The 52398-nt window shown below is 68.5% G+C and carries 52 protein-coding genes (1 of these 52 running past the window's edge); 29 read left to right on the forward strand and 23 right to left on the reverse strand.

Annotated elements, in window-relative coordinates; translation table 11 throughout:
- The 3 genes in view from AC3A6Y_RS14845 to AC3A6Y_RS14855 are tightly spaced (each overlapping or abutting the next) and all read left to right on the forward strand, a layout consistent with a single transcriptional unit that may run on beyond the window.
- Window positions 1-674 carry the 3' end of a galactose oxidase early set domain-containing protein gene (locus AC3A6Y_RS14845; RefSeq protein ID WP_487868979.1) on the forward strand. 1237 nt of this gene lie to the left of the window's left edge, so only the last 674 of its 1911 coding nucleotides appear in the window; the start codon falls outside the window, past its left edge; it ends in the stop codon at window positions 672-674.
- Window positions 674-1141 carry a c-type cytochrome gene (locus tag AC3A6Y_RS14850; RefSeq protein WP_487868980.1) on the forward strand — a complete coding sequence of 156 codons (468 nt, stop codon included), beginning with the start codon at window positions 674-676 and terminating at the stop codon, window positions 1139-1141. Before AC3A6Y_RS14845 ends, AC3A6Y_RS14850 begins: the two co-directional genes overlap by 1 nt.
- A complete protein-coding gene (locus AC3A6Y_RS14855) occupies window positions 1138-1740 on the forward strand; it encodes an SCO family protein (RefSeq protein WP_487868981.1) in 603 nt (200 codons plus the stop codon). Before AC3A6Y_RS14850 ends, AC3A6Y_RS14855 begins: the two co-directional genes overlap by 4 nt.
- Window positions 1741-1776: 36 nt before the next feature.
- Here the strand turns inward: AC3A6Y_RS14855 and AC3A6Y_RS14860 are convergent, their stop codons facing one another.
- Both AC3A6Y_RS14860 and AC3A6Y_RS14865 read right to left on the reverse strand, forming a co-directional pair.
- Window positions 1777-2196 (reverse strand): surface-adhesin E family protein, encoded by a 420-nt coding sequence (locus tag AC3A6Y_RS14860; RefSeq protein ID WP_487868982.1) that lies wholly within the window; start codon window positions 2194-2196, stop codon window positions 1777-1779.
- 72 nt (window positions 2197-2268) lie between these two features.
- Window positions 2269-2760: a PTS sugar transporter subunit IIA gene (locus AC3A6Y_RS14865; RefSeq protein ID WP_487868983.1), complete on the reverse strand. Its 492-nt coding sequence runs from the start codon at window positions 2758-2760 to the stop codon at window positions 2269-2271.
- A gap of 195 nt (window positions 2761-2955) precedes the next feature.
- Between AC3A6Y_RS14865 and AC3A6Y_RS14870 the strand changes: the two genes are divergently transcribed.
- Together AC3A6Y_RS14870 and AC3A6Y_RS14875 are read left to right on the forward strand one after the other, a co-directional pair.
- Entirely contained in the window at window positions 2956-4797 is a 1842-nt protein-coding gene (locus AC3A6Y_RS14870; RefSeq protein ID WP_487868984.1) for a tannase/feruloyl esterase family alpha/beta hydrolase, read from the forward strand.
- Window positions 4798-4966: 169 nt separating this feature from the next.
- Entirely contained in the window at window positions 4967-5287 is a 321-nt protein-coding gene (locus tag AC3A6Y_RS14875) for a hypothetical protein (protein WP_487868985.1), read from the forward strand.
- 29 nt (window positions 5288-5316) lie between these two features.
- On the opposite strand, the gene AC3A6Y_RS14880 is transcribed toward AC3A6Y_RS14875, so the two are convergent.
- From AC3A6Y_RS14880 to AC3A6Y_RS14895, 4 genes are read right to left on the reverse strand one after another with little or no spacing between them, the layout of a single operon-like run.
- On the reverse strand, window positions 5317-6285 hold the full coding sequence (locus AC3A6Y_RS14880) for a Bug family tripartite tricarboxylate transporter substrate binding protein (RefSeq protein ID WP_487868986.1): 969 nt from the start codon (window positions 6283-6285) through the stop codon (window positions 5317-5319).
- Window positions 6286-6318: 33 nt separating this feature from the next.
- Complete coding sequence (locus AC3A6Y_RS14885; RefSeq protein WP_487868987.1) at window positions 6319-6699, reverse strand: VOC family protein; 381 nt, start codon at window positions 6697-6699, stop codon at window positions 6319-6321.
- A complete protein-coding gene (locus AC3A6Y_RS14890) occupies window positions 6696-7685 on the reverse strand; it encodes a hydroxymethylglutaryl-CoA lyase (RefSeq protein WP_487868988.1) in 990 nt (329 codons plus the stop codon). The genes AC3A6Y_RS14885 and AC3A6Y_RS14890 overlap by 4 nt, the downstream gene beginning before the upstream one ends.
- Window positions 7686-7696: 11 nt before the next feature.
- Window positions 7697-8857: a CaiB/BaiF CoA transferase family protein gene (locus AC3A6Y_RS14895; protein WP_487868989.1), complete on the reverse strand. Its 1161-nt coding sequence runs from the start codon at window positions 8855-8857 to the stop codon at window positions 7697-7699.
- Between the two features lie 122 nt (window positions 8858-8979).
- Here AC3A6Y_RS14895 and AC3A6Y_RS14900 point away from each other — a divergent pair, with 122 nt between their 5' ends.
- Window positions 8980-9909: a LysR family transcriptional regulator gene (locus AC3A6Y_RS14900; RefSeq protein ID WP_487868990.1), complete on the forward strand. Its 930-nt coding sequence runs from the start codon at window positions 8980-8982 to the stop codon at window positions 9907-9909.
- Window positions 9910-10017: 108 nt separating this feature from the next.
- Window positions 10018-11778, forward strand: coding sequence for an adenylate/guanylate cyclase domain-containing protein (locus AC3A6Y_RS14905; RefSeq protein ID WP_487868991.1), 1761 nt, complete (start codon window positions 10018-10020; stop codon window positions 11776-11778).
- Window positions 11779-11800: 22 nt separating this feature from the next.
- Here the strand turns inward: AC3A6Y_RS14905 and AC3A6Y_RS14910 are convergent, their stop codons facing one another.
- Window positions 11801-12676, reverse strand: a complete 876-nt coding sequence (locus AC3A6Y_RS14910) for a class I SAM-dependent methyltransferase (protein ID WP_487868992.1) — start codon at window positions 12674-12676, stop codon at window positions 11801-11803.
- 110 nt (window positions 12677-12786) lie between these two features.
- On the opposite strand from AC3A6Y_RS14910, the gene AC3A6Y_RS14915 reads away from it, so the two are divergent.
- From AC3A6Y_RS14915 to AC3A6Y_RS14935, 5 genes are all read left to right on the forward strand, one after another.
- Window positions 12787-13476, forward strand: coding sequence for a winged helix-turn-helix transcriptional regulator (locus tag AC3A6Y_RS14915; RefSeq protein WP_487868993.1), 690 nt, complete (start codon window positions 12787-12789; stop codon window positions 13474-13476).
- 144 nt (window positions 13477-13620) lie between these two features.
- Window positions 13621-15522 (forward strand): FAD-dependent oxidoreductase, encoded by a 1902-nt coding sequence (locus AC3A6Y_RS14920; protein ID WP_487868994.1) that lies wholly within the window; start codon window positions 13621-13623, stop codon window positions 15520-15522.
- Window positions 15519-17444 carry a 2-oxoacid:acceptor oxidoreductase subunit alpha gene (locus tag AC3A6Y_RS14925; protein ID WP_487868995.1) on the forward strand — a complete coding sequence of 642 codons (1926 nt, stop codon included), beginning with the start codon at window positions 15519-15521 and terminating at the stop codon, window positions 17442-17444. Before AC3A6Y_RS14920 ends, AC3A6Y_RS14925 begins: the two co-directional genes overlap by 4 nt.
- On the forward strand, window positions 17441-18496 hold the full coding sequence (locus tag AC3A6Y_RS14930; RefSeq protein ID WP_487868996.1) for a 2-oxoacid:ferredoxin oxidoreductase subunit beta: 1056 nt from the start codon (window positions 17441-17443) through the stop codon (window positions 18494-18496). The genes AC3A6Y_RS14925 and AC3A6Y_RS14930 overlap by 4 nt, the downstream gene beginning before the upstream one ends.
- Before the next feature lie 44 nt (window positions 18497-18540).
- Entirely contained in the window at window positions 18541-18981 is a 441-nt protein-coding gene (locus AC3A6Y_RS14935) for a CBS domain-containing protein (protein ID WP_487868997.1), read from the forward strand.
- Window positions 18982-19020: 39 nt separating this feature from the next.
- Here AC3A6Y_RS14935 and AC3A6Y_RS14940 read toward each other — a convergent pair whose 3' ends face one another.
- From AC3A6Y_RS14940 to AC3A6Y_RS14970, 7 genes are all read right to left on the reverse strand, one after another.
- Entirely contained in the window at window positions 19021-19740 is a 720-nt protein-coding gene (locus AC3A6Y_RS14940) for an aspartyl/asparaginyl beta-hydroxylase domain-containing protein (RefSeq protein ID WP_487868998.1), read from the reverse strand.
- Window positions 19734-20489, reverse strand: a complete 756-nt coding sequence (locus tag AC3A6Y_RS14945; protein WP_487868999.1) for a hypothetical protein — start codon at window positions 20487-20489, stop codon at window positions 19734-19736. The genes AC3A6Y_RS14940 and AC3A6Y_RS14945 overlap by 7 nt, the downstream gene beginning before the upstream one ends.
- Before the next feature lie 6 nt (window positions 20490-20495).
- Window positions 20496-20942 carry an SRPBCC family protein gene (locus tag AC3A6Y_RS14950; protein WP_487869000.1) on the reverse strand — a complete coding sequence of 149 codons (447 nt, stop codon included), beginning with the start codon at window positions 20940-20942 and terminating at the stop codon, window positions 20496-20498.
- Between the two features lie 96 nt (window positions 20943-21038).
- Window positions 21039-21422 (reverse strand): hypothetical protein, encoded by a 384-nt coding sequence (locus tag AC3A6Y_RS14955; RefSeq protein WP_487869001.1) that lies wholly within the window; start codon window positions 21420-21422, stop codon window positions 21039-21041.
- A gap of 150 nt (window positions 21423-21572) precedes the next feature.
- A complete protein-coding gene (locus tag AC3A6Y_RS14960) occupies window positions 21573-22784 on the reverse strand; it encodes a CaiB/BaiF CoA transferase family protein (RefSeq protein WP_487869002.1) in 1212 nt (403 codons plus the stop codon).
- Window positions 22785-22792: 8 nt separating this feature from the next.
- Window positions 22793-23812 (reverse strand): tripartite tricarboxylate transporter substrate binding protein, encoded by a 1020-nt coding sequence (locus tag AC3A6Y_RS14965; RefSeq protein ID WP_487869003.1) that lies wholly within the window; start codon window positions 23810-23812, stop codon window positions 22793-22795.
- Window positions 23809-24735: an HpcH/HpaI aldolase/citrate lyase family protein gene (locus AC3A6Y_RS14970; protein ID WP_487869004.1), complete on the reverse strand. Its 927-nt coding sequence runs from the start codon at window positions 24733-24735 to the stop codon at window positions 23809-23811. Before AC3A6Y_RS14970 ends, AC3A6Y_RS14965 begins: the two co-directional genes overlap by 4 nt.
- Window positions 24736-24846: 111 nt before the next feature.
- On the opposite strand from AC3A6Y_RS14970, the gene AC3A6Y_RS14975 reads away from it, so the two are divergent.
- Entirely contained in the window at window positions 24847-25749 is a 903-nt protein-coding gene (locus AC3A6Y_RS14975) for a LysR family transcriptional regulator (RefSeq protein ID WP_487869005.1), read from the forward strand.
- A 54-nt stretch (window positions 25750-25803) separates the two neighbouring features.
- Here the strand turns inward: AC3A6Y_RS14975 and AC3A6Y_RS14980 are convergent, their stop codons facing one another.
- The 3 genes from AC3A6Y_RS14980 to xdhC form a co-directional block, all read right to left on the reverse strand.
- The gene (locus AC3A6Y_RS14980; protein ID WP_487869006.1) at window positions 25804-27132 is read right to left on the reverse strand and encodes a glycerate kinase type-2 family protein; all 1329 of its coding nucleotides are present in this window, start codon (window positions 27130-27132) and stop codon (window positions 25804-25806) included.
- A 55-nt stretch (window positions 27133-27187) separates the two neighbouring features.
- The gene (locus tag AC3A6Y_RS14985) at window positions 27188-28396 is read right to left on the reverse strand and encodes a urate hydroxylase PuuD (RefSeq protein ID WP_487869007.1); all 1209 of its coding nucleotides are present in this window, start codon (window positions 28394-28396) and stop codon (window positions 27188-27190) included.
- Between the two features lie 182 nt (window positions 28397-28578).
- On the reverse strand, window positions 28579-29394 hold the full coding sequence (gene xdhC / locus AC3A6Y_RS14990) for a xanthine dehydrogenase accessory protein XdhC (protein WP_487869060.1): 816 nt from the start codon (window positions 29392-29394) through the stop codon (window positions 28579-28581).
- A gap of 53 nt (window positions 29395-29447) precedes the next feature.
- Here xdhC and AC3A6Y_RS14995 point away from each other — a divergent pair, with 53 nt between their 5' ends.
- The gene (locus AC3A6Y_RS14995) at window positions 29448-29981 is read left to right on the forward strand and encodes a hypothetical protein (protein ID WP_487869008.1); all 534 of its coding nucleotides are present in this window, start codon (window positions 29448-29450) and stop codon (window positions 29979-29981) included.
- On the opposite strand, the gene uraH is transcribed toward AC3A6Y_RS14995, so the two are convergent.
- The gene (gene uraH, locus AC3A6Y_RS15000; protein WP_487869009.1) at window positions 29966-30328 is read right to left on the reverse strand and encodes a hydroxyisourate hydrolase; all 363 of its coding nucleotides are present in this window, start codon (window positions 30326-30328) and stop codon (window positions 29966-29968) included. The two genes, AC3A6Y_RS14995 and uraH, sit on opposite strands and share 16 nt — an antisense overlap.
- A gap of 74 nt (window positions 30329-30402) precedes the next feature.
- Between uraH and AC3A6Y_RS15005 the strand changes: the two genes are divergently transcribed.
- The 4 genes from AC3A6Y_RS15005 to AC3A6Y_RS15020 are packed head-to-tail and all read left to right on the forward strand — an operon-like array spanning window position 30403 to window position 35082.
- Window positions 30403-31080: a GntR family transcriptional regulator gene (locus AC3A6Y_RS15005; RefSeq protein WP_487869010.1), complete on the forward strand. Its 678-nt coding sequence runs from the start codon at window positions 30403-30405 to the stop codon at window positions 31078-31080.
- Window positions 31081-31090: 10 nt separating this feature from the next.
- Window positions 31091-32041, forward strand: coding sequence for an allantoinase PuuE (puuE, locus tag AC3A6Y_RS15010; RefSeq protein ID WP_487869011.1), 951 nt, complete (start codon window positions 31091-31093; stop codon window positions 32039-32041).
- A gap of 1 nt (window position 32042) precedes the next feature.
- Window positions 32043-33845, forward strand: a complete 1803-nt coding sequence (gene uraD / locus AC3A6Y_RS15015; RefSeq protein WP_487869012.1) for a 2-oxo-4-hydroxy-4-carboxy-5-ureidoimidazoline decarboxylase — start codon at window positions 32043-32045, stop codon at window positions 33843-33845.
- Between the two features lies 1 nt (window position 33846).
- On the forward strand, window positions 33847-35082 hold the full coding sequence (locus AC3A6Y_RS15020; protein ID WP_487869013.1) for a M20 family metallopeptidase: 1236 nt from the start codon (window positions 33847-33849) through the stop codon (window positions 35080-35082).
- Window positions 35083-35126: 44 nt separating this feature from the next.
- Here AC3A6Y_RS15020 and AC3A6Y_RS15025 read toward each other — a convergent pair whose 3' ends face one another.
- Complete coding sequence (locus AC3A6Y_RS15025) at window positions 35127-35861, reverse strand: Crp/Fnr family transcriptional regulator (RefSeq protein WP_487869014.1); 735 nt, start codon at window positions 35859-35861, stop codon at window positions 35127-35129.
- Between the two features lie 140 nt (window positions 35862-36001).
- Between AC3A6Y_RS15025 and AC3A6Y_RS15030 the strand changes: the two genes are divergently transcribed.
- The 9 genes from AC3A6Y_RS15030 to AC3A6Y_RS15070 all read left to right on the forward strand — a co-directional run bounded on the left by AC3A6Y_RS15030 (window position 36002) and on the right by AC3A6Y_RS15070 (window position 45635).
- Window positions 36002-36820 (forward strand): Rossmann-fold NAD(P)-binding domain-containing protein, encoded by an 819-nt coding sequence (locus AC3A6Y_RS15030; RefSeq protein WP_487869015.1) that lies wholly within the window; start codon window positions 36002-36004, stop codon window positions 36818-36820.
- Window positions 36817-39516 (forward strand): bifunctional acetate--CoA ligase family protein/GNAT family N-acetyltransferase, encoded by a 2700-nt coding sequence (locus AC3A6Y_RS15035; protein ID WP_487869016.1) that lies wholly within the window; start codon window positions 36817-36819, stop codon window positions 39514-39516. Before AC3A6Y_RS15030 ends, AC3A6Y_RS15035 begins: the two co-directional genes overlap by 4 nt.
- Before the next feature lie 12 nt (window positions 39517-39528).
- Window positions 39529-40782, forward strand: a complete 1254-nt coding sequence (locus AC3A6Y_RS15040; protein WP_487869017.1) for an MgtC/SapB family protein — start codon at window positions 39529-39531, stop codon at window positions 40780-40782.
- A gap of 56 nt (window positions 40783-40838) precedes the next feature.
- Window positions 40839-41207: a hypothetical protein gene (locus tag AC3A6Y_RS15045; RefSeq protein ID WP_487869018.1), complete on the forward strand. Its 369-nt coding sequence runs from the start codon at window positions 40839-40841 to the stop codon at window positions 41205-41207.
- A gap of 100 nt (window positions 41208-41307) precedes the next feature.
- A complete protein-coding gene (locus tag AC3A6Y_RS15050; protein ID WP_487869019.1) occupies window positions 41308-41943 on the forward strand; it encodes a thermostable hemolysin in 636 nt (211 codons plus the stop codon).
- Window positions 41940-43361 carry an AMP-binding protein gene (locus tag AC3A6Y_RS15055; RefSeq protein WP_487869020.1) on the forward strand — a complete coding sequence of 474 codons (1422 nt, stop codon included), beginning with the start codon at window positions 41940-41942 and terminating at the stop codon, window positions 43359-43361. The genes AC3A6Y_RS15050 and AC3A6Y_RS15055 overlap by 4 nt, the downstream gene beginning before the upstream one ends.
- Before the next feature lie 21 nt (window positions 43362-43382).
- Window positions 43383-44081, forward strand: coding sequence for an iron-containing redox enzyme family protein (locus AC3A6Y_RS15060; protein ID WP_487869021.1), 699 nt, complete (start codon window positions 43383-43385; stop codon window positions 44079-44081).
- Window positions 44078-44938, forward strand: a complete 861-nt coding sequence (locus AC3A6Y_RS15065; protein ID WP_487869022.1) for an SDR family oxidoreductase — start codon at window positions 44078-44080, stop codon at window positions 44936-44938. The genes AC3A6Y_RS15060 and AC3A6Y_RS15065 overlap by 4 nt, the downstream gene beginning before the upstream one ends.
- A gap of 10 nt (window positions 44939-44948) precedes the next feature.
- Window positions 44949-45635 carry a tetratricopeptide repeat protein gene (locus tag AC3A6Y_RS15070; RefSeq protein ID WP_487869023.1) on the forward strand — a complete coding sequence of 229 codons (687 nt, stop codon included), beginning with the start codon at window positions 44949-44951 and terminating at the stop codon, window positions 45633-45635.
- Window positions 45636-45638: 3 nt separating this feature from the next.
- On the opposite strand, the gene AC3A6Y_RS15075 is transcribed toward AC3A6Y_RS15070, so the two are convergent.
- The 3 genes from AC3A6Y_RS15075 to AC3A6Y_RS15085 all read right to left on the reverse strand — a co-directional run bounded on the left by AC3A6Y_RS15075 (window position 45639) and on the right by AC3A6Y_RS15085 (window position 48646).
- Window positions 45639-47021, reverse strand: coding sequence for an ATP-binding protein (locus tag AC3A6Y_RS15075; protein ID WP_487869024.1), 1383 nt, complete (start codon window positions 47019-47021; stop codon window positions 45639-45641).
- On the reverse strand, window positions 47018-47692 hold the full coding sequence (locus tag AC3A6Y_RS15080) for a response regulator (RefSeq protein WP_487869025.1): 675 nt from the start codon (window positions 47690-47692) through the stop codon (window positions 47018-47020). The genes AC3A6Y_RS15075 and AC3A6Y_RS15080 overlap by 4 nt, the downstream gene beginning before the upstream one ends.
- 123 nt (window positions 47693-47815) lie before the next feature.
- Window positions 47816-48646: a universal stress protein gene (locus AC3A6Y_RS15085; protein ID WP_487869026.1), complete on the reverse strand. Its 831-nt coding sequence runs from the start codon at window positions 48644-48646 to the stop codon at window positions 47816-47818.
- Between the two features lie 138 nt (window positions 48647-48784).
- Between AC3A6Y_RS15085 and AC3A6Y_RS15090 the strand changes: the two genes are divergently transcribed.
- Both AC3A6Y_RS15090 and AC3A6Y_RS15095 read left to right on the forward strand, forming a co-directional pair.
- Entirely contained in the window at window positions 48785-49570 is a 786-nt protein-coding gene (locus tag AC3A6Y_RS15090; protein WP_487869027.1) for a YoaK family protein, read from the forward strand.
- A 181-nt stretch (window positions 49571-49751) separates the two neighbouring features.
- A complete protein-coding gene (locus tag AC3A6Y_RS15095) occupies window positions 49752-50405 on the forward strand; it encodes a BON domain-containing protein (RefSeq protein WP_487869028.1) in 654 nt (217 codons plus the stop codon).
- Between the two features lie 25 nt (window positions 50406-50430).
- Here the strand turns inward: AC3A6Y_RS15095 and glgP are convergent, their stop codons facing one another.
- Window positions 50431-52131, reverse strand: a complete 1701-nt coding sequence (gene glgP / locus AC3A6Y_RS15100; RefSeq protein ID WP_487869029.1) for an alpha-glucan family phosphorylase — start codon at window positions 52129-52131, stop codon at window positions 50431-50433.
- Between the last annotated feature and the right edge of the window lie 267 nt (window positions 52132-52398).

A 52398-nucleotide genomic window follows, 5' to 3' on the forward strand; every position in this document is an offset into this window, starting at 1 on the left:
ACACCGCCTACGTCATCGACATCGGTGCGGGCCCGCCGAACCCGCCCACGGTGCGCAAGGTCTCGCCCATGGCCTATGGCCGCACCTTCGTCAACAGCGTGGTGCTGCCCAACGGCGAGGTGTTCGTGATGGGCGGCCAGACGCAGCCGGTGACCTTCTCCGACTCCTACAGCGTGCTGGCCGCCGAGCTGTGGAGCCCGGCGTTGGAAAGCTTCATCACCCTGCCGCCGATGCAGCGGCCGCGCAACTACCACAGCGTCGCGCTGCTGCTGCTGGACGGACGCGTGCTGGCCGGCGGCGGTGGCCTGTGCGGCTGTCCTGCCGACCACGCGGACGCGGAGATCTACACGCCGCCCTATCTGCTCTCGCCCGATGGTTCGCCCGCGCCTCGCCCGGCCATCACCGGCGCGCCGGCCACCGCCACATGGGGCAGCCAGATCGCCGTGACGACCGACCGCGCGGCGGCCGCTTTCGCGCTGGTGCGCATGGCTTCGGTCACGCATTCGGTCAACACCGACCAGCGCCGCATCCCGCTGTCCTTCACCGGCACGACAGGCAACTACCAGCTGGGCATTCCGGCCGATCGCGGCGTGGTGCTGCCGGGCAACTACATGCTGTTCGCGCTCGACGCCGGCGGCGTGCCCAGCGTGGCGCGCACGATCAACATCCGGTAGTGGCGCACCGGTTCGGCAAGCTGGGGCTCCCGATGGCGCTGGCATTCGCAATCGCATGGCCTGCGTGCCGCGCCAACGATGGGGCGCGCGAAGCCCCGCAGGCCTCGGTGGCGCGCGGTGCGCGCCTGTTCGACGGCACCGAGGCGCTCGCCGGCACGCTGTCCGGCCACAGCACGCCGCTGCCGGTCGAGGCAACGCGCTGCATCCAGTGCCACAGCGGGCCCGGCAAGTCCACCGCCGTGACCTCCGACTTCGCGCCGCCGCTGGGCAGGCGCCAGTTGCGCGAAGCGCGCGCGCGCCGGGGCGGCCCGCCCATCGCGTACGAGCAGGCCTCCTTCTGCCGCACGCTGCGCACCGGCGTCGATCCGGGGCACATCGTGTTGCCGCGCGCCATGCCGCGCTTCGATGCCGACGATGCCCAGTGCGCGGCCTTGTGGGACTACCTGACGCAAGGGCCGGACGAATGAACGCGCATCGCCATCTCGCCGCGCACCGGCCGGAATCCGACGGGCGCCGGCGCCTGCTGGCAGCCGGCGCGCTGGCATGGCTGTCGGGGCTGCCGGCCGCACGCGCCGACGCTGCGGTGGGCCCGGTGCTGCCGGCCGTGCCGGCCCCGGCCTTGCCGCTGCGGCGCCATGACGGCGCCGCGCCCACACTCGCTGCACAACTGCGCGGCACCCCCACCGCCGTGCAATTGATGTTCACCGGCTGCAGCACGGTCTGCCCGATCCAGGGTGCGCTGTTCGCGGCCCTGCAGGCTGGCATGCGGGCGGAGCGCGATCCGGCGGCACGCCTGCTGTCGCTGAGCATCGATCCGCTGGCCGACGACCCCGCCGCACTCGGCGCCTGGCTGCGGCGGTTCGGCGCCGGGCCCGCCTGGAGCGCGGCGGCGCCTGCGCCGGCTGCGCTCGAGCCGCTGCTCTCGCTCTTCAGGGGCGGCGTGGCCGCAGGCGACCGCCACACCGGCCAGGTCTATGTGTTCGATCGCCAGGCCCGGCTGGTCTGGCGCACCAGCGAGCTGCCGCCCGCAGCCGAGGTCCTGGCCGCGCTCGGGCGCGTGGCCTGAGCACTCACCCTGTCACCCGTCGAGGCCGGCTGCCGGCTATTGCCCGCTGGCGTGGCAGGCTGCGCGGACGATGCGATCGGCGGGATTGGGTTCGATGCTGAGAAATCGCATCGGCCGCGGCTTCTCCGAATAGTCGGTGGCCTTGTGCACCTCGCCCTGCCACAGGGCCGCCATGTAGAAGCGCGCGAACAGGTACTCGCCCTTCCTGGCCCGGCAATCGAAGGCGACGCGGGCGTCGTACGAACGGTAGGGCACGCCCTCCCAGTTGACGCGGTCCTGCGAGCGGCTCACGCGCACGTTCATGACCCTGCGCTCGCCCGTGATCTTGATCGCCACCGGATCGACCTGCACCGTGTTCACCGACGGATCTTCGGGATTGCCGGTGACGGTGAACCACGCGGCCTCGGCCGCGACGCTGGCGCCCACCAGACCGAAGCACGCGAACCACCATCTCACGCCGGACATCCTTTGCAGTCGAAGACGAGCGAATTCTAGTGGGCCACCTGGCGAGGCTGGGCGCCGATCGCGCTAGGACGAAGCGGCCGCCACACGCGCGATCCCGGCCCGGAACACTTCCGAAGCAGCCGCCGCATCGGACGCGCCGTCGAGCTGCGCCCGGAAACCGCGGTCGGAGAAGAGCCGGGCGACCAGCGCGAGCAACTGCAGATGATCGTCCCTGGCGCCCTCCTCCGGGACCATGATGGCCAGCAGCTGCGAGACCGGCTTGCCGTCCGGCGCATGGAAGGCGATGGCACGGCGGGTGCGCATGAACAAGGTGGTCGGCTGCGCGATGCCGCCGATGCAGGCGTGCGGAATCGCGAATCCGTCGCCGAGTGCGGTGGTGCCGGCCTGCTCGCGCCGCCACAGCGCGCGAACGACCGGCGCCGGATCGAGCCCCCGGGCCCGGCAGATCGCCGCCGCCGCGACCTCGAGCGCATGATTCCGGTCGCGCACGTCGACGTCGAACAGGATCTCCTGCGGTTGCAACCAGGCAGCGATCTGCGCGATGTCCTTGCTCATCCGGTCGTCCTCTCGTTGTGCCGGCCTCATTGTCGCTCCGACCGGATGGGCAGCCTACCCGGCGTTGCAGTCTGTAGGCCGTCGACGTTCGTAGCCGGCGGCGCCGTCCTACGCATCGCACGCCGCTCGCGGCGCATGACCCTTTGGCGCTCAGACCGCCGGCTCCGGCGGGCAGCCGACGAAAAGGGGGACGCCATGCGTGGAGAGAGCCGCTTCGAAGTTTGGGTGAAGGCATGGGCCCGCGTGGCCTGCATCGCGGCGGCCGGCGGGCTCGCTGCCTGCGGCGGCGGTGGCGGCGGCGGGCACGGGGGCGGCGTGGTCCTGCCTCCGCCCGGCCAATCCCGGCTCTCCTGCGACGATTCGATCAAGTCCGGCTTCAAGCCCGACGCCAATACCAGCGTGCTGCTGGTCAAATCCTTCAAGACCGGCGATCCGCTGCTGCTGACGGGCACCCCCACGCCGACCACACCCACCGCCACCACCGACCTCTGCGTGGTGAAGCTGCTGGTGGGGCCGGGCAACCCGGGCCCGGCGGACGCGCCCTCGACCTCGCCGGGCATCGGCATCGAGGTCTGGCTGCCCGGCGAGGCGAAGTGGAACGGCCGCGTGCATGTGAAGGGCGGCGGCGGCTGGGCCGGCGGCGTGCACACCTCGCTGACGGCGCTGGCCGGCGTCACCGGCGGCAGCGCCGGCACCCCGGCAAACACGGCCATGGTGGAAGGGGCGGTCTCCGCGAGCACCGACACCGGCCACGCCAACACCGCCAACGGCGGCTCCTTCGCGATGAAGCCCGACGGCACCGTCAACACGGCGCTGTGGAACGACTTCGCGCAGCGCGGCATCCATGAAATGGCCGTGAAGACCAAGGCGCTGGCGACCGCCTTCTACGGCAGCGCGCCGCGGTTCTCCTATTGGAACGGCTTCTCCACCGGCGGCCGCCAGGGGCACATGGAGGCGCAGGCCCATCCGGGCGACTTCGACGGCATCCTGGCAGGCGCTCCGGCCATCAACTGGACGAAATTCATCACCGCCGAGCTGTACCCGCAGATCGTCTACCAGCGCGACCTCGGCGGCGTGCCGCTGACCGCGGCCCAGCTGACGCTGATGGGCAATGCCGCCATCAACGCCTGCGACGTGGTGAACAGCCAGCATCTGGGCTACATCCCCGATCCCTCCCAATGCCGCTACGACCCGCAGCTGGACGCCGCCGTGCTGTGCCCCAGCAGCGGCGGCACCGGGCCTGCCGGCAGCTGCGTCACGGCCGCCCAGGCCCTGGCGATGAACAAGATCTGGTACGGGCAGACCAGCAACGGCTCCGTGCCCGCCCCCTCGGCGGACAACGGCTTCGCCACCTCGCCGGCCACCTCGGCCAACCAGCGCTGGTACGGGCTGACGCGCGGCACCAGCCTGGCGGGGCTGGGCGGCGCGACGCCTTTCACCATCGCGACCGACATGGTGGCGCTGGAACTGCAGGACCCGACCTGGGCCACGCCTTCCTTCATCAACGCGACGGGCAACGGGATCAACCGGTGGACGAGCCTGTCGTACGCGGACCTCTCCAACGCCTTCGACCAGGGCGTGGCCCTGCAGGCCGCCTTCGCCAACATCAACACCGACGATCCGGACCTCGATCGATTCGCCGCACGCGGCGGCAAGATGCTGGTCTATCACGGCCTCGCCGACACGCTGATCCCGCCGCAGGGCACCGTGAACTACTACACACGCCTGGCCTCGCGGGTGGGCGGCGATTCGGTAGCGCGCAACTTCTACCGGCTGTTCCTGGTGCCCGGCATGGGCCACACCTTCGGCAACGGCACGACCAACCCGGCGGCGAATCCGCCGCTGCCGACCAACGCCCAGCTTTACCTGGCGCTGACGCTGTGGGTGGAAAGCGGCAACTCGCCCGAGCGCATCGACATCTCGGCACCGGCCACCGGCACATCGCCCGCCAGTTCGCGCCCGATCTGCATGTATCCGACCAAGGCCACGTTGACCGGCGGCGATCCGCGGCAGGCGGCTTCCTACGTCTGCTCCTGACTGAGAACTTTCGATTGAGCCTTCAGCCTATGGCGGATGGTTTGTTGCGCCTGCGGGCGACTAATGCCACAGTTTGTTGAACTTCCCTTTTACGGGAATCTCCTCTCGCATCCATTTTTACGCGACCATTGGCGCCATCACAGCACTGCTTCGTTCCACGAGCACTTTCATGGCCAAGATCACCTTCGCACCATCGCCCGCCACCGCACCGCGCCGCGCGCCCCGTCTGGTTTTTCGGCCGGCCGATGCACGCCGCCTGTTCCGGCGTGGCGACCTGGCGATGTGCGCGGGCGCCATCGTGGTGGTGTGCGAGTCCGAGCGTGACGAGGGCAACGCCGATCCCGAACTGAGCGTGCGCTCCAGCCGCGGCATCGACGGCACTGCGCGGGCCAAGAGCCTGCAACTGCTGGCCGGCGTGGACACGCAGGAGTTCGGCCCCGGCTACCACGACCTGCTGAAGTTCATCGCCGAGGCCGGCGCCGCCCACTGATTCCCGCGGCCGCAGCGCCGTCCGCGTTCCTAGTCGGCCTTGATCTCGGCTGCCTTGATCACCTTCGACCACTTCGCCAGTTCCTGGTCCACGAACTTGCCCAGCGCGGGCGAGTCCATGTAGACCGCGAAGGCGCCCTGGTCATCCACCTTCTTGCGAAAGCTTTCGCTCTCGACGATCTTGCGGATTTCGCTGCTCAGCTTGGCGACGACTTCCGGCGGTGTCTTCGCCGGCGCAAAAACCGCGAACCACGAATCCACCTCGTAGCCCGGCAGCCCGGCCTCGGCAGAGGTCGGCACGTTGGGCATCGAGGGATGCCGCTGGGTGCCCGTATAAGCCAGCGCCTTGAGCTTGCCGCTGCCGATGTGGCCGATCACCGAAGGCGGCGTGGTGATGAACATGTCGACGTTGCCCGAGATCAGGTCGTTGATCGCCGGGCCCGAGCCCTTGTAGGGCACATGGGTCATCGGCTGCTTCGCCTGGCGCGACAGCAGCTCGCCTGCGATGTGCTGGATGGAGCCGTTGCCGGAGGAGGCGTAGTTGAGGCCGCCGTCGCCCTTCTTCTTGCCGTACTCGATCAGCTCCTTCATCGAATTGACCGGCAGCTTGCCGCTCACCGCCACCACGTGCGGCGCGCGCATCACGAGCGCGACGGGGACGAAGTCCTTCGTCGGGTTCCACTTGATCTGCTGGAACAGCGCGGGATTGCCCACGTGGTAGCCGGAGTACTGCATGAGCAGCGTGTAGCCATCGGGCGCGGCGCGGGCCACGGCCTCGGTGCCGATGTTGCCGCTGGCACCCGGCTTGTTGTCGACCACGACGGGCTGGCCGAGCGCACGCGACAGCGGATCGCCGACCATGCGCGCCATGATGTCGGTGGAGCCGGCCGGCGCCGTGGGGACGATGAAGGTGATGGGCTTCGAAGGAAAGGTGTCGGCGTGCGAGGCCATCACGGCGGATGCGGCGCAGGCCGCGAGCAGACGGGGGGCGAGTTTCATGTCTTGTCTCCTTTTCAAAAAATGCGGGTGGGCTCAGGCCTTCAACTCCGAGATCTCGATGAGGTTGAGATCCGGGTCGCGCACATAGACCGAGCGGATGCGCGACGTCGCGCCGGTGCGCAGCACGGGGCCTTCGACGATGGGCACCTGCTTCTCGGCGAGGCGCGCGATCACGTCGTCCAGCGGCACGGCGGCAATGAAGCAGAGGTCCAGCGCGCCGGGCGTCGGCGCCTGCGCCTTGGGCTCGAACTCATGCCCCTTCAGGTGCAGGTTGATCTTCTGGTTGCCGAAGCGGAAAGCCTTGCGGCCTTCCCCGAAAGTCTCGAGCGTCATGCCCAGCACCTCGATGTAGAAGCGCACGCAGGCGGTCTCGTCGGCGGTGGTCAGCACCAGGTGGTCCAGATGGTCGATCATGCCCGCAGCTCCTTTCTGCCTTCGCCACGCGCCTTGGCGCGATCGACGATCTCGCTGAAATCCGCCGGCGGCGCATGCCGCGTGAGGCGATGGCCGGCGCGCGACACCTGGGCCGGCAGGTCGTGCTGCACCAGCGCTTCGAGCTGGGCCGCGGCGCCGATCAGGCCGTCGAGGTCCATGCCCGTGTCGTAGCCCATGCACTGCAGCATGTGGACCACGTCCTCGGTCGCGACGTTGCCCGTCGCGCCGGGCGCATAGGGGCAGCCGCCGATGCCGCCGAGCGACATGTCGAAGCGGCGCACGCCCGCCTCGACCGCCGCGACCGTGTTGACCAGCCCCATGGCGCGGGTGTTGTGGAAATGCGCGGTGAAATCCAGCGCCTCGAAGCGCGCCAGCGCGCTCGCGCAGACGTCCTGCACCTGCGTCGGATAGGCCATGCCCGTGGTGTCGCACAGCGTGATGCCGGCCACGTCCAGCGCGGCGAAGCGGTCGATCCAGCCCAGCACGCCGTCGAGCGGCACCTCGCCCTCCATCGGGCAGCCGAACGCGCAGGACAGCGACACGTTCACCGGCACTTTCGCCTGGCGCGCCAGCGCGATCACCTCGGCCAGCTGGGCGAAGGACTGCTCGCGCGTCATGCGCAGGTTGGCGAGGTTGTGGGTCTCGCTGGCCGACATCACGATGTTGAACTCGTCGACGCGGCTGTCCAGCGCACGCTCGCCGCCGCGCAGGTTGGGCACCAGCGCGGTGTAGACCACGCCGGGGCGGCGCGCGATGCGGCCCATGACCTCCTCGCCGTCGCGCAGCGCCGGGATGGCCTTGGGCGATGTGAAGGAGGTGACCTCGATCTTGGCGTAGCCCAGGCCGCTCAGGCGGTCGACCAGCGCGATCTTGTCCTCGGTGGGAATGAAGCGGCTTTCCATCTGGAAGCCGTCGCGGGTGGCGACCTCGTTGACGCCGAGGCGCGTGCCGTTGCCGGTGTTCATGCGAAGTCCTTTCAGCGGGTGCGTGCGGGCCAGCCGGCGCCGGGCCGCAATTGATCGTCGTGCTCGCCCAGCCGCGGCGCCGGATGCGCGATGCGGCCGGGCGTGGCGCTCAGCTTGGGCACGATGCCCGGCACCTTGAGCGTTCGGCCATCGGAGGTGGGCGCCTCGACGATCATTTCGCGCGCCAGGTACTGCGGGTCGCTCGCGATGTCGGCCACCGTGTAGATGCGCCCGACCGGCACGCCGGCCGCATCGAGCACGGCCAGCACCTCGTCGCGGCTGCGCTGCACGGTCCAGGCCTCGATGGCGGCATCGAGCATCTCGACCTGCGCCACGCGGCCGTCGTTGTGGCGCAGCGCCGGGTCGTCCTCCAGGTCGGGGCGCTCGATCGCCCGCATCAGCCGGCGGAAGATGCTGTCGCCGTTGCCCGCCACCAGCACGTAGTGGCCATCGTTGCACCGGTAGGCGTTGGTGGGCGCGATGCCCGGCAGGGCGCTGCCCGCGCGCTCGCGCACCGTGCCGAAGGCGTCGTACTCGGGCAGCAGGCTCTCCATCACGTTGAAGACCGACTCGTAGAGCGCCACGTCGATGAACTGGCCCTCGCCGCCGTGGGCCGCGCGGTGGTAGAGCGCCATCAGCACGCCGATCACGCCGTGCAGCGCCGACAGCGTGTCGCCCAGCGAGATGCCCACGCGCACCGGCACCCGGCCCGGCTCGCCGCTGAGGTAGCGCAGGCCGCCCATGGATTCGCCGAGCACGCCGAAGCCCGGCTTGTCGCGGTAAGGGCCGGTCTGGCCGTAGCCCGAGATGCGCAGCATCACCAGCCCGGGATTGAGCGCATGCAGTTGCTCCCAGCCCAGGCCCCAGCCTTCGAGCGTGCCGGGCTTGAAGTTCTCGATCAGCACGTCGGCCTCGAGCGCCAGGGCGCGCACCGCCTCCTGCCCTTCGGCGCTGCGCAGGTCGAGGCAGACCGAGCGCTTGTTGCGCGACTGCACTTCCCACCACACCGAGCTGCCGTCGCGCAGCATGCGCCACTTGCGCAGCGGATCGCCCACCTCGGCGGGCTCGACCTTGATCACGTCGGCGCCGAATTCGGCCAGCGTCTTGCCGGCAAAGGGGCCGGCGATGAGCTGGCCGAGCTCCAGGACTTTGAGGCCTTCGAGTGCGTTCATGGCGTGGTGTTCGTCTCTTGAGTGGAATGGCCTCCACTGTAGAAACGCGGGAGCTTTCGCGGAATTGCTTTGACGGCAGCAGGGCTTCGCAAAACGCGAAGGCCTTGCCTAGAATCCCGCGCATGGCCCGCACGATCAACCCGGCGCGCATCGATTTCGTCACGCTGCGCCTGTTCTGCGCAGTGGCGCAGTCGGGCAGCATCACCAAGGGCGCCGAAGCCTGCCACCTGGCGCTTTCGGCGGCGAGCCGGCGCCTTTCCGATTTCGAGAGCGCCACCGGCTCGAAGCTGCTGGAGCGCAGCGCCCAGGGCATCGCGCTGACGCCCGCCGGCCACGTGGCGATGCAGCACGCGATGCGCCTGTTCCAGGGCTTCGAGCAGTTCAGCAGCGAGCTCGGCGACTACGCGGCCGGCGTGCGCGGCCACGTGCGCCTGTGGGCCAACATGTCGGCGCTCACGGAGTTCCTGCCGGCGGCGCTTGCAAGCTTTCTGGAGCGGCATCCCGACATCCGCGTCGAGGTCGAGGAGCAGCTGAGCGGCGACATCGTGCGCGCCCTGGTCGACGGCCTGGCCGACGTCGGCGTGTTCGCCGAGAACACGCCGGCCTACGGGCTGGACATCGCGCCCTTCCAGACCGACGAGCTGGTCGTGCTGTGCGCCCGGCAGCATCCGCTGGCGCGCCTGAAGCGGGTCGATTTCAAGACCTGCCTGGCTTACGAGTTCGTGGGCCTGAACCGCAGCAGCTCGCTGCTGGAGCTGACCTCGCGCGCGGCCGAGCAGGCCGGCGTTCCGATGCGGCTGCGCGTGCAGGTGCGCAGCTTCGATGCGATGTGCCACATGATCGCGGCAGGCCTGGGCATCGGCGTGGTGCCGCTGGCGGCCTGCTCGGCGCAGGTCAGTGTGCTGGACCTGCGCGTCGTGCGGCTCAAGGACCCCTGGGCGGTGCGCCGGCTGTTGATGGCCACCAAGACCGGCGAGGCGCTGTCGCCGGCCGCGGACCTGTTGCTGCGGCACCTCGCGGACTCGGGCGACCAGCACCGCACCGGACCGTAGCGCGCGGCTTCGGCTAAGCGTGATCGAGCGCCGCCGCCGAACGCCCGCGAGGAGCGTAATATGCTCCGGCTCTGGTGGACTCGTCTGTTCCCCATGGAGTCGGCATCGGTGAACTCGTCTGATCTCAAACAACGCCTGCTGGCGATCCTCGCCGCGGACGCGGTGGGCTATTCGCGCCTGATGGCCATCGACGATCGCGGCACCGTGGCCGCGCTCGATGCCGCCCGGGCGGTTTTCCGCAGCCGCATCGAGGCCGGCCACGGCCGCGTGATCGACATGGCCGGCGATTCGGTGCTCGCCGTGTTCGAGACCGCAGCGGGCGCGGTGACGGCCGCCATCGCCGTCCAGCAGCAGCTGGGCGCATCCACCGGCGGCGTGCCGCAGGACCGGCGCATGCTCTTTCGCATCGGCATCCACATGGGCGACGTGATCGAGAAGGCGGACGGCACGGTCTACGGCGACGGCGTCAACATCGCCTCGCGGCTGTGCGCGGTGGCCGAGGCGGGCGGCATCGTCGTGTCCGACGCGGTGCACGGGGCCGTGCGCGACCGGATCGTCGCCAGCTTCGTCGACCAGGGCGAGCAGCCGATGAAGAACATCGCGCACCTGGTCCACGCCTTTCAGCTGAAGCCTGCCGAGCCGGCGCCCGCATCCCCGCGCTCCAACGGCCCGGCATTGCGCCTGCCGGACCGGCCCTCGCTGGCCGTGCTGCCCTTCACCAACATGAGCGGCGACCCGGAGCAGGAGTACTTCGCCGACGGCATCACCGAGGACATCATCACCGACTGCTCCAAGATCTCCGGCCTGTTCGTGATCGCGCGCAACTCGACCTTCACCTTCAAGAAGCAGAACGTCGACATCAAGGACGTGGGGGCCAAGCTGGGCGTGCGGCACGTGCTCGAAGGCAGCGTGCGGCGCCACGGGATGCGGGTGCGCATTAACGTGCAGCTGATCGATGCCGAATCCGGCGGGCATGTCTGGGCAGACCGCTACGACCGCGACCTCGAGGACATCTTCCTGGTGCAGGACGAGGTCACGCGCAAGATCGTGGAAACGCTGGAGGTGCGGCTCACCGGCAACGAAGAGGCGCGCCGGCACGATCGCGGCAAGGTCAACGTCGAGGCCTACGACTATCTCATTCGCGCGAAGAGCTGCATCCTGCATTTCACGGAACCGGCCCTGGTCGAGACGCGCGAGATGCTGGAGCGCGCACTGGCGATCGAACCGGAGCTGGCGCTGGCCTATGCCTACCTGGCGATCGCCCGCGGCGTCGAGTACGCCAACGCCTGGAACGGCCGGACGGCAGATGATCTGGAGGAGAACCTGGCGATCGCTCGCAAGGCCTGCGAACTGGACCCCGCCGAGCCCCTGTCGTATCACGCGATGTCGAACGCGCTGATGTGGCTGCGCAGGCTGGACGAGGCCGAGCGCGCCGCGCGCAAGTCGGTGGCGCTCGACCCCAATTCCGCCCAGAGCCATGGGACGCTGGGCATCATCCTGGATTTTTCCGGGCGGCACGAGGAGTCGATCGAATCGCTGGCGAAGGCCCTGCGCCTGGACCCGGAGTTCAGCCTGTGGCGGCACGCGCAGGGGCGGGCTCAATTCGCACTCGGGCACGACGCCGAGGCCGAAGTGAGCTTCAAGCGCCGCCTGATCCAGATGCCGGGGTCGGACGTCACGCGCGCCTACCTGGCGTCGCTCTACGGCCACGCCGGCCGCCTCGACGAGGCCGCCCGGATCTGGCGCGAGCTGATGGCGCTGAATCCCGGCTACACGATCGAGCTCACGCTGCGCGTCCTGCCCTACACCAGCCCCGCGCCGCTCGAGCGCTTCGTGACGGGCCTGCGCAAGGCCGGGCTGGTGCCTTGAACCGGCACGGCGGCCCAACCGGTCAGGACACGGTCCCCGCCCCCACCAGCATCTCGCACGGCCCTTCGAACCCGTCGGCGGTCTCGAAGCCCCGCAGCGCCTCCTCGATCGCATCCCAGGTCCGCGCCCGCTCCTCCTCGCTCAACCCGATCATCATCTGGTGCAGGGCCCCGAAGGACTCCCGCTCGAAGCGCACGCACTCCGCCGCACTCGGCAGCCGCACCGGCGAAGGCACCTTGCGCACCTCGATCTCCCGCAGGCCCGCCTTCGCGAATGCGGCCTCGAGCACGCCCTCCCCGCCCAGCGAGAAGGGCCCGGGCTGCCCCGGCAGCGGCGGCGGCAGCCCGGCGCGCTCGCGGATGATCTTCACGGGGATCGAGAAGAAGGCATTGCGCTCGGGCGTCGAGTACACGACGGCCGACACGCGCCCGCGCGGCCGCAGCGCACGCCGCATGCCCGCCAGCGCGCGCTGCTGGTCGGGAAAGTAGATCAGGCCGACGCGGCTGATCACGGCATCGAAGCTGGCGGCCGGCAGGGTGTCGAGCGCCTCTCCGTCGAGCTCGCGGACCTCGAGGTTCGCGAGCCCGGCGGCCCGGGCATCGGCGGTGGCGCGCTCCAGCAGCGCAGGCGCGATGTCGGTGGCGAGCACGTGGCCCGCCGCGCCCACGCGCCGCGCCGCGGCTATCGACTGCTCGCCGGCACCGGCCGCGACGTCGAGCACGCGCGAGCCGGGCCCGATGCGGGCCAGGTCGAACATGGTGTCGGTCGCTTCGCCGAGCCAACGGCCGAGGAAGGGGCCCCAGCGGTGCCAGGCCTCGGCCGCGGCCTGCCATTGCGCGCGGGTGGTGGTCTTGAAGGCGGCGGGATCGAAGACAGGCGGGGTGGCGACGGCGTTCATGGTGGATCTCCTTGAGGTGGGTTGGTGCTGCAAGGATGGCCGTGCGGAGCTCGCCTCGCCAGTCCAGAATTGTACTGGCCTCCGGGCGCGCGAAAAGCTAGATTGGCGCCATGATCGATTACGGCCAGTTCTGCACCGTCGCGCGCGGCGCCGAGGTGCTGTGCGAGCGCTGGACGCCGCTCGTGGTGCGCGAGCTGATGTGCGGCAGCACGCGCTTCAACGACATCCGGCGAGGGGTGCCGCGCATGTCGGGCTCGCTGCTCGCGCAGCGCCTGCGCAAGCTCGAGGAGGTCGGCGTGGTCAAGCGCGTCCAGGGCACGGGCACGTCGGCCGAGTACCACCTCACCGGTGCCGGCGAGGAGCTGCGCCCCATCGTGCTGGCGCTGGGCCACTGGGGCGCGCGCTGGATCGGCAGCCGCCTCAAGCGGGGGCAGCTCGACGCGGGCTTCCTGATGTGGGACATCCGACGCTTCGTGCACCTGGACGAATGCCCGCCGGAGCGCTGCATCGTGGTCCACTTCCGCTTCACCGATGCCCCCGAGGGCGAGCGGCGCTGGTGGCTGGTGATCGACCAGGGCACGGCCGATCTCTGCCGCGACAACCCGGGCGACGAGCCGACGCTGGTGGTCGAATCGACCGTGCTCGCGCTGACCGAGATCTGGACCGGCGACCGCGAGGCGGAGGACCAGATCCGCGAGCGGCGCGTGCGTCTGACCGGTGGCGCACGCGATGCCCGCGACCTGTGGCGCTGGCTGGGCCGCAGCGCCTTCGCCGAGACGCGGGCCGCGGCGCGGGCCTGACGCCGCCCCTTCGCTCGCCGCGGGACCATGACGCGCTGAGGGCTTTCACCGAGCCCCCATTGCGCCGCACGCGGCGCATACTCGCGGCAAAACCCGCATCGGCCCACCCACGAGGGCCCCGGGCGGCAGCAAGGAGACAAAGCTTTGCAGCGAACCGATATCGCGAACCCGGCCTATTTCCACAAGGTCGTCGATTGCCAGTACGCCTGTCCGGCGCACACCCCCGTCCCCGAGTACATCCGACTGATCGCGCAGCGCCGCTACGGCGATGCCTACATGATCAACTGGGTGTCGAACGTCTTCCCGGGCATCCTCGGGCGCACCTGCGACCGTCCCTGCGAGCCGGCCTGCCGGCGCGGTCGGGTGGAGGAAGGCAATGCGCCCGGCGACGGGCCGCCCCTAGCCGGGAGCGCCCCCTTGGGGGGCCGGGGCGAAGCCCCTGGGGGGCCATTCCGGCCCGAGCCGGTGGCGATCTGCCGGCTCAAGCGCGTGGCCGCCGACATGAAGGAAGACGTGCGCGCGCGCATGCCGGTGCCCCAGCCGCGCAACGGCAAGCGCATCGCCTGCGTCGGCGCGGGGCCGGCCTCGCTCACCGTCGCACGCGACCTTGCGCCGCTGGGCTACGAGGTGACGGTGTTCGACGAGGGCAACCGGGCCGGCGGCTTCATGCGCACGCAGATCCCGCACTTCCGCCTGCCCGAGTCGGTGATCGACGAGGAGACGGGCTACATCCTGGACCTCGGCGTCGAGTTCCGCGGCGGGGAGCGCATCGACTCGATGAAGGCCCTGATGGCTCAGGACTGGGACGCGATCTTCGTCGGCTGCGGGGCCCCGCGCGGGCGCGACCTGGACCTGCCCGGCCGGCAAGAAGCCGCGGCCGGCATCCACATCGGCATCGACTGGCTGGCTTCCGTCTCTTTCGGCCACATCACCAGCATCGGGGAGCGCGTCATCGTGCTGGGCGGCGGCAACACCGCGATGGACTGCTGCCGCTCCGCCCGCCGCCTGGGCGGCACCGACGTGAAGGTGATCGTGCGCAGCGGCTTCGAGGAGATGAAGGCCTCGCCGTGGGAGAAGGAGGACGCGCAGCACGAGGGCATCCCCATCATCAACTTCCACGTGCCCAAGGCCTTCGTGCATGAAAGCGGCAAGCTGGTGGGCATGCTGTTCCAGATCGTCCGGGCGCAGTACGACGAACAGGGCCGGCGCACGCTGGTGCCCACCGGCGAGCCCGAGGCCTTCTTCGAATGCGACGAGGTACTGGTGGCGGTGGGCCAGGAGAACGCCTTCCCCTGGATCGAACGCGATTGCGGCATCGACTTCGACCGGTGGGGCCTGCCGGTGCTCGACAAGAACACCTTCCAGTCCTCCGCGCCGAAGGTGTTCTTCGGCGGCGATGCGGCCTTCGGCCCCAAGAACATCATCGAGGCCGTGGCCCACGGGCACGAGGCCGCGGTGTCGATCGACCGGCTGCTGCACGGCGAGTCGATCCAGCTGCGCCCTGCCCCGATGACCAACCTGATGTCGCAGAAGATGGGCATCCACGAGTGGAGCTACGACAACGACATCACGAACGACCTGCGCTACAAGGTGCCCTGGGCCAAGGCGGAGAAGGCGCTGGCCAGCATCCGGGTCGAGGTGGAGCTGGGCTTCGACGCCGCCACCGCCTTCAAGGAGGCCGAGCGCTGCCTCAATTGCGATGTGGAGACGGTGTTCACCGAGGCCGCCTGCATCGAGTGCGATGCCTGCGTGGACATCTGCCCGATGGACTGCATCAGCTTCACCGCCAATGGCGAGGAGGCGGAACTGCGGCAGCGGCTGAAGGCGCCGGCGCTGAACCTGGCGCAGGACCTGTACGTGTCGGGCGGGCTCAAGACCGGCCGCGTGATGGTCAAGGACGAAGATGTCTGCCTGCACTGCGGGTTGTGCGCCGAGCGCTGCCCCACCGGGGCTTGGGACATGCAGAAGTTCCTGATCGAGATGACGCCGGCGGGGCCGCAGGCCCGCGATGCGCGCGTCGCGCCGAAGCAGGGGGTGCCGGCATGAGCGCCACGCTTCCACCCCGAGGCGCAAAGTCCGCCTTCGAAACCGGCGACGCGCGCGAGGCAACGAGCGCGCCGGCCATCCCTTCGATCGCCGCCGTCAACGACTTCGTCATCAAGTTCGCCAACGTCAACGGCTCCGGCTCCGCCTCGGCCAACGAGCTCTTCGCCAAGGCCATCCTGCGCATGGGCGTGCCGGTGAGCCCGCGCAACATCTTCCCCAGCAACATCCAGGGCCTGCCGACCTGGTACGAGGTGCGCGTGTCCGAAGCCGGCTACATGGGGCGGCGCGGCGGCACCGACATGATGGTCGCGATGAACCCGCAGACCTGGGACGCCGACGTGGCCGAGCTGGTGCCCGGCGGCTACCTGTTCTACGACAGCACGCGCGCCCTGCCCCCCTCGAAGTTCCGCGAGGACATCCGCGTCATCGGCATGCCGCTGACCGAGATCTGCAACGCGGTCTACCACGACCCGCGGCAGCGGCAGCTGTTCAAGAACATCGTCTACGTCGGCGCGCTGGCCATCCTGCTGGGCATCGAGCCCGAGGTGGTCGAGAAGCTGCTCGGCGAGCAGTACAGGGGCAAGGAAAGGCTGCTGGCCTCCAACGTGCAGGCGCTGCACCTGGGCTGCGACTTCGCGCGCGAGCACCTGAACGCGTCGGTGGGCCTGCGGGTGCGGCGCGCCGACCGGGTGGGAAACCGCATCTTCGTCGACGGCAACAGCGCCGCGGCGCTGGGCTGCGTGTATGGCGGGGCCACGGTGGCGGCCTGGTATCCGATCACGCCCTCCTCCTCGGTGGCCGAGGCCTTCCAGAAGTACTGCGCCAAGTTCCGCGTGGACCCGGCCACCGGGCAGAACCGCTTTGCGATCGTGCAGGCGGAGGACGAGCTGGCTTCCATCGGCATGGTGGTGGGGGCCGGCTGGAACGGCGCGCGCGCCTTCACCGCGACCTCGGGCCCGGGCATCTCGCTGATGGCCGAGTTCATCGGCCTGGCCTACTTCGCCGAGATTCCCGTCACCCTCATCAACGTGCAGCGCGGCGGGCCTTCCACCGGCATGCCCACCCGCACCCAGCAAGCCGACATCCTGTGCTGCGCCTACGCCTCGCACGGCGACACCAAGCACGTGCTGCTGTTTCCCGAGGACCCGCACGAATGCTTCGAGCACGCCGCCGCCGCGCTCGACCTGGCCGACCGCCTGCAGACCCCCGTGTTCCTGATGACCGACCTGGACATCGGCATGAACCAGCGCCTGTGCGCGCCCTTCGAATGGGACGAGAGCCGCGCCTACGACCGCGGCAAGGTCATGACGGCCGAGGAGCTGGAAGCCGGCCGCGACTTCGGCCGCTACAAGGACGTGGACGGCGACGGCATTCCCTGGCGCACCCTGCCGGGCACGCACCCGACCAAGGGCAGCTTCTTCACCCGCGGCACCACCCGCGACGCCTACGCGCGCTACTCGGAGCGCGGCCCCGACTACATCTACAACATGGAGCGGCTGCTGAAGAAGTTCGCGACCGCGGCGGCGCTGGTGCCGCAGCCCGTGCTGCGCCCGGCCGCGCAGGCGACCGATCTGGGCGTGATCTATTTCGGGTCGACCACCCCTGCCATGCACGAGGCGCTGGAGGCGCTCGAGGCCCGCGGCATCCACCTGGACGCGATGCGGCTGCGCGCCTTTCCCTTCCCGCAGAGCGTGGTGCAGTTCCTGGCCGAGCATGCGCAGGTCTTCGTGGTCGAGCAGAACCGCGACGCGCAGATGCGCAGTCTGTTGATCAACGAGCTGGACATCGATCCGGCCCGGCTGGTGCGCGTGCTGCATTTCGACGGCACGCCCATCACGGCGCGCTTCGTCACGGAGGCGATCGCCGGGCATGTGCGCAAGCAGGCGCCGGGCGCCGGCAACGACACCGAGGAGACTGCATGACCTACCTGGCCAAGCCCAAGCTGCACCACCCCACGCTGGCCACCAACAAGGTCGGCTACACGCGCCGCGACTACGAAGGCAAGATCTCCACCCTGTGCGCGGGCTGCGGCCACGACTCGATCTCGGCCGCCATCATCGAGGCCTGCTGGGAGCTGGATATCGAGCCGCACCGCGTCGCCAAGCTCTCGGGCATCGGCTGCAGCTCCAAGACGCCCGACTACTTCCTGGGCGCCTCGCACGGCTTCAACACCGTGCACGGCCGCATGCCCAGCGTGCTGACCGGCGCCAACCTGGCCAACCGCGACCTGCTGTACCTGGGCGTCTCGGGCGACGGCGATTCGGCCTCCATCGGCCTCAGCCAGTTCGCCCACGCCATGCGGCGCGGCGTGCGGATGGCCTACATCGTGGAGAACAACGGCGTCTACGGCCTCACCAAGGGCCAGTTCTCCGCCACCGCGGACGAAGGCTCCAAGAGCAAGAAGGGCGCGATCAATACCGACAGCCCGGTCGACCTGGTGGGCATGGCGCTGCAGCTCGGCGCCACCTACGTCGGACGTGGCTTCTCGGGCAACAAGGCGCAGCTCGTGCCCTTGATCAAGGGCGCCCTCAGCCACGGCGGCGCCGCCTTCATCGATGTGCTCAGCCCTTGCGTCGCATTCAACAACCATCCCGGCAGCACGAAGAGCTACGACTACGTGCGCGAGCACAACGAGGCGGTGAGCCGCATCGACTTCATCCACAGCCGCGACGAGATCAGCGTGGACATGGCGCCCGGCGAGGTGATGGACGTGCGCCAGCACGACGGCACCCTGCTGCGGCTGCGCAGCCTGCACGCGGGCTACAACCCCGGCGACCGCCATGCCGCCATGGCGTACATGCAGCGGCACCAGGAACTGGGCGAGGTGGTGACCGGCCTGCTGTACGTCGACCCGCTGGCCACCGACCTGCACACGGCGCTCAACACCAGTGCCCGGCCGCTCAACCAGCTGGGGCCCGGCGAGCTCTGCCCCGGCGCCGCGGCGCTTGAAAAGCTCAACGCCTCCTTGCGCTGAGCGCGGCCTCGTCGCAACATGCCGGTTTTGCTGGAGGACGGGCCATGGCGGAAGAACGTACTGTGTTTCAGTCCATATCGCGCAAGCACGTGCTGAGCCTGGGCCCGCACGCCAGCGTGCGCGACGCGGCAGGGGTGATGACCCGCGCCAACTGCGGCAGCGTGCTCGTCATGGAGCCGCCGGACATCCTGCTGGGCATCCTCACCGAGCGCGACCTGATGACGCGGGTGCTGGCTAAAGGGCTCGATCCGGATCACACGGCCGTGCGCGAGGTGATGACGCCCAACCCGATCTGCGTGTCGCCGGAGACGCTGGTGTCGGATGCGGTGGTGCTGATGCTGGAGCGCGGATTCCGGCACCTGCCGCTGCTGTCGGGCAAGAAGATCCTGGGGGTGTTTTCGGTGAGGGATGCGCTGCCGAGGGAGATCGGGGTGGCGCTCGGGCAGGCGGAATTCAATGCGCAGGTGAATGACGTGCTGGGGTAGCCCCCCAGCGGCGCGCTCGTGCAGTGTTTGCGCACCGCACTAGCCGTAGAACCCGTCCTCCCACCGCGCCTGGTTCTTCACCGCGACCTTCACGAAGGCCGTGCGCTGCATGACCGCCATCATGAGCTTGTTGACCAGGCGCGGCACGAGCGGCAAGGGCCGCAGGAAGTCCACGAAGAGAACGATGCGCCAATGCGGCGTCCGGTTCCAGGCCTCGTGCATGAAGGTGTCGTCGAAGACCAGCGACCCGCCCTCGGACCAGTTCCTGACGATGCCGTCGACGCGAATGGCGCAAGTCTCGTCCGATGCCGGAACGCGCAGGCCGAGGTGATACCTGAGAACGCCGTTGTAAGGGCCGCGATGCTCGGGGATGACCTTGCCGGGGGCGAGGATGGAAAAGAAGGCCGTCTTCATGCCGGGAATGAGCGCCAGCGCCTCGGCAGTGCGCGGGCAGCGCTGCATGTTCCTGGGGAACTCGACGCCGTAGCCCTTGAAGAAGAAGGTCTTCCAGCCGGCATCGCTGGTCAGCGTGGCCTGGTCCGGCGAAATGTCCTGGAAGCTCGGAAGCCTCTGGACGTCCGCGAGCAAGGCGTCCAGTTCGGCGCGGATCTCGGGGGTTCGGGCCTCCAGAAGCCGCGGCCAGGGCAGATCGCCGGACGGGAAGAACGGCCGGTCGCCGAGCAGGGAATGGCGCCTGTTCATCCGCTCGGCGGCCATCAGCGTGCGGAACAGGATGCGGGCAGGCAGGTTCCTCAGCATGGGCTCGACCCGTTGCCGGAGAACCAGCGACCGCAATCCGGGCCCACGAGCGCCGGTGCGCCGTTCAGCCGGACCTGCTCTTCATCCAGCTGCAACGAGGTCGAAGGGTCGATGTCGAAGTCGACCCGAAGCACGCGCCCGACATCGGCATGCTCGATGGGAAGCTCCCAGGTCAGGAACACCTGGGTGCAATCCTGGTCGGGCCCGAAGTCGGCCGCATCGAAGCTGCCGCTGTGGCGCCTGAGGACGGCGTGCGGCTGGCCGGTGTCGAAGATCACGGCGGTGCCCCTGGCAAGGGGAATTCGATGACCTGCGGCGGGGAAGTGCAGGTCCAGTCCCTTGTCCTCGCTCAGGAAGAGATTGCAAAAGGCCGCGCCGCCGTAGTGGGCGCCGTCGTGGTGGTACTTCGCGCCGCGGCAGGCCATGAGGGCGACCTCGCTTGCGGCCAGCACCTCCTGCAGGCCGAGGCTGCGCGTCCAGTCGGACACGGCGCGTACGCAGTGCCCGTAGTCCGGCCAGCGCGCACGTGCTCGCGCCAACGGCAGTGTCTCGACGTCTCCCGGCTCCAGACCCAGGCGCATCGATACCTCCCTTTCCCAGTCTGCCGACAGCCTGGCGGGCGGCACAGGCACATCGACCGAGCCCGAGAGCACGACATCGCTCACGCTTCGACTGCGGATGGCATCGCCGCTCCAGAAATAGGACACGAGGACGTCTCGCACCGGAGGCGGCGAAGGAAGCGGAGTCATGCGGAGCTAATCGTCGATCTCTGGCTCAACCAGCCTCGCCAGGTTCAGCAGCGACTCCTGCCAGCCGAGATAACACGCTTCCAGGGGAATCACGTCAGGCAGCCCTTCCTGGACGATGGTCAGCTCGGTACCGACCGAGACTTGCTTCAGCGTGACCGTGACCTGTATCTCTCCGGGCAGGTTCGGATCGTCGAACACATCCGTGTATCGCAGCCGTTCATGGGGCACGAGCTCGCGGTATTCGCCGCCGAAGCCGTGGCTCTTGCCCGTGGTGAAGTTGGTGAAGGACATCTTGTACTTGCCGCCCACCTTGGCGTCCATGCTGTGAACCTTGCCCGTGAAGCCGTTGGGCGGGAGCCAACGCGCCTTGGCGTCGGCGTCGAGAAAGGCCCGATAGACCTTTTCCGGTTTCGCGGCAATGACGCGATGCAGTCTGACGGTGTGGGTGCCCATGAATTGCTCCTTTGATCCCGAAAGTGTCGCAGCCTACGAATGATCCCATTGCAGCGCAAGGACCAGGAAACCGCGAATCCTGCCAGAGGGCGCGCTTCAAAGAGCCCGCCACTCATCGAGGCAATGCGCCGCAAGCGCCGTCACCCACGACGGCTCATCCGGATCGAAGGCCAGGCCGAAGTGCGGGCTGACGACGAAGCCCGCCCGCTCGAACACCCCCGGGTCCTCGCGCCGCAAGAAGGAGGCCAGCGCATCGAAGGGCACCGCGACATTGCCGAAGTTCACCACGCGTGCCTGCACGGTGATCTCTTCGAGCCTTCCGCCATCCTGGAACCGGTAGACCACCGACCCGTAGTCGAGCTCGTTCAGCCCGACGTCGTTCCGGCCGGCACTCGCAGGCCGGCCCCGCATCTTCAGGATCTCCTGTCGCGAGACCGAGAAGGGAATTCCATCGACGCTGACGAAGGGGTCCAGGTTCATGGTTCGCCGAGCAGAAGCGCGACCTGGCTGCCGACCTGCACCTGCTGGCGCCCACAGTTTCGCAGGGCTGAAGGCGCGGGGGAAGCCGCATGGCCGATGAATCCGGGTGCATCGCCGATGAAGCGGCGCCTGTTTCCGATTTCCTGGCGGTCACGCCATTCGCTGCGGCAGCACATCCAATGCGCGCAGCCGTGCAATCTCCTCTTCGCCATAGCCATGCGCCGCCAGGATGTCCGCCGCATGCTGCCCGAAGCCCGGCGACGCAAAAGGCTTGGGGCCCGGCGTGCTGCCGAACTTGACGGGCGTGGCGAAGCCGCGATAGCTGCCGACCTCCGGATGGTTGAACTCCGACACCATCTGCTCGGCGAGCACCTGCTCGTGCACGAACATGTCCTCGACCGCGCGCACCGCCGCGCACGGAACGGCATCGCCGAAGATCGTTTCCCATTCCAGCGCACTGTGCCGCTGCAGCGCCGATCGCAGCTGCGGCACGATCTCCGCCGCATGCTGCGCGCGCTTGCGCACGGTGTCCAGGCGCGGATCGGCGGCCAGCGCGTGCAGGCCGGTTCGTTCGCACAACGCGGCCCAGAAATGCGCGGTGTTGGCCGACAGGTACAGGTAGCCCTCGCGCGTGGGATGCAGCCCCGTCACGCCTCCCGAGCGCATGTCGCGCGCGACCTCGCGCCCCTCGCCCTCGGCCCACACCAGGCGTGCCGACTGCATGGCCAGCGCACTGCGCAGCAGCGAGACCCCCACGTACTGCCCGCGCCCACTGCGCGCGCGCTCCACGAGCGCGGCGCTCACGCCCATGGCCAGCATCGAGGCGGCGTAGTAGTCCACCACCGAGCCGTACGCGATCTCCGGCGGCCCGCCGGCCTTGCCCTGCATGGCGCAGATGCCGGTCATGCTCTGCAGCACCTGGTCGTAGCCTGCCATGTCCTTGAGCGGTCCCTTCTCGCCGAAACCAGTCACCGCGCAATAGACCAGCGCCGGGTAGCGCTCGCGCAGCTGTTCGTAGTCGATGCCCAGCCGCGGCGGCACCGCGGGCCTGAAGTTGTGGACCAGCACGTCGGCCTGCGCGAGCAGACGGTGCAGCACTTCCAGGCCCTCCGGCTTCTTCAGGTCCAGCGCGAGACCCTTCTTGTTGCGGTTGACACCGATGAAGGCGCGGCTTTCGGTATCCAGCGTGGACGGATACCTGCGCAGGTTGTCGCCGGTGGGCGGCTCGATCTTGAGAACGGTGGCTCCCATGTCCGCCAGCAGCGTGCAGCCGTAGGGCCCGGCGATGTAGGCGCTGAGGTCGAGCACGCGGATGCCGGTGAGCGCACCGCGCTGCTGCGCCTCTTCTGCCGGGTCGGTCATCGCGCGCCTCATTCCGGCGAGATGCCCGTGTCCTTGGCCACCTTCTGCCAGTACGGGATTTCGCGCTGGATCTGTGCGGCGAACTGCGCCGGCGTCAGGCCCGCGGGCTCGGCACCCTCGCGCAGCAGAAAGGCCTTCATCTCCGGTCCGCCGACGATCCTGTTGATTTCGCTGTTCAGGCGCTGCACCACCCCGGGCGGCGTGCCGGCCGGCGCCAGCATCCCCCACCAGACGTCGAAGCTGTAGCCCGGAATGACGTCGGCCATCGGCACCAGCTCGGGCGCGGTGGCCGAAGGCCTGGCGCTCGTGATGGCGATCGCCCGCGCCTTGCCGGAGCGCAGCGCCGGCCGCAGCGAGGAGCCGCTCGCGATGAGCAGGTCGACGCTGCCGCTCATGAGATCGGTGGTTGCGGGCGCCATGCCGCGGTAGGGAATGTGGGTGATGAACACGCCCGCGCTGGCCTTCAGCAGCTCCGTCGCGAACTGGTTGGTGCTGCCCGGGCCGGAGGAGGCGTAGTTGAGCTTGCCGGGCTGCTGCCTGGCCAGCGCCAGCAGCTGTGCGGGCGTGTTCGCGGGCAGGTCGGAGCGCACCGCGACGATGAAGGGCCCCTTTGCCATCATCGCGACCGGGGCGAAGCTCTCGACGGGGTCGAAGGGCAGGCGCGGCTGTACCGCGGCGTTCGTGACGAAACTGGAGGACACGGCGGCCAGCGTGTAGCCGTCGGCCGGCGCCTTGGCCACGATGCCGGTGCCCAGCGTGCCGCCCGCGCCGGGCTTGTTGTCGATCAGCACCGGCTGGCCGAGCACTTCCGACAGGCGCCTTCCCACGGCGCGCGCGAAAACATCGTTCGAGCCGCCGGCCGGATAAGGCACGACCACGGTGATCGGGCGCGACGGCCAAGCCTCCTGCGCCAACGCAACCGCGCCGAAGGGCACGGCGCCGAGCAGCGTTGCCAGTGCTCCCGCCATGCAGCGCCGGCGCATGGAGATAGTGCGCGAGAGGCCCGGCATGGGGCCAGGCATGGTCATGCCGTCTCCAGTGTCCGCTTCGCGTTCGGCATGGGCACATCGGCCGATGCGCCACGCTCGGCCAGCAAGCCGAGCCGCCGTGCATGCGCGAGCACGCGCTCGGCACCGCGCACGAAGGGGCCGTCCACCATCTGCCCGTCCACCAGGTAGGCTCCGACGCCGCGGGTTTGCGCGTGGCGCGCCGCCTCCACGATGCGCTGCGAGCGCTCGATTTCCGTCTGCGACGGGCGAAACACCTGGTGCGCCAGCGTGACCTGGCTCGGATGAATGCAGCTCTTGCCGATATAGCCGAGCCGGCGCGCCATCCTGGCCTCGGCCACATAACCCTGCGCGTCGTGCACGTCGGCGAAGGCCCCGTCGTAGGCGAAGACGCCCGCCTGTGCCGCCGCCATGCGCATCGCGAACATCGCGGCATGCACATTGGCCGCGTCACGGCGCATGATGCCCAGCGGCTCGAAAAAATCGCCCAGGCCCAGCTGCAGGCCGGCCACGCGCGAGTGCGCCTGCGCCATGGCAGCGGCCTCCTGCAGGCCACGCGGCGACTCCACGTTGAGCATCAGCCGCGCGGGCCGGGTCACGCCGTTGGCGCGCTCGGCCGCCTCGAGCGCAGCCACCGCGGCCCGGACCTGCTCGACCGACTCGGCCTTGGGCAGGTTCAACAGGTGCAGGCCATCGCACGCGACAGCGGCCACGTCGGCTTCGAAATGCGCGGTGTCGATTGCGTTGACCCGCACGATCAGCGTCTTGCCCGAGGCCTGAGCCGCAGGCGAGCGCAGGAGTTCGCTCACCTGGCTGCGCGCCTCGGCCTTGCGCTCTTCGACCACCGCATCCTCGAGGTCGAAGGACAACGCCGCGGCGGCGCCCGACAAGGCCTTGGCAAAGAGCTCCGGACGCGAGCCGGGGATGAAAAGCTTGCTGCGCATTCTGTTTTCTCCTCAAGAATCGAAGCAGAGTCTGCGCGCCGAAATCAAAAGGAAGAACTGGCTGGTGCTATCTTCAGAAGATAGTTTTTCTTTGTTTCCAAAGGACGCGCCTTGAACACCGACTTCCTCAAGAGCTTCGTGGCCGTCGTCGAGCACGGTTCCATGGCTGAAGCCGCACGCCGGCTCAACCTCACGCCGGCAGCCGTGGGCCAACAGGTGCGCGCGCTGGAGCGCGAAATGGGTACGCCCCTGGTCAAGCGCATGGGCCGCACGGTCACGCCGACCGAGTCGGGCGACCGCATCGTCGAGCGCGCACGCGAGTTGCTGACCCAGGTGACCGACCTGCGCACGGTCGCCAACGACGCGACGCTCTCGGGCGACCTGCGCCTGGGCGCCGGCACCAATGCGCTGCTCGGCATGGTGCCGGACATCCTGGCTGCGCTGGTGAAGCGCTATCCGGGCGTGAACGTGTATGTCCAGCCCGGCTACTCGGTGGACATGCACCCGGCCGTGCAGCGCGGCGAGCTCGACGCGGCCATCGTCCTGCAGTCACCCGTGGCACTGCCCAAGACCCTGGGCTGGCAACTGTTGCGCGAGGAGCCGCTGGTGGTCCTGGCGCCGGCCAAATGGGCGAACGCCGACCCGCACGAACTCCTGACGAGCCAGCCGCTCATTCGATACGACCGCACGCAATGGGGCGGCCGGCTGGCCGACCAGTACCTGCGGAAGGCAGGCATCAAGCCACGCGAGCGCTTCGAGCTCAACGCGCTCGGCCCCATTGCGGTGATGGTGGACCGGGGGCTCGGCGTCTCGCTGGTGCCGGACTGGATCAGGCCCTGGCCCGAAGGCTTGAGCCTGGTGCGCATCCCGTTGCCGGTGCCCTTCGAGCCGCGGCGCGTCGGACTGATCTGGTCGCGCGCCTCGCTCAGGCTGCGGCTGGTGGAGGCGATGCGCGAGGAGGCGATGGCGTTGTTTCCGGTGGCTGCGAGGCGGGCGAAGCGAGGGGGACGTTGAGGGCTGCCTGGTCCGATGGCCCGCGCTTTCTCCTCGTACTTGCCAGCCGGGCGGCTACAGCACCAGCAAGGCCCGGAAGTCGTTGACGTTGGTATGCGTGGGCCCCGTCACGCACAGGTCCCCGATTGCATCGAAGTACCCGTAGGCATCGTTGCGATCGAGGTGATCGGCCAGCTTGCGCCCGGCCGCCTCGGCGCGCGCCAGGGTGTCGGGCGTGACGAAGGCGCCGGCGTTGTCTTCCACGCCGTCGATGCCGTCGGTGTCGGCCGCCAGGGCCCACACGTTCTTCTGTCCCGCCAGCGCACCCGCGAGGCCGAGGCAGAACTCGCCCGCCCGGCCTCCGCGGCCCTTGGCCTGGCCCGGCTGGCGCGGCCGGATGGTGACCGTCGTCTCGCCGCCCGACAGGATCACGCAGGGCTTCGCAAAAGGCGCACCGCGCAGCGCGACCGCGCGCGCCAGGGCGCCATGCACCTTGCCGACCTCGCGCGACTCGCCTTCCATCTCGTCGCTCAAGATGTGCGCCTCGATGCCGGCCGCGCGCGCCGCCGCGGCGGCGGCTTCGAGCGACTGCTGCGGCGTGGCGATCAGGTGCGTCGCATGGCCCTTGAACACGGCGTCGTCGGGCTTGGGCGTTTCGAGCGCGCCGCCTTCGAGCTGCGCCCGCACGGCCGGCGGCACCTCGATGCGGTAGCGGTCGAGGATGGCCAGCGCATCCGCGCACGTTGTGGCGTCGGGCACGGTGGGGCCGCTGGCGATCACCGCCGGATCGTCGCCGGGCACGTCGCTGATGGTGAGCGTCACCACTTTCGCCGGCCCGCAGGCTGCCGCCAGCCTGCCCCCCTTGATGCGCGACAGGTGCTTGCGCACGCAGTTCATCTCGCCGATGTGCGCGCCCGATTCGAGCAGCTGCTTGTTGATGCGCTGCTTGTCCGCCAGCGTCAGCCCCTCCGCCGGCAGCGTGAGCAACGCCGAGCCTCCGCCCGAGATGAGGCACAGCACCAGGTCGTCGGCCGTGAGGCCCTGCGTCAGCGCAAGAATGCGCTCGGCCGCCTTCAGGCCGGCTTCGTCCGGCACCGGATGCGCGGCCTCGACGATCTCGATGCGCCTGGCCAGCCCCTCGGGCCGCGGCGGGATGTGGCCGTAGCGGGTGACCACCAGGCCCGAGAGCGGCGCGTCGGCCGGCCACAGGGCTTCCAGGGCCTGCGCCATCGAGCCGCCGGCCTTACCGGCGCCGAGCACCAGCGTGCGGCCCTTGGGCGGCTTGGGCAGGTGCTCGCCCATGCTGTCCAGCGGCAGCGCGCGCCGGACCGCGATGCGGTAGAGCTGTTGGAGAAAGTCGCGCGGCGCGGCGTGGGGATCGGGCAGGGCCTGGGATGCGTTCATGGGTGTTTCGGTCTCCGTTGCCCGATTGTCCACGGCCAGCCGCGGTGCCCGGGCTTCAGTTGGTCTTTGCGCCGCCCTCGAACCACTTGGCGATCAACGCCCGCTCGGCATCGGTCATGCCGGTCGAGTTGTTCATCGGCATGATCTTGGTGACCACGGCCTGCTGGTAGACGCCCTGCGCATGCGCCGCCACCTGGTCGGGCGTGTCGAGGCGCACGTTTTTCATCTGCACCTGGGCGCCGTGGCACATGTAGCAGCGCTGCTCCAGCACCTTCTTGACGTCGCCGAAGGCCACCTTCTGCGACGCGGCGGCGCTGGCCATCGGTGCGGCGGCGGGTTCGGGCCGCATCCAGACGATCGACAGGCCCAGCACCACCACGCCGACCATCGCGTAGGGCAGCGGGTTGCCCGCATTGCCCAGCTTGAAGCGGTGCCGCACCACGAAGAACTGCCGGATCGCCGCGCCGCCCAGCATGATCAGCAGCAGCACGATCCAGTTGTACTTGTGCGTGTAGGTGAAGCTGTAGTGGTTGCTCAGCATCGCGAACAGCACCGGCAGCGTGAAGTAGGTGTTGTGCACGCTGCGCTGCTTGCCGCGCTGGCCGTGGATCGGGTCGACCGGCTTGCCTTCGCGCAGCGCCTTCACGCTCTTGCGCTGGCCCGGGATGATCCAGAAGAACACGTTCGCGCTCATCGTCGTGGCCATCATCGCGCCCACCAGCAGGAAGGCCGCGCGGCCCGCGAACCACTGGCAGGCCAGCCAGGTCGCGAAGACGATGAAAACCGCCACCAGCACGCCGACGATGGTGTCGCCGTTCTTGCGGCGGCCGAAGATCTGGCAGATGCCGTCGTACACCATCCAGAAGACGACGAAGAAGGCCAGCGCCACGCCGATGGCGGCGCCGGGCTGCCAGTCCATCTTGGACTTGTCGATCAGGTAGGTGCTCGCGTTCCACAAGTAGGACATCGTGAACAGCGCGAAGCCGGAGATCCAGGTGGAGTAACTTTCCCAGAAGGACCAGTGCAGGTGGTCCGGGATCTTCTTGGGCGCCAGCGCGTACTTCTGCATGTTGTAGAAGCCGCCGCCGTGCACCGCCCACTGCTCGCCGCCGACGCCCTTGTCGAGGGATTCCTTGTCCTGCGGCTTCTCGAGGCTGTTGTCCAGCATCACGAAATAGAAGGAGGCGCCGATCCACGCGATGGCGGTGATGACGTGGACCCAGCGCAGCAGCAGATTGGCCCAGTCGAGGTAGTAGCTTTCCATGTGCTCAACCTTGGTTTGGACTGCTCACCACTGCGGGCGCTGTAAGCAGAGAAAGGGCCGCGAACGCAGGCTCCTGGAAAGGCCTCGCTCCGCTGCGGCTTGTGGACTGCAGTGTATACACTTTTGGCGATGGGTTCGAGCATTTTTTGCAGCGCAGGCTTGCAGGAAAACCCTGATCGCCCTCATCGGCCGTACAGGTTTTGCAGAAGCTGTGCCGCGACCGCGACGGCGATCACCTCCGGCTCCTTGCCCGTGATGCCGGGCACGCCGATCGGGCAGGTGATGCGCGCCAGCTCCTCCGCTTCGAAACCGCGCGCCTCCAGCCGGTGGCCGAAGGTGGCCCACTTGGTCTTGCTGCCGATCAGGCCCACGTAGGGCAGGTCGCCACGCGCGCGCAGGCGCTTGAGGCAGGCGATCACGATGTCCAGGTCCTCGGCATGGCTGAAGCTCATGATCAGCACGCGCGAGCCGGGCTCCAGCTGGGCCACGGCGTCCTGCACCGGGTCGGAATGCTCGGTCTCGATCTGGGCCGGCAGCGCGTCGGGGAAGACGCCGTCGCGGCTGTCGATCCAGCGCACCTTGAAGGGCAGCGTGGACAGGAGCCGCGCCAGCGCCGCGCCCACGTGGCCGCCGCCGAAGAGGGCCACCGGTTCCAGGTGCGCCAACAGTTCGGCCTGCAGCGCCTTCGCATCGGCCGCCGCGATGCGCTGGTACGAAAGAAAGACGACGCCGCCGCAGCACTGGCCCAGCGTCGGGCCGAGCGGGTAGCGGCGCACGCCTTCGATCGCCGCACCGCCCGCGAGCCAGGCGCGCGCTTCGTCGGTCGCCTGGTACTCGAGCTGCCCGCCGCCGATGGTGGCGGTGAGGCCCTCGGCCCACACCGCCATCCAGGTGCCGGCCTCGCGCGGCGCCGAGCCCTGCGTGCGCACGACGCGCACCAGCACGCCCTCCTCGCCACGCGCGAGGCGCGCCAGCAGTTCGTCGACCAGGCCGTTCATCCGCGATACCTCCGATTGCTCCAGGGCCATGCTGCCACGGTATAAATCCCGTCATGACCTTCACGCTGCTTGCCACGCCCTTTCGCCGCGCCTTCGCGGCCGCGTTGACCACCGTCCTGGGCCTCGTCGGCTGCGGCGGCCTTCCAGGATCGACGGGCTCCGTGCCCGGCCAGCTCAGCGATGCGACCGCGGCGCCGGCCCAGCGCGCCGGCGCCCTCCCCCGTCCCTCCAACGCCGGCACCGCGCGCGAGTACAAGCAGGACGCCGCGCGCCATATCTACGCGCGCAACGGCAACCGCATCTACGCCGGCAAGCTGCCGCCGCTGCTCTATGCCATCGGCACGCTCTCGGTCAGCCTCGACGCGAACGGCCGCGTGACCGGCATGAACTGGATGCGCGCGCCCAAGCACGCGCCCGAGGTGGTTGCCGAGATCGAGCGCACGGTGCTGGCGGCTGCGCCCTACCCGGCCGCCAGCCGCATCGGCAAGCTGACGTGGACGGACACCTGGCTGTGGGACAAGAGCGGGCATTTCCAGCTCGATACGCTGACCGAAGGACAGCTCTCGCAGTTTCAGGACCCGCGGTAGGTGGAGTAGCTCCACGGGCTGACCAGCAGCGGCACGTGGTAGTGCTGCTCGGCGTTCGCAACGCCGAAGTCCAGGGTCACGCGGTTGAGGAAGTTCGGCTCGGGCAGCGTCACGCCGCGTGACTTGAAATAGCCCGCCACGTCGAACACCAGGCGGTAGGTGCCCGTCTTCAGCGCGCCGTCGGCGTAGAGCGGGCCGTCGCTGCGCCCGTCCGCATTCAGCGTGAAGCGCCTGACCAGCGTGGCGCGGGCGTCCTCGCCGGTGCCGTCGGTGGTGTAAAGCGTGACCTCCATGCCCGCCGCGGGGCCGCCGTGCATGGTGTCGAGGACGTGGGTGCTGAGGCCCATGGTGATGCTCCTTCAAGGCATTGGGGAAATTCCGGTCGACAAAAGTGTATACACTTCTCGGCTTTGGGTCTATCATGAAAACCATGGATTCGACCACCACCCGCGCGATCGTCGATGCGCTCACCAAGGCCATCGTGGAGCACCGGCTGCAGCCGGGCAGCAAGCTGGCCGAGCAGAAGCTGGCCGATCACTTCGGCGTCTCGCGCACCCTGGTGCGGCAGGCGCTGTTCCAGCTTTCGCAGAACAAGCTGATCCGGCTGGAGCCCGCGCGCGGCGCCTTCGTGGCGGCGCCCGCGGTGGACGAGGCCAAGCAGGTCTTCGCCGTGCGCCGCATGCTGGAAGCCGAGATGACGCGCGAGTTCGTGCGCAACGTCACGCCGGCGAAGATCAAGGCGCTCAAGGAGCACGTGGCGCTCGAGAAGGCCGCGGTGTCGGGGGAAGACATCTCGGGCCGAACCGAGCTGCTGGGCGACTTCCATGTCCGCATGGCCGAGCTGATGGGCAACCAGGTGCTGGCGCAGATCCTCGGCGAGCTGATCTCGCGCTGTGCCCTCATCACGCTGATGTACCAGAGCGCGACGGCGGCCGAGCATTCCAACGACGAGCACGCCGACATCGTGAAGGCGCTGGCCGCGAAAGACGAGGAGCGCGCCGTGCGGCTGATGACCGAGCACCTGCAGAACGTCGAGGCCAACCTCGTTTTCGACCGCAAGGTTCCCACCCACGACATCTCGGTCGCCCTGGCCGCCTGAGAGCCCTTCCATGAGCACCATCTACGACACCACCCTGCCCTACCCGCGCGACCTGGCCGGCTACGGCCGCAACCCGCCCCATGCCCGATGGCCCGGCCGCGCGCGCATCGCGGTGCAGTTCGTCCTCAACTACGAGGAAGGCGGCGAGAACTGCGTGCTGCACGGCGACGCGGGCTCCGAGCAATTTCTGTCCGAGATGTTCAACCCGGCGAGCTTCCCGGACCGGCACATCAGCATGGAGGGCATCTACGAGTACGGCTCGCGTGCCGGCGTCTGGCGCATCCTGCGCGAGTTCGAGAAGCGCGGCCTGCCGCTCACCGTGTTCGGCGTCGGCATGGCGCTGGAGCGCCATCCCGAGCTCACGGCCGCCTTCAAGGAGCTGGGCCACGAGATCGCCTGCCACGGCTGGCGCTGGATCCACTACCAGAACATGGACGAAGCCGCCGAGCGCGAGCACATGCGCCTGGGCATGGAGGCGATCGAAAAGCTCACCGGCGAGCGCGCCCTGGGCTGGTACACCGGCCGCGACAGTCCCCGCACCCGCCGCCTCGTGGCCGACTACGGCGGCTTCGAGTACGACAGCGACTACTACGGCGACGACCTGCCCTTCTGGATGAAGGTGCGGAAGACCGACGGCACGGTCGTGCCGCAGCTCATCGTGCCCTACACGCTCGACTGCAACGACATGCGCTTCGCGCTGCCCCAGGGCTACTCGCATGCCGACCCCTTCTTCCAGTACATGAAGGACAGCTTCGACGCGCTCTATGCCGAGGGCGACGAGGCCCCCAAGATGATGAGCATCGGCATGCATTGCCGCCTGCTCGGACGCCCCGGCCGCATCACGGCGCTGCAGCGCTTCCTGGACCACATCGCGAAGCACGATCGCGTATGGGTTTGCCGCCGGCTCGACATCGCGCGTCACTGGAAAGCGACGCATCCCCATGACCAGAAGGGAGCCTGACATGGCCCTGAGCATCGAACAACTGAACGCCGCCACGCCCGAGCAGGTCGCGGCCCTGCTCGACGGCACCTACGAGCACTCGCCGTGGATCGCGCAGCGCGCCGCCGCGGCGCGGCCCTTCCGCTCGCTCGCGCATCTCAAGCATGCGCTGGTGCAGGCGGTCTCCAAGGCCACGGACGAGGAGCAGCTGGGCCTGATCCGCGCCCACCCCGAGCTCGCGGGCAAGGCCATGGTCAGCAAGACGCTCACGGCCGAGTCGACCCACGAGCAGGGCAAGGCCGGCCTCACCGAATGCACACCCGAGGAGTTCGCGAAGATCCAGCAGCTCAACGCCGACTACAACGCGAAGTTCGGCTTTCCCTTCATCCTGGCGGTGCGCGGGCCGCGCGGCACGGGTCTTTCCAAGCGCGAGATCATCGACACCTTCGAGCGGCGGCTGCACCATCCCGCGGACTTCGAGCGCGGCGAGGCGCTGCGCAACATCCACCGCATCGCCGAGATCCGGCTGGACGACAAGTTCGGCGTGACGCCCGCGCTCGGCAACGACGTGTGGGACTGGCAGGAACAGCTGTCGCAGCACACCGATCCGGGCTATGCCGAGAAAGGCCAGCTCACCGTCACCTACCTGACCGAGGCGCACCGCGCCTGCGCGCAGCAGATCGCGGGCTGCATGCGCGAGGCCGGCTTCGACAGCGTCGAGATCGATGCGGTCGGCAACGTGGTGGGCCGTTACGAAGCCGAAGGCTTCGTTCCGGGGACCGGCGCGACGCCCGGCGCGAAGACCTTGCTCACCGGCTCGCATTACGACACGGTGCGCAACGGCGGCAAGTACGACGGCCGACTGGGCATCTTCGTGCCGATCGCCTGCGTCCGCGAGCTCAAGCGCCGGAACCGGCGCCTGCCCTACGGCTTCGAGGTGGTCGGCTTCGCGGAAGAGGAAGGCCAGCGCTACAAGGCCACCTTCCTCGGCTCGGGCGCGCTGACCGGCCACTTCGATCCGAAGTGGCTGGACCAGAAGGACGCCGACGGCATCACCATGCGCGAGGCGCGCGCGGTCGCCGGCCTGAAGGAGGAAGACATCCCGAAGCTGCAGCGCGACCCGTCCAGGTATCTGGGCTTCGTCGAAGTGCACATCGAGCAGGGCCCGGTGCTGACCGAGCTCGACCTGCCGCTGGGCATCGTGACCTCGATCAACGGCGGCGTGCGCTACGTGGGCGAGGTGATCGGCATGGCCAGCCACGCCGGCACCACGCCGATGAACCGGCGCCGCGATGCCGCCGCCGCGGTGGCCGAGCTGATCCTCTTCGCCGAGCGGCGCGCCGCGAAGGACGGCGACTCGGTCGCCACCGTCGGCATGCTCGAAGTGCCCAGCGGCTCGATCAACGTGGTGCCGGGCCGCTGCACGTTCAGCCTGGACATGCGCGCGCCCAACAACCCGCAGCGCGACGCGCTGGCAGCCGACGTGATCGCCGAGCTCAGGGCCATCTGCGAGCGCCGCGGCGTGCGCTACACGCTGGAGGAAAGCATGAAGGCGTCGGCCGCGCCCAGCGCGCCGGCCTGGCAGCAGCGCTGGGAGCGGGCGGTCGACACGCTGGGCGTGACGCTCTACCGCATGCCCAGCGGCGCCGGCCACGACGCGATGAAGCTGCACGAAGTGATGCCGCAGGCCATGCTCTTCGTGCGCGGCATCAATTCGGGCATCAGCCACAACCCGCTCGAATCGAGCACCAACAACGACATGCAATTGGCGGTGGAAGCCTTCCAATTGCTGCTCGACAACCTGGCCAACGAGAAGGCGCACTGACATGACGACGACCACCGACTACGACAAGCTCGACGCCTGGATCGATGCCAACTTCGACGAGGAGGTGCGCTTCCTCCAGCAGATGGTGCGCGTGCCCACCGACACGCCGCCCGGCAACAACGCGCCGCATGCCGAGCGCACCGCCGAGCTGCTCGAGACCTTCGGCTTCGTGGCCGAGAAGCACCCGGTGCCGGCGCAGGAGGTGAAGGACTACGGCCTCGAATCGATCACCAACCTGATCGTGCGGCGCAAGTACGGCGCCAGCGGTCCCACGGTGGCGCTGAATGCGCACGGCGACGTGGTGCCGCCGGGCGAAGGCTGGACGCACGATCCCTACGGCGGCGAGATCGAGGACGGCCGCCTCTACGGCCGCGCCGCGGCGGTGAGCAAGAGCGACTTCGCGACCTTCACCTTCGCGCTGCGCGCCCTCGAGGCGGTGGCGAAGCCGGCGAAGGGCAGCGTCGAGCTGCACTTCACCTACGACGAGGAGTTCGGCGGCCTGCTGGGCCCGGGCTGGCTGCTCAAGAACGGCCTGACCAAGCCCGACCTGATGATCGCGGCCGGCTTCAGCTACGAAGTGGTGACGGCGCACAACGGCTGCCTGCAGATGGAGGTGACGGTACACGGCAAGATGGCCCATGCGGCCGTGCCCACCACCGGCGTCGACGCGCTGCAGGGCGCGGTGCATGTCCTCAACGCGCTCTATGCGCAGAACACGCTCTACCAGCAGGTCACGTCGAAGGTCGAGGGCATCACGCACCCCTACCTCAACGTGGGCCGCATCGAGGGCGGCACCAACACCAATGTCGTGCCCGGCAAGGTGGTCTTCAAGCTCGACCGCCGCATGATCCCCGAAGAGCATCCGGCCGAGGTCGAGGCCACCATCCGCCGGGTGATCACCGACGCCGCGGCGCAGTTGCCGGGCATCACCGTGGAGATCAAGCGCCTGCTGCTGGCCAATTCGATGAGGCCGCTGCCGGGCAACAAGCCGCTGGTGGAGGCGATCCAGAAGCACGGACACCAGGTCTTCGGCGAGCCGATCAAGGCCATGGGCACGCCGCTTTACACCGACGTGCGGCTCTACGGCGAGGCCGGCATTCCCGGCGTGATCTACGGCGCCGGGCCGCGCAGCGTGCTGGAGTCGCATGCCAAGCGCAGCGACGAGCGCGTGGTGCTGGAAGACCTGCGGCGTGCGACCAAGGTGATTGCGCGCACCCTGCGCGATCTGCTGGGCTGAGTTCTTCGCCGCGCGAGCGCTTCCCGCAAGGTCCTGAACGCGGCTCAGTGAAGGGCGGCGGCCTCCATCGGCGGCGCCGTGAGGTGCTGGATGAAGCTGGTCAGCGCCTCCACCTTCGGGATGCGGATGTCGCGCCGACCCTTCTCGATGAAGTGGATCACGTCGCAACGCGCCAGCCGGGACAGCCCGCGGCTGACGGACTCCAGGGTCATGCCGAGGTAGTTGCCGATCTCGGCGCGGGTCATGTGCAGGGTGATCTGGTCGGTGCGCAGGCCGCGCTGCGCGAGCGCCTCGGTCCAGTAGCGCAGGAAGCCGGCCACGCGGGCATCGGCGGGCAGGTTGCACAGCGAGAGCAGGCAGTCGTGGTCGCGCACGAGTTCGCGGCTCATGGCCTCGTGCAGTGCAGTCAGCAGGGCCGGAGCGCCGAGGGCGGCCTTGAGCAGGGCGTCGTAGCGGATGGCCCAGACTTCGCCGGTGTCCATCGCGACCGCATCGCAGCCGTAGTGTCCTTGCGCAATGCCGTCGAGGCCCAGCCAGTCGCCCTTGAAGTGCAGGCCGACCACCTGCTCCCGTCCCTCGTCGGACAGGTTGACCATCTTGAAGAAGCCCGAGTTGACGACATAGAGGCACCCGAATGCCTGCCCTGCCTGGTAGACCGAGTCGCCGGTGCGCACGATCCGTCGCTGGATCGGCAGGGTGTCCTGCAGCAGCCGCAGCATGTCCGCGATGCGCTGGACGCCCGACGGCGCAGACTTGGGAAGGCGGATCGTTTCAGTCATTTCTTTGCCCCTGGTGGATCGATAGGGGGAGCTTAGAAAGCCACTGCAACACGAGCGCCAATGCGATGGAGGCTTCGGTAACACTGGGTGAATGCTTGGTGTCAAGTCGGTATCGCGGTCGGCAAGATGGCGGATTGTTGATGCCCGTCAAGTCGCGGATCGTGGCAAGTCCTACCTTCGCGGTTGTGAAGCCTGCCATCACCTCTCCTCCCCTACGCGCATCGCCTGGCGATCCGCAGGCCGCGGATCTCGTTCTTGCGACATTCGCCGCGGCTCGCCAGTTGCGCACGAATGCACAGGCGACGCCCGGAGGCCAGCCGCTGCGCGGCAAGAACGTCGCCCTGCTGCTCGGGTCATCGCCCAGTGCGAACGTCATGGCCCTGCGCAACGCCGCTCAGGCACTCGGCGCACGGCTGGCCGAGCTTCGGTTCACCCGGTCCCAGTATCCGGTGGCGGGACGCGATGACATCGGCGCCCTGGCACGTGTGCTGGGACGCCTGTACGACGCCATCGACTGCGAGGGCCTGGACTCGCCGGAAGCGCGTCGAATCGAGCAGGAGTCCGGCATCCCGGTCTACCACGGCCTGTGCCAGGAAGAGCATCCGGCCCGCGTCGTGGCGGACCTGATGACGCTGCACGACCTCCGTTCGCCGCACGGAGCGTCGATCCTGTTCGTCGGCGATGCGAAGACGGCCCGTGCCGGCCAGTTCATCTCGGCCGCTCGCGCAACCGGGTTCGAGGTGCTTTTCGACGACCATGAGAATCCCGCCTCGAAGGACACGACATTCCTGGTGGATGCAAGAGATGACCCGCACTGGTCACTGCGGACATCCACTGGGCCCATCGACCAGGCCCTGCGTGCGCAGAACCATCACTGGGTGCTGCAAGCCATGCTGCTGCAGGGAATCGTCAAAGGCTCGAGCGGAGCCGCAACATTGTTCAAAGGAACCGACCCGTGACCATTCGCCACCTCGATCGCTTGCTCACGCCGCGCTCGGTCGCCGTTTTCGGCGCCTCGAACCGCAGCGGCAGCGTGGGCGCCACCGTCTGGCGCAACCTGCGCGCCGGCCGTTTCGCCGGGCCCGTCTACGCCGTCAACCCCAAGCACAGCACCCTGGATGGCGTTCCGGTGTTCGCCACGGCCAGCCAACTGCCGGCTGCGCCGGACCTAGCCCTCCTGTGCACGCCGGCGCACACGGTGGCGCCGTTGATCGACGAGCTCGGTGCCCTCGGCACCCGCGCCGTCGTCATCGTGACGGCGGGGCTGACGCCGGCGCAGAAGCAGGCTGCGCTCGACGCCGCCAAGCCCCACTTGATGCGCCTCCTGGGCCCCAACTGCATCGGTTTGCTGAGCCCGCACGTCGGGCTGAATGCCAGCTTCGCCCACACCGACGCCCTGCCCGGGGAACTGGCCTTCGTGTCCCAGTCGGGCGCGCTGGTCACCGCCGTGCTCGACTGGACCCGAAGCCGCGGCATCGGCCTGTCGCACCTGGTGTCGCTGGGCGATCATTGCGATGTCGACTTCGGCGACCTGCTCGACCACCTGGCCAGCGATGCGCGCACGCGCTCCATCCTGCTGTATGTCGAATCGGTAGAATCGCCGCGCAAGTTCATGTCGGCTGCGCGGGCGGCCGCGCGCAACAAGCCGGTGATCGTGGTGAAGGCCGGCCGCTTCGGCAACGGCGTGCGCGCCGCCGCCTCGCACACCGGGGCACTGGCCGGCTCGGACATCGTCTACGACGCGGCCATTCGGCGCGCCGGCATGCTGCGCGTCGACACGCTGCAGGAACTGTTCACCGCGGCCGAGACCCTGGCGCGCTTCCGAGGCAACCACAGCGAGACCCTGACCATCATGACCAATGGCGGCGGCGCCGGCGTGATGGCCGCCGATGCGGCCGCGCGGGCCGGCGTCGTGCTGGCCGAGCCGGGCGGGGCCCTGCTGGAGCGCCTCGACGCAGTGCTGCCCGCCAACTGGTCGCGTGCCAATCCGGTCGACATCGTCGGGGACGCACCGGTCGAGCGCTACACCGCAACGCTCTCGGCCCTGCTCGCCGACCCGGCCGCGGGTGCGGTGCTGTTCATCCATGCGCCTACGGCGATCGTGCGCAGCGACGACATCGCCCGCGCCTGCCTGCCGCTGATTCGCTCGGCCGCGCCCCGTGTCATGAGCGCCTGGCTGGGCGATGGCGCCGTCGCCCAGGCCCGCCAGCTGTTCGAGCAGGCCGGCGTGCCCGATTACCCCACGCCGGAAGAAGCCGTCCGCGCCTTCGCGATGCTCCAGACTTACAGGCGCAACCAGGAGACCCTGCTCGAGACCCCCAGCGCCAGCGAGAACCCGGTGCCCGATGTCGCCGCGGCCCGCCGCCAGCTGGACGCGGCGCTCGCCGAAGGCCGCGAGTGGCTCGGCGAGCACGAGGCAAAGGCCGTCCTCCAGGCCTATGGCGTGCCCGTGGTTCCCACGCGAGCGGTCCCCCCATCGGCCGAAGCCCTGTTCGCCGCTGCGCGCGAGGTGGGCTACCCGGTCGCGCTGAAGATCGTGTCGCCCGACATCACGCACAAGTCAGACGTCGGCGGTGTCATGCTGGACCTGCGCGACCAGGCATCGCTGGACAGGGCCGTCAGCGAGATGCTGCGCGCCGTGAAGACCGCGAGGCCGGACGCGCGGATCGACGGGTTCACCCTGCAATCCATGGTGCGCCGGCCCCATGCCCAGGAAATCATCGTCGGCGCCAGCGTCGACAGCGTCTTTGGGCCGGTGATCTTGTGCGGCCAGGGCGGCACCGCTGTCGAAGTCACGGCCGACAGCGCCGTCGCCCTGCCCCCGCTCAACCGCAGCCTGGCGCGCGAGCTGGTCTCGCGAACCCGCGTCTCGCGGCTGCTGGCCGGCTACCGGGACCACCCGCCCGCCAGGGTCGACGCGCTCCACGACGTGCTGATCGCCGTGTCGCAGATGCTTGCCGACCTGCCGCAGCTGGCCGAGCTCGACATCAACCCGCTCTACGTGGACGAGACGGGCGCCATCGCGCTCGATGCACGCATCCGCGTCTCCAGCCGGTCCGTCGCCGGGGCCGAGCGCTTCGCGATCGTTCCTTACCCCTCGCAATGGGTGCGCACCCAGGACTGGAACGGCCGGAAGATCACGGTACGACCCATTCGTCCCGAAGACGAGCCGCAGCACCGGCGCTTCCTCGAGATGCTCGATCCGGAGGACATCCGCATGCGCATCTTCCAGACGCGGCGCGAGCTGCCTCACAGCGAACTCGCCCGGCTCACCCAGATCGACTACGACCGTGAGATGGCCTTCATCGCGGAAGCTCTCGATGCGCAAGGCATGCCCGAGACGCTCGGGGTCGCGCGCACCGTGAGCGACCCCGACCACGTCGAGGCCGAGTTCGCCCTCCTCGTGCGCTCGGACCTCAAAGGGGCCGGCCTCGGCACGCTGCTGTTCGATCGACTGATCGAGCATGCCGGGAGCCGTGGCATCGAACGCCTTGTCGGCATCGTGCTGCGGGAGAACGCGCGAATGCTGAAGCTGGCGCGCAGGATGGGATTCGAGTTCGACCCTGCCGCGCCGGCAGCTTCAGGCGTGCGACGCGTGGTCAGGACGCTGGACAGCCCGCCCGGCGAGGCATCTGCCTCGACCCGAGGCGTCTGAAGAGGCCGGTCGATGACTGCCGACGGCCCGCAGGACACGCTCGTCGGCTTGGCCGTGGCGCTCGGCAGCGGGATCTTGATCGGCATCGATCGCGAACGCCGCAAGGGCCAAGGCGAACAACGCGCCGCAGCGGGCTTGCGCACCTTCGCCGCTGCCGCGCTCGCCGGCGCACTCGCACACCTGCTGCCCGCTGAAGGCCTGGTCCCGATCGGTGCGGCACTCGTCGCGGCACTGGCAGCCATCTCGCACTGGCGAAGCAGGTCGCCTGACCCGGGAATGACCACCGAGCTGGCGCTGTTTGCGACCTATCTGATCGGCGTGCAGTCGGTCGTTGCACCGCCCCTGGCCGCGGCCAGCGCAGCCGCGCTGGCATTGCTGCTGGCAGCGCGCCATCGCCTGCATCGCTTCGCCACCCAGCTCCTGAGCGAGCAGGAACTGCACGACGGCCTTCTCCTCATCGCGCTCGGGCTGGTCGTTCTGCCGCTGATCCCGTCGCGGCCGATGGAGCTGCTCGGCGGCATCGATCCGCGACCGCTCGCCGCGCTGGTTCTGCTGATCATGACCATCCAGGCCGCCGGCCGGCTGGCGATGCGTTGGCTGGGCGTGCGCGGCGGCACGCTCGGCGCCGGCTTCGTGTCGGGCTTTGTCTCCAGTACCGCGACGGTGGCTTCGTTCGGCAGCCAGGCACGAGCACGGCCGGCCCACGCCTCCGTCCTGGCCGGCGGCGCTGCGCTCTCGGGCGTTGCCACCTGGCTGCAGGCGCTCCTGATGAGCGCAGCACTGTCCCCTGCGGCCGCGGCCGCTCTGCTTCCTGTCGCGATCGCCGGTGCAGCCGGCGCTGCGGCCATCGGCCTGATGCCGCTTCTGTCGCGCGAACAGCCCATGGCGATCGAAGCGGTTCCCGACGGGCGCAGCGCGCTGCGCCTGCGAGAAGCTCTGGCGGTCGCCTTGGCATTGGCACTGGCAGTGCTGCTGCTGGGCGGTGCTCAACGGCATTTCGGCGACGGCGGCCTGATGGCCGGTGTCGCGCTCGCAGCCTTTGCAGATGCACATTCCCCGGTGGCCTCTTTGGCGTCTCTTCATGCAGCGGGAAACTTGTCTGCCGGCCACTTCGTGAGCGGTGCAATGCTTGCCGTCGGCGCCAACACGCTGACCCGCTGCACGGTCGCCGCCATCGCAGGAGGCCCCCGTTACGCGCTGCGTGTCGCAGCCGCGCTGGTCACGAGCATGGGGTGTGCCGTTGCGGCGTGGTTCGCGATCCCTTGATCTTCATCAAATGCGCCCTCGCCCGAGGGTTCCATACTGCTGCAAAGGAGTTCCATATGAAAGCCATCCTTCTTGTCGCTGCAACAGTTGTGCTCGGCGGTTGCGCATCTCAGTCCGCCATGCATCACTCCGGTGCGGGGCACGGCTCGGCCGCTCGTTACGAGCAACAGATGACGAAGATGCGCGAGATGCACCAGAAGATGAGGGATGCAAAGACGCCCGAAGAACGGCAGGCATTGATGGCCGAGCACATGCAGGCCATGCAAGGCGGCATGTCGATGATGTGCGAAATGGGCGGCCACGGCAAAGGCATGGGCATGCACGGAGGCGGCTCTGCCGACATGGCCAAGCGTTGCATGGAAATGAAGGACATGGCAGGCGAAATGATGCGGGATCGCGAGGCCCCGAGAGGGCCCGCACGCTGACGGCAGCGGTCCTGCCTGAAAACAGCTTAAGGCGCCGTTCATCGAGCGGCGCGAACATGCTCCTCGAGCCCACTTCAGTGGGCCGGCAATTGGAGCAAACATGTTCATGGCTTCGTCGTTCGGCACGGAGATCGGTGTGGCGTCGGCAGGCGCCGATCTCGTGCCCGCGTCAATCCCTTTCGAAATACATTCCGACGGTGATCCTCGTCGGGCGCAAGTCGAAGAATTCATCAGGCGGGTCTATGCGAGACGTTTCGGCGCTCGCGTCGTGCATTTCGCACCCGTGCTGGTGAGTCTCAAAGACCGTGCCGGTACGCTCGTCGCGGCAGCCGGTTACCGTGATGCCGCGCACGGCCCCTTGTTCCTGGAACACTATCTCGATGCGCCGGTGGAGCGCGTTCTCGCTCGGCATGGCAATCCGCGGCTATCGCGCGCAGACATCGTCGAGGTCGGCCATCTGGCCGCTGGACGTGCCGGCGAAGGCCGCCGCCTAATTTACCTGCTGGGGCCGCATCTGGCGTCTCGAGGCTTCCAGTGGGTGGTCGGAACCCTGACTCAGGAGCTGCGGCAGCTCTTCGCCCGGATCGGCGTCGCACCATTGGAACTCGGCCACGCCAACCCGACGGCGCTCGGCGCGGACGCCAAGGATTGGGGCAACTACTACGAGCACGCGCCGCTCGTGCTGGCAGGACATCTGCCGGAAGCGCTGCGCCGACTGGGCAAGCGCACCGCATGACGGCGGTGGACAACGGGCGGCGCAGCTGGAGCGCCGCCGACCTCGATGCAGCGGCGCGCTCGCTGGCACAAACACTCGCGGCGCAGGGCACGCGGGTGCTGGCCACGCTGATGGACAACACCCCGGCCTGGGTGGTCGCCGACCGCGCTTGTGCGCAGGCGCAGGTGGTGCACGTGCCGCTGCCGCTCTTCTTCAGCGCCGAGCAGATTTCCCACGTGCTCGGCACCGCGGGCATCGACACGCTGCTGACCTTGGGAGCATTGGCGGCCCGCTGGCCATCGGCTCCTGCAAGCGACGTCGACATCGCGGACGAGCCGCTCGTGATGGTACGGCTGCCGTTCCGGGCGCCGCCGATGCCCGCGGGAACGACCAAGATCACGTTCACCTCGGGCACCACCGGTGCGCCGAAGGGGGTTTGCCTCGGAGCAGACAGCATGCAGAGCGTCGCCGACGGCCTGGTGCAGGCGTTGCACCCACTGGACATCCGGCGCCACCTCTGTGCGCTGCCATTCCCCGTGCTGCTGGAGAACATCGCCGGCCTGATGGCGCCGCTTGCGCGCGGCGCCACCTGCATCGTCCTGCCGCTGAAGGAACTCGGCCTCGAGGGCTCATCCCGCTTCGATGCGACGCGTTTCAGTGCGGTCGTGCAGCGGCACCAGCCCAACAGCATCATCCTGCTGCCGCAAATGCTGCGAGCCTGGGTCCATCATCTGCTCGCGACCGGCGAGCGCGCCCCGGCTTCGCTGCGCATGGTGGCCGTCGGCGGCGCCGCGGTCGGATCACGCCTGCTGGCTGCCGCGCGTTCGGTCGGCGTTCCGGCCTACGAAGGCTACGGATTGTCCGAAGGCGCATCGGTGCAAACGCTCAACCTGCCGGGTGCCGAGCGCCACGGGAGCGCCGGGCGCGCACTGCCGCACGCGCGGCTGCGCATCGCGGCCGACGGGGAGATCGAGATCGCCGGCAGCCTGTTCTCCGGGTACCTCGGCGACCCGATCCCTCCGCCGGACTGGTGGCCCACGGGCGACCTCGGCAGCATCGACGAGGATGGATTCGTGTTCGTCCGCGGACGAAAGAAGATGGTCCTCATCACCTCCTTCGGACGCAACGTTTCGCCCGAGTGGATCGAGACCCAGCTGCGGGACGAGTCAACCATCGCCCAGGCCGTCGTCCTCGGCGACGGACAAGCAACGCTCAGTTCGGTCCTGTGGCCGCTGCAACCCGAGACCACCGACGCCGAGCTGCAGGCCGCCGTGAACGCCGCGAATGCACGTCTTCCCGACTATGCGCGCGTGCATCGCTGGTCGCGCGGGCGTGCCCCTTTCGATGCCGCCTCCGGCATGGCGACGCCCAACGGCCGGCCGCAACGCGCCGCCATCCTGGCGGCGCATGCCGATGCGCTCGGCATTTCCTCGATTTGAATCTTCCTAACCGGAACGCCCATGAGCTTTCATGAAGTCCTGCTCAAGCAAAGCGCCGACGCCCGCACCGGCCTGCTGACCGCCCCCATCATCCAGGGCTGCCTGCGTGGCGAAGTCTCGCTCCCCAGCTACGTCGCCTTCCTGCGCGAGGCGTACCACCACGTGCGCCATACGGTGCCGCTGCTCAAGGCCTGCAAGGCAGCCCTTCCCGAGCGCCATGCCTGGCTGCACGGCCCGCTCGACGAGTACATCGAAGAGGAGCACGGCCATGACCTGTGGATCCTCGACGACATCCGGGCCTGCGGCGGCGATGCCGACGCCGTTCGCGAAGGGCTGCCAGGCCATGCCGCCGAAGTCATGGTGGCCTACGCCTACGACATGATCGCAAGGCGCAATCCACTGGGCTTCTTCGGCATGGTGCACGTGCTGGAGGGCACCAGCGTCTCGCTGGCACTGCTGGCCGCTGACCAGATCCAGCAGTCCCTGGCCCTTCCCGACAGTGCCTTCAGCTACTTGCGCTCGCACGGCACGCTGGACCAGGAGCACACGGCCCATTTCGCGATGCTCATGAATCTCATCGAGGACCCCCGGGACCAAGCGGACATCGTCCACGCAGCCCGCGCCTTTTTCAGGCTCTACGGCGACGTGTTCCGGGACCTGCCATTGCCGCAACCGACCGGCGCGGCGCAGAGCCCGGCGGGCATGGGAGCCGCTTCGTGAAACCGACCGAAGCACGCATCCTGTTGACAGGCGCGTATGGCGGCATCGGCGAGGCAGCCGCCGCTGCCTTCCTTCGGGCCGGTGCAGCGTTGATGCTTTCGGGGCGGTCGCCGGCCAGGCTGGCGGCCCAGTCACGAACGATGATGGGGAGCACGGGTGCCGATCGGCCCCGTGTCGAATGGCATTGCGCGGATCTCACCAGCGCCGCGGACCTGGCAAAGCTGGCGGAAGCCGCGCGCATCTGGGAATGCAACACCATCGTCCATGCGGCAGGCCTTGCCAGCTTCGGGCATCTCGAGGCGGCGACGCCGGAAAGCATGGCCTGCGTCATGCAGACGAACCTGTTGGCGCCGATGCTGCTGACGCGGGCCTTGCTGCCCCACCTGCGCAGCTTGCCCCGGGCCCAGGTGATCTGCGTAGGCTCGGCGTTGGGAGGCATCGGGCTGCCGGGCTACAGCGTCTACAGCGCGACCAAGTTCGGCCTGCGCGGCTTCGCGGAAGCCCTGCGGCGCGAGCTCGCCGACAGCACGGTGCTGGTGCAGTACGTGGGCCCGCGCACGACGCGAACCCCCTTCAACAGCCGGGAAGTGGACGCCTACAACCGCGCCACCGGGAGCGCGATGGACGACCCGGCCGTCGTGGCTCGCTCGATGCTCAAGATGCTCGAAGAAGAAGCCCCCGAGCGATTCCTCGGCTATCCCGAGAAACTCGCGGTCCGGATCAACGGCATGGCTTCGACGCTGCTGGACGGTGCCTTCGCCAAGCACCGCCGCAGCCTGCCGGCATTGCCGCAGGAGCCCCCGGATCAAGCCGGAAACACCTTGAGCCGCACCGATTCCTTCCCTGTCAATTCATGAGGCACCTGCCATGACCACCCGATTCGAGCATCCTTCGCCCCCCCTGTTGCCTCGGCGACGCTGCCTGAGCGCCCTGCTGGCCGTCACCGGACTCGCCGGCCTGCCGCGCCTTGCCTGGGCCGCGGCCGTGGAAGAGTCCATCACCGAATTGCAGCGGGACTGGGAAGCCATTCGCTACCAGACCCCGCCTGCCGATCGCGAAAAGCGCTTCGAGGCACTGGCCGCCAAGGCGCACAAGGTCAGCGAAGCGCATCCGGACCGCAGCGAGCCCTTGGTGTGGGAAGGCATCATCGTCAGCTCGTGGGCAGGCGAAAAGGGCGGGCTCGGGGCGCTCGGCCTGGTCAAGCAGGCCAAGGCACTGTACGAGGAAGCCATCCGCATCAATGGCGACGTGCTCGACGGTTCGGCCTACAACAGCCTCGGCGTTCTCTACTACAAGGTGCCGGGCTGGCCGGTCGGATTCGGCGACAAGGCGAAGGCCAGGGAACTCCTGCAAAAGGCACTCTCGCTCAACCCCAAGGGCATCGATCCCAACTTCTTCTATGGCGAGTACCTGCTCGAGACCAAGCAGCCGGATCAGGCCGTGGTCCATCTGGAGCGCGCGATCCAGGCACCGCCGCGACCCGGGCGGCAGGTGGCCGACGCCGGGCGCCGTGAAGAGGCAAGGGCGCTGCTCGAAAAGGCAAGAGCCAGATAGGCCTCAGCGCCGTGGTGCGGCGAAGCGCACGACCACGAGCACGCCTTGCCCGCCCGCAGGCGTCTCGAAGGCCACCTCCAACCCATGCAGTTCGGCGACGCGCCGGGCGATGGAAATGCCCAGGCCACTGCCACTCTCGGCTTGACCGGCTGGACGGTAGTAGCGCTCCCCGAGCCGGGTCAATTGCTCGCGGTCCAGGGGCGGGCCTTCGTTCTCCACCTCCAGTCGTTCCTCGCCGATGCGCAGCGTTACGGTGCTTCCTTTCGGGGCGTAGCGCACGGCGTTGTCCAGCAGATTGCGCAGGAGCGCCACGAGCAGGTGCTCGTCGCCGAGCAATGGCATCGGGTGCCTGCCCGCGGGTGGCCATTCGCACGCCAGTTCGACCCGCCGGCGCTCGGCAAGCGCCAGGCATTCATTCACCGCGTCCTCGACCACGGTCGGCCAGCGGACCTCGGCCTTCGGCTTCGGCACGTTGCCGGCTTCCAGGCGGGAGAGCGCCAGCATCTGCGCGACGAGACGCCCCATGCGCTCCATGCCGGCGGTGAACTTGGCCTCGGCCTCGTCGCGCTCAGGTCCGATGGCAGCACGGCGGACCACATCCCACTGGACGCGAAGGATTGCCAGCGGCGTGCGCAGCTCATGCGCGGCGTCGGCCGTGAAACGGCGCTCCCGGGCCAGCAGCGCCTCGATGCGCGCGAACAGGTCGTTCATGGCGCCGACCAGCGGCTTCAGCTCGGCCGGAGTCGAACAACCGGGCACAGGCGCCAGATCGTCGGCGCCACGACCCCGGAGATCGGTCGTCAGCTGGCGAAGGGGCGCCAGCGCCCGGCGCACCGCCCAGTTCATCGTGAGGAGCAGCACGGGCAGCACGAGGAGCCAGGGGATCACCTGGCTTGCCGTCAGGCCGAAGACCAGTTCGTCACGCTCATAGACCTTCTGCCCGGCAGCCACCAGCCATTCGCCGTCGACAGACTGGAGGTAGTACACGCGCCAACTCTGGTCGCCGATCTGCTCGTCGAGAAAGCCCGAACGGCCCGCATGGCGAGGCAGTTCCGCGCCTTGCCGGTCAGACAGCAGCAACCGGCCCTGCCGATCCCAGACGGCGACTGCCAGATCGCGCACGTCGGACTCGCCGGCGGTCTGGCTGCCCGGCTCCGGGGGTTCCGAGAGTGCATCCGCACCCGGGGCCTTGATCTCCCTGATCGTCACCTGCACTTGGCGGGCGAGGCGGATCAGTTCCGTGTCGAAGAGCTCGTTGACCTCGTGTCGGGCGCGGTCGATGGAGACGACCAGCGCCACCGCCCACACGAGCGGTGCGCAGATCAGCAGATAAAGCACGAGCCTGCGCTGGAGGCTGCGCGGCTCTGGTCTCTTCCGATCGCTCATGACGAAGGTTCTCCGGAGCCGAGCGCATAGCCGACGCCCCGGACGGTACGGACGATCAGCGGGTCGATCTTGCGCCGCAGCCGATGGACGTGCACCTCGAGGGTGTTGCTTTCCGGCTCCCCGCCGCTCCAGTCGTAGAGCTTCTCCTGCAGGAGCGCCCTGGACAACACCCGCTGCGAATTCGCAAGCAGCGCCTCGAGCAACGCCATCTCGCGCCCCGTGAGGTCCACCTGGTCGCCTTTCCAGCGCACCACCTTCGCGGCCGGGTCATATTCGAGCGCGCCGTGCTGCCATACCGACTGTGCCTGGCCCGACGAACGGCGCACCATGGCGCGAAGCCGCGCCGCGAGCTCGTCGATCGTGATCGGCTTGATCAGGTAGTCGTCGGCCCCTGCGTCGAGCCCGGCGATGCGCTGCTCCACGGCATCGCGGGCCGTCAGGATCAGCACGGGCAGCTTCATGCCGCGTCCGCGCCAGCGCGATAGCCATTGCATGCCGTCGCCGCCCGGCAGGCCGAGATCCAGCACCATTGCATCGTAGGGTGCCGTGGCCAGGGCGGCGTCTGCAAGAACCCCATCGCCGAACCAATCGACGACATGACCGAGCTGGCGCAAGCCCGTTGCGACGGCGTCGCCCAACAGGGTATCGTCTTCCACGATCAGGATGCGCATAAGAGGGGGGCTCGCAATCGTCCATTCTGGCGCGTTGGATTATGCGGAATGGATCAAAGCCGACCCGCGTCGAGGAATGTGAGACGAACCGCGTCCGGCACCGACGGGTCCGGTTGGCGGACTTCAATGGGCGATCAGCACCGGCACCGTCATATGGGTGAGCACCCCGCGCGTGACGCCACCCAGCACCCTCTCGCGCAGCCGCGAGTGCCCGTATCCACCCATGACGACGAGGTCGGCACCCACGTCCGAGACCCGCGAAAGCAACGCGTCCGATGTGCCGATCTCCGTGACATGCTGCTCGACCGTCGCCTGCACACCATGACGCTGCAGCCAGCGTGTCATCTCCGGGATCAGCAGTTCATCACCTTGGGTTGAAGCCGTACGCCGGAATGAAACGAGGGTGACCCGGCGCGCATGGGTCAGCAGCGGCAAGGCCTCGCGCATCGCCACTGCGGCGCCGCGGGACCCGTCCCATGCCATGAGGACGTTCTGCCCCACCTCCGCGAACTTGCCGGCGTAAGGCACCACGAGCACCGGCCGGCCCGCGTCGAGCATCACCCGGGACACGAGCCCGTGCACCGGCAGATCCGAATCGCTCGCGCTGTCGTCCTGGCCCACGACGACCAGGTCGCTCGAGCGCCCATGCGCAATCAGCGAGTCGATGGTCGTGCCGTCTGTTTCACGAACTTCGTACGATCCCGATCCCACACCGGCCGCAAAGCCGTCGCTGATCGCTTGCGCACGTTGCCGCAGGTATCGGGCGGATTCCGCGATGTAGTCGGTCATGCCCGTGGGAAGCGCGTCTGCCGGAACCGAGCCCTCCAGCAAGCCGCTGGGCAGCAGCCCGATCAGGTGAGCGCCCTGCGACATGGCGATGCCGTGCGCGAGATCGACGCGGGCTCTGCACCTGTCGGTATGGTCCAGGTGAACGAGGATGGTCTTGATGTTCATGGCTCGATGTCCCTTCACAAGGTATGCACCGGCAAAATGGCGCCGTGCAGCGATCTTCGCGGCGAAGGCACCCGATCGCCTTGATGTTCATCAATGCCGAGGCCTGCACGGCCAGTAGGATCCGACCAGCAGCAGCCCATGCCCATCAACTACGCCAGACGACTTACGGGTCGAAAGAGAACCCCGATCGCGAATCGCCACCTCGGGTTTGCGTTGGCATTCGTCGCCGGCGCGATCAACGCGGGCGGTTTCCTGGCCGTCCAGCAGTACACCTCACACATGACGGGCATCGTCTCGTCCATGGCAGACCATCTCGTGCTGGGTGTCTATGACGTTGTGCTTGCCGGAACGGGCGGACTGGTGTCGTTCGTGGCGGGAGCGGCAACTTCTGCGGTACTGGTCAACTATGCGCGCAGGCGCCGCATGCACAGCGAATACGCGTTGCCGCTGCTGGTGGAAGCCACCCTCCTGATCTGCTTCGGGGTCCTGGGGGCCAGGTTGTCCAGCGTGCGGGGTCTGTTCGTGCCCGTGACGGTGATGCTGCTCTGCTTCATCATGGGGCTGCAGAACGCCGTGATCACCAAGCTGTCGCATGCCGAGATTCGAACGACGCACTTGACCGGGATCTTGACCGACATCGGCATCGAGCTCGGCAAGCTTTTCTATCGGAATGCCGCTGGGCCGCCGTCCCATCTTCGCGTGCTCGCCAACCGCGATCGCCTCCGCGTCCTCACGCTCCTCGTTGCCTTTTTCTTCCTCGGTGGGCTGACGGGCTCGGTGGGCTTCAAGTATGTCGGGTACATCTCGACTGTTCCTCTCGCCCTGTTGCTGCTCATGCTTGCGGTGGTCCCGGCATTCGACGACCTGGCCAACATGGCACGCCGCTGGAGCCGCAGATCCAGGCAATCAGGCATGAGGGAGTGACGCCCGTCCCCAAGCCGATTGCAACTGTTCCTTCTGCTTGTCCCGGCCGCTTTCCTCAATGCCGACCCGCTTGATCCAGCGCAAGCCGCGGCCTGCCCGTACTTTCTATAGTGAGCTCCTCGACACCGCGCGTCGGAGCGCGCGATGGCAGTTCACCTCAAACCACCGCCGAGGACAGCTCATGAAACCCGATGCCATGCTGAGAAGCGATATCGTTGCCGAACTGAATTTCGATCCGGCCATCGTTGCCACCGATGTCGGCGTGATCGTGAAGGACGGCGTCGTCACCCTGACCGGCCACCCGTCGAGCCATGCCGAGAAGCACGCCATCGAGCGCGCCGTCCAACGGGTCAAGGGGGTGAAGGCGGTGGCAGTCGAGATGCAGGTAAAGCTCCCCTCCGGTCACGAGCGCACCGACGCCGACATCGCCGCGGCGGCCGAGCGTGCCCTCGAGTGGCACGTGCTGGTCCCCGACGACAAGATCCACCCCATGGTGGAGAAGGGTTGGGTCACGCTCAATGGCGAGGTCGAATGGGCCTACCAGCGCAGCGCCGCGGAGGATGCCGTGCGCGACCTGCTCGGCGTCGCGGGTGTCACGAACCGGGTCGTGGTCAAGCCGAAGTTCACGCCCGCAGATATCGAAGAGCGAATTCGGACGGCGCTGGAGCGCCAGGCCGACGAGGATAGCCGTCAGATCCAGATTCTGGTCAACGGCGGCGACGTATCCCTGCGCGGAAAGGTGCATTCCTGGACCGAACGCAAGGCCGCCCAGGAGGCCGCCTGGTCGGCACCGGGGGTGGCCAACGTGGTGAACAATCTGCTGGTGGAAGACTGACAGTGCGCATCCCGGCCTGAGCGGCTCAGCGCAGGTAAGTCTCCGCGGCGTAACGGCGCAGCATTCGGTGGCTGTTGAAGTACGAAGCGTTGAGCGAGATGGCGCCTTTCATGACCTTTGTCCATCCAGCGGCATCGTCGTAGAAGAGCGGGAGCACGACGTTCTCGAGTTGGCCATGGAGAGAGCGCGCGTCGCTCGCGGCGTCCTCATGGCTGCCATCGCGGCCGATGGCCCATCCTGTCACCCCTTCGATCCATCCTTCGAGCCACCAGCCATCCAGTACGCTCAGATTGGGCACGCCGTTCAAGGCTGCCTTCATGCCGCTGGTTCCCGAGGCCTCCAGTGGGCGCTGCGGCGTGTTCAGCCAGATATCCACGCCTGATACCAGCAAACGTGCGATGCGCACGTTGTAGTCGGGAAGAAACACCACAGGGACAGCGCCTTGCAGCTTGCGAGCGTAGTCGTGCAGGCGCTCGACCAATTGCTTGCCGCCGCTGTCGCGCGGATGGGCCTTGCCTGCAAGGACGATCTGGACCGGATGGCGCCGGGCAATTTCGCGCAGGCGGTCGATGTCCGAGAACAGCAGGTCCGGCCGCTTGTATGGCGTCATGCGCCGCCCGAAGCCGATGGTGGCCACCCCTGCGTCGGGGGCGCGCCCGCCCAGCCTGATGATCTCCTTGGCGAGTGCGGTCTTTGCATCGGCGTGGGCCTTGCGAATCTCCTCGTCGGCGATCCCAGTCGCACGCATCAGGAGTTCCGGTTCATGACACCACTGCGGGATGCATCTGTCGTAGAGCCGTCGAAAGCTGTCGCAGGCCCAGGTCCACGGATGCACGCCGTTGGTGATGGCACGAATCTCGTAGCCTGGGAACATTCGGCGGGAAACCTCCGCGTGCCGCCGGGCGACGCCGTTGACATGCTCGCTCAGGTTCAAGGCCAGCCGGGTCATGTTGAGCCGATCTTCACCCGCAAGCGCTCGCAACTGGGCACCGTCGACGAAATCGCCCAGCAGCGGCGCCGCGAGCGCATACGGAAACTGGTCGTGGCCGGCCTCCACCGGGGTGTGGGTCGTGAACACGCAGCGGCTCCGCACGGCCGCGGTGTCGTAACGCATTGCACCTTTGCCCGCTTCCTGGGCCGTATGAGCGTGATGCCGCAGCAGTTCCAGCGTGAGGAAGGCGGCGTGCCCTTCGTTGAGATGGTACTTGAGGACCTTCACGCCGAGCGCGGCGAGCATCCGCGCCCCGCCGATGCCCAGGACGATCTCCTGCTTCACGCGATAGCCCTCGTCACCTCCGTAGAGATGGTGCGTGATCTCGCGGTCTTCAGGACTGTTTTCTGCCAGGTCGGTATCGAGCAGGATCACCGGAATCACGCCACCGCAATGGCTCTCGACCCGGTGCAGCCAGGCGCCGATCCAGACCTCATGGGCGCCGATCGAGACCGCCACTTTGGCGGGCAAGGATCGACACCACTTCTCCGGCTGCCAGGCATCGGGGTGTTCGACCTGCGCTCCGTCGATGATCTCCTGGCGGAAGTAGCCGGCCCGGCTGACCAGGGTGACGCCGACCATCGGAAGATCGAGGTCCGCCGCGGTGCGCATCGTATCTCCCGCCAGAACGCCGAGGCCGCCGCTGTAGGTCGGCATCTGTTCGTCCAGCGCGAACTCCATCGAGAAGTACGCGATGCGGGGCTCCTGGAGGAAGCCCTCGAACTCGACTGTCATTTGCGCCTCCTGGATCTATCGGGCGGGTTCACTGCCGTACCTTCGTGCCTTCGGCTGAAGCGCCTTGGGCCTTCGCAACGGCCGTGCGGCTCACGGGCGCAGTCTGCGCTCAGGCAGCTCGAACTTCCAACGCCTCGTCGGCGGAAAAGATGAACTTGCCGGGAGTCCGGACCGGGTCGGTGGTGACGAAGATCGTGTCCTTCGGCCCGAAGCTGCCATCGAGCAGCAGCTTCGACAGCGGGTTCTCGATGCGATGCTGGATCGCCC

The sequence above is a fragment of the Variovorax sp. Soil_C_17 genome (assembly GCF_057657265.1).

Bases quoted from the DNA above. Each gene is read 5' to 3' on its own strand.
- AC3A6Y_RS15085 (WP_487869026.1), bottom strand. From the start codon at position 48,646: ATGAACATCAAGACCATCCTCGTTCACCTGGACCATACCGACAGGTGC.
- AC3A6Y_RS14855 (WP_487868981.1), top strand. From the start codon at position 1,138: ATGAACGCGCATCGCCATCTCGCCGCGCACCGGCCGGAATCCGACGGG.
- AC3A6Y_RS14880 (WP_487868986.1), bottom strand. From the start codon at position 6,285: ATGAAACTCGCCCCCCGTCTGCTCGCGGCCTGCGCCGCATCCGCCGTG.
- AC3A6Y_RS14960 (WP_487869002.1), bottom strand. From the start codon at position 22,784: ATGACCGACCCGGCAGAAGAGGCGCAGCAGCGCGGTGCGCTCACCGGC.
- AC3A6Y_RS14890 (WP_487868988.1), bottom strand. From the start codon at position 7,685: ATGAACACCGGCAACGGCACGCGCCTCGGCGTCAACGAGGTCGCCACC.
- AC3A6Y_RS15075 (WP_487869024.1), bottom strand. From the start codon at position 47,021: ATGAGCGATCGGAAGAGACCAGAGCCGCGCAGCCTCCAGCGCAGGCTC.
- AC3A6Y_RS14950 (WP_487869000.1), bottom strand. From the start codon at position 20,942: ATGGGCACCCACACCGTCAGACTGCATCGCGTCATTGCCGCGAAACCG.
- AC3A6Y_RS14875 (WP_487868985.1), top strand. From the start codon at position 4,967: ATGGCCAAGATCACCTTCGCACCATCGCCCGCCACCGCACCGCGCCGC.
- AC3A6Y_RS15055 (WP_487869020.1), top strand. From the start codon at position 41,940: ATGACGGCGGTGGACAACGGGCGGCGCAGCTGGAGCGCCGCCGACCTC.
- AC3A6Y_RS14945 (WP_487868999.1), bottom strand. From the start codon at position 20,489: ATGACTCCGCTTCCTTCGCCGCCTCCGGTGCGAGACGTCCTCGTGTCC.
- AC3A6Y_RS14930 (WP_487868996.1), top strand. From the start codon at position 17,441: ATGACCTACCTGGCCAAGCCCAAGCTGCACCACCCCACGCTGGCCACC.
- AC3A6Y_RS15070 (WP_487869023.1), top strand. From the start codon at position 44,949: ATGACCACCCGATTCGAGCATCCTTCGCCCCCCCTGTTGCCTCGGCGA.
- AC3A6Y_RS15005 (WP_487869010.1), top strand. From the start codon at position 30,403: ATGAAAACCATGGATTCGACCACCACCCGCGCGATCGTCGATGCGCTC.
- AC3A6Y_RS14995 (WP_487869008.1), top strand. From the start codon at position 29,448: ATGACCTTCACGCTGCTTGCCACGCCCTTTCGCCGCGCCTTCGCGGCC.
- AC3A6Y_RS15050 (WP_487869019.1), top strand. From the start codon at position 41,308: ATGTTCATGGCTTCGTCGTTCGGCACGGAGATCGGTGTGGCGTCGGCA.
- uraH (WP_487869009.1), bottom strand. From the start codon at position 30,328: ATGGGCCTCAGCACCCACGTCCTCGACACCATGCACGGCGGCCCCGCG.
- AC3A6Y_RS15045 (WP_487869018.1), top strand. From the start codon at position 40,839: ATGAAAGCCATCCTTCTTGTCGCTGCAACAGTTGTGCTCGGCGGTTGC.
- AC3A6Y_RS15095 (WP_487869028.1), top strand. From the start codon at position 49,752: ATGAAACCCGATGCCATGCTGAGAAGCGATATCGTTGCCGAACTGAAT.
- AC3A6Y_RS14885 (WP_487868987.1), bottom strand. From the start codon at position 6,699: ATGATCGACCATCTGGACCACCTGGTGCTGACCACCGCCGACGAGACC.
- uraD (WP_487869012.1), top strand. From the start codon at position 32,043: ATGGCCCTGAGCATCGAACAACTGAACGCCGCCACGCCCGAGCAGGTC.
- AC3A6Y_RS14925 (WP_487868995.1), top strand. From the start codon at position 15,519: ATGAGCGCCACGCTTCCACCCCGAGGCGCAAAGTCCGCCTTCGAAACC.
- AC3A6Y_RS15030 (WP_487869015.1), top strand. From the start codon at position 36,002: ATGCCCGTCAAGTCGCGGATCGTGGCAAGTCCTACCTTCGCGGTTGTG.
- AC3A6Y_RS14915 (WP_487868993.1), top strand. From the start codon at position 12,787: ATGATCGATTACGGCCAGTTCTGCACCGTCGCGCGCGGCGCCGAGGTG.
- glgP (WP_487869029.1), bottom strand. From the start codon at position 52,131: ATGACAGTCGAGTTCGAGGGCTTCCTCCAGGAGCCCCGCATCGCGTAC.
- AC3A6Y_RS14970 (WP_487869004.1), bottom strand. From the start codon at position 24,735: ATGCGCAGCAAGCTTTTCATCCCCGGCTCGCGTCCGGAGCTCTTTGCC.
- AC3A6Y_RS14865 (WP_487868983.1), bottom strand. From the start codon at position 2,760: ATGAGCAAGGACATCGCGCAGATCGCTGCCTGGTTGCAACCGCAGGAG.
- AC3A6Y_RS14910 (WP_487868992.1), bottom strand. From the start codon at position 12,676: ATGAACGCCGTCGCCACCCCGCCTGTCTTCGATCCCGCCGCCTTCAAG.
- AC3A6Y_RS14895 (WP_487868989.1), bottom strand. From the start codon at position 8,857: ATGAACGCACTCGAAGGCCTCAAAGTCCTGGAGCTCGGCCAGCTCATC.
- AC3A6Y_RS15040 (WP_487869017.1), top strand. From the start codon at position 39,529: ATGACTGCCGACGGCCCGCAGGACACGCTCGTCGGCTTGGCCGTGGCG.
- AC3A6Y_RS14955 (WP_487869001.1), bottom strand. From the start codon at position 21,422: ATGAACCTGGACCCCTTCGTCAGCGTCGATGGAATTCCCTTCTCGGTC.
- AC3A6Y_RS14980 (WP_487869006.1), bottom strand. From the start codon at position 27,132: ATGAACGCATCCCAGGCCCTGCCCGATCCCCACGCCGCGCCGCGCGAC.
- AC3A6Y_RS15025 (WP_487869014.1), bottom strand. From the start codon at position 35,861: ATGACTGAAACGATCCGCCTTCCCAAGTCTGCGCCGTCGGGCGTCCAG.
- puuE (WP_487869011.1), top strand. From the start codon at position 31,091: ATGAGCACCATCTACGACACCACCCTGCCCTACCCGCGCGACCTGGCC.
- AC3A6Y_RS14935 (WP_487868997.1), top strand. From the start codon at position 18,541: ATGGCGGAAGAACGTACTGTGTTTCAGTCCATATCGCGCAAGCACGTG.
- AC3A6Y_RS15060 (WP_487869021.1), top strand. From the start codon at position 43,383: ATGAGCTTTCATGAAGTCCTGCTCAAGCAAAGCGCCGACGCCCGCACC.
- AC3A6Y_RS14870 (WP_487868984.1), top strand. From the start codon at position 2,956: ATGCGTGGAGAGAGCCGCTTCGAAGTTTGGGTGAAGGCATGGGCCCGC.
- AC3A6Y_RS14965 (WP_487869003.1), bottom strand. From the start codon at position 23,812: ATGACCATGCCTGGCCCCATGCCGGGCCTCTCGCGCACTATCTCCATG.
- AC3A6Y_RS15020 (WP_487869013.1), top strand. From the start codon at position 33,847: ATGACGACGACCACCGACTACGACAAGCTCGACGCCTGGATCGATGCC.
- AC3A6Y_RS14985 (WP_487869007.1), bottom strand. From the start codon at position 28,396: ATGGAAAGCTACTACCTCGACTGGGCCAATCTGCTGCTGCGCTGGGTC.
- xdhC (WP_487869060.1), bottom strand. From the start codon at position 29,394: ATGAACGGCCTGGTCGACGAACTGCTGGCGCGCCTCGCGCGTGGCGAG.
- AC3A6Y_RS14940 (WP_487868998.1), bottom strand. From the start codon at position 19,740: ATGCTGAGGAACCTGCCTGCCCGCATCCTGTTCCGCACGCTGATGGCC.
- AC3A6Y_RS14900 (WP_487868990.1), top strand. From the start codon at position 8,980: ATGGCCCGCACGATCAACCCGGCGCGCATCGATTTCGTCACGCTGCGC.
- AC3A6Y_RS15090 (WP_487869027.1), top strand. From the start codon at position 48,785: ATGCCCATCAACTACGCCAGACGACTTACGGGTCGAAAGAGAACCCCG.
- AC3A6Y_RS15080 (WP_487869025.1), bottom strand. From the start codon at position 47,692: ATGCGCATCCTGATCGTGGAAGACGATACCCTGTTGGGCGACGCCGTC.